Annotated in this window: 49 protein-coding genes and 1 tRNA gene (2 of these 50 running past the window's edge); 25 read left to right on the top strand and 25 right to left on the bottom strand. The window is 67.2% G+C overall.

All coding sequences use genetic code 11. The features are described from left to right. The 8 genes from MRBLWH12_RS08160 to MRBLWH12_RS08125 form a co-directional block, all read right to left on the bottom strand. Nucleotides 1-227, bottom strand: partial view of an ABC transporter ATP-binding protein gene (locus MRBLWH12_RS08160; RefSeq protein ID WP_363548015.1) — the 5' portion only. 817 nt of this gene lie to the left of the window's left edge; 227 of the gene's 1,044 nt are visible here — the first part of the coding sequence; the start codon lies at nt 225-227; the stop codon falls past the left edge of the window. After that, on the bottom strand, nt 224-2,173 hold the full coding sequence (locus tag MRBLWH12_RS08155) for a dipeptide/oligopeptide/nickel ABC transporter permease/ATP-binding protein (protein WP_363548012.1): 1,950 nt from the start codon (nt 2,171-2,173) through the stop codon (nt 224-226). Before MRBLWH12_RS08155 ends, MRBLWH12_RS08160 begins: the two co-directional genes overlap by 4 nt. Then, entirely contained in the window at nt 2,173-3,171 is a 999-nt protein-coding gene (locus MRBLWH12_RS08150) for an ABC transporter permease (RefSeq protein WP_341974085.1), read from the bottom strand. Before MRBLWH12_RS08150 ends, MRBLWH12_RS08155 begins: the two co-directional genes overlap by 1 nt. A gap of 16 nt (nt 3,172-3,187) precedes the next feature. After that, on the bottom strand, nt 3,188-4,780 hold the full coding sequence (locus tag MRBLWH12_RS08145) for an ABC transporter substrate-binding protein (RefSeq protein ID WP_363548009.1): 1,593 nt from the start codon (nt 4,778-4,780) through the stop codon (nt 3,188-3,190). A gap of 64 nt (nt 4,781-4,844) precedes the next feature. Then, nucleotides 4,845-5,750 carry a serine hydrolase gene (locus MRBLWH12_RS08140; RefSeq protein ID WP_363548007.1) on the bottom strand — a complete coding sequence of 302 codons (906 nt, stop codon included), beginning with the start codon at nt 5,748-5,750 and terminating at the stop codon, nt 4,845-4,847. After that, complete coding sequence (locus tag MRBLWH12_RS08135) at nt 5,747-7,135, bottom strand: serine hydrolase domain-containing protein (protein ID WP_363548005.1); 1,389 nt, start codon at nt 7,133-7,135, stop codon at nt 5,747-5,749. Before MRBLWH12_RS08135 ends, MRBLWH12_RS08140 begins: the two co-directional genes overlap by 4 nt. A gap of 150 nt (nt 7,136-7,285) precedes the next feature. Beyond that, on the bottom strand, nt 7,286-8,614 hold the full coding sequence (locus MRBLWH12_RS08130; protein ID WP_363551329.1) for a serine hydrolase domain-containing protein: 1,329 nt from the start codon (nt 8,612-8,614) through the stop codon (nt 7,286-7,288). After that, nucleotides 8,614-10,101, bottom strand: a complete 1,488-nt coding sequence (locus tag MRBLWH12_RS08125; RefSeq protein ID WP_363548002.1) for an amidohydrolase family protein — start codon at nt 10,099-10,101, stop codon at nt 8,614-8,616. Before MRBLWH12_RS08125 ends, MRBLWH12_RS08130 begins: the two co-directional genes overlap by 1 nt. A 199-nt stretch (nt 10,102-10,300) precedes the next feature. Between MRBLWH12_RS08125 and MRBLWH12_RS08120 the strand changes: the two genes are divergently transcribed. The 4 genes from MRBLWH12_RS08120 (at nt 10,301) to MRBLWH12_RS08105 (ending at nt 15,529) form a co-directional block, all read left to right on the top strand. Further along, a complete protein-coding gene (locus tag MRBLWH12_RS08120) occupies nt 10,301-11,314 on the top strand; it encodes a LacI family DNA-binding transcriptional regulator (RefSeq protein WP_341974092.1) in 1,014 nt (337 codons plus the stop codon). Nucleotides 11,315-11,469: 155 nt separating this feature from the next. After that, nucleotides 11,470-12,990 carry a multiple monosaccharide ABC transporter ATP-binding protein gene (gene mmsA / locus MRBLWH12_RS08115; protein WP_341978357.1) on the top strand — a complete coding sequence of 507 codons (1,521 nt, stop codon included), beginning with the start codon at nt 11,470-11,472 and terminating at the stop codon, nt 12,988-12,990. Continuing rightward, nucleotides 12,987-14,345: a multiple monosaccharide ABC transporter permease gene (gene mmsB, locus MRBLWH12_RS08110; RefSeq protein WP_363547998.1), complete on the top strand. Its 1,359-nt coding sequence runs from the start codon at nt 12,987-12,989 to the stop codon at nt 14,343-14,345. Before mmsA ends, mmsB begins: the two co-directional genes overlap by 4 nt. 62 nt (nt 14,346-14,407) lie before the next feature. Beyond that, nucleotides 14,408-15,529, top strand: coding sequence for a sugar-binding protein (locus tag MRBLWH12_RS08105; protein ID WP_341974094.1), 1,122 nt, complete (start codon nt 14,408-14,410; stop codon nt 15,527-15,529). Between the two features lie 59 nt (nt 15,530-15,588). Here MRBLWH12_RS08105 and MRBLWH12_RS08100 read toward each other — a convergent pair whose 3' ends face one another. The 4 genes from MRBLWH12_RS08100 to MRBLWH12_RS08085 all read right to left on the bottom strand — a co-directional run bounded on the left by MRBLWH12_RS08100 (nt 15,589) and on the right by MRBLWH12_RS08085 (nt 20,372). Next, nucleotides 15,589-17,181: a PucR family transcriptional regulator gene (locus MRBLWH12_RS08100; RefSeq protein ID WP_363547995.1), complete on the bottom strand. Its 1,593-nt coding sequence runs from the start codon at nt 17,179-17,181 to the stop codon at nt 15,589-15,591. A 77-nt stretch (nt 17,182-17,258) separates the two neighbouring features. Beyond that, complete coding sequence (locus MRBLWH12_RS08095) at nt 17,259-18,833, bottom strand: serine hydrolase domain-containing protein (RefSeq protein WP_363547992.1); 1,575 nt, start codon at nt 18,831-18,833, stop codon at nt 17,259-17,261. 118 nt (nt 18,834-18,951) lie between these two features. Next, on the bottom strand, nt 18,952-19,323 hold the full coding sequence (locus tag MRBLWH12_RS08090) for a GntR family transcriptional regulator (protein WP_363547989.1): 372 nt from the start codon (nt 19,321-19,323) through the stop codon (nt 18,952-18,954). Next, nucleotides 19,320-20,372 (bottom strand): hypothetical protein, encoded by a 1,053-nt coding sequence (locus MRBLWH12_RS08085; protein WP_363547986.1) that lies wholly within the window; start codon nt 20,370-20,372, stop codon nt 19,320-19,322. Before MRBLWH12_RS08085 ends, MRBLWH12_RS08090 begins: the two co-directional genes overlap by 4 nt. Before the next feature lie 127 nt (nt 20,373-20,499). Here MRBLWH12_RS08085 and MRBLWH12_RS08080 point away from each other — a divergent pair, with 127 nt between their 5' ends. The 5 genes from MRBLWH12_RS08080 (at nt 20,500) to MRBLWH12_RS08060 (ending at nt 25,883) form a co-directional block, all read left to right on the top strand. Beyond that, nucleotides 20,500-21,213 (top strand): alpha/beta fold hydrolase, encoded by a 714-nt coding sequence (locus MRBLWH12_RS08080; protein WP_363547984.1) that lies wholly within the window; start codon nt 20,500-20,502, stop codon nt 21,211-21,213. A gap of 53 nt (nt 21,214-21,266) precedes the next feature. Continuing rightward, entirely contained in the window at nt 21,267-23,072 is a 1,806-nt protein-coding gene (locus MRBLWH12_RS08075) for an ABC-F family ATP-binding cassette domain-containing protein (protein WP_363547981.1), read from the top strand. Between the two features lie 99 nt (nt 23,073-23,171). Further along, nucleotides 23,172-24,086, top strand: a complete 915-nt coding sequence (locus MRBLWH12_RS08070; protein WP_363547978.1) for a MetQ/NlpA family ABC transporter substrate-binding protein — start codon at nt 23,172-23,174, stop codon at nt 24,084-24,086. A gap of 91 nt (nt 24,087-24,177) precedes the next feature. Further along, a complete protein-coding gene (locus tag MRBLWH12_RS08065) occupies nt 24,178-25,221 on the top strand; it encodes a methionine ABC transporter ATP-binding protein (RefSeq protein ID WP_363547975.1) in 1,044 nt (347 codons plus the stop codon). Then, nucleotides 25,221-25,883, top strand: coding sequence for a methionine ABC transporter permease (locus tag MRBLWH12_RS08060; protein WP_363547972.1), 663 nt, complete (start codon nt 25,221-25,223; stop codon nt 25,881-25,883). The genes MRBLWH12_RS08065 and MRBLWH12_RS08060 overlap by 1 nt, the downstream gene beginning before the upstream one ends. A 13-nt stretch (nt 25,884-25,896) precedes the next feature. On the opposite strand, the gene MRBLWH12_RS08055 is transcribed toward MRBLWH12_RS08060, so the two are convergent. Together MRBLWH12_RS08055 and MRBLWH12_RS08050 are read right to left on the bottom strand one after the other, a co-directional pair. Further along, nucleotides 25,897-26,814 (bottom strand): pseudouridine synthase, encoded by a 918-nt coding sequence (locus MRBLWH12_RS08055; protein ID WP_363551327.1) that lies wholly within the window; start codon nt 26,812-26,814, stop codon nt 25,897-25,899. A gap of 16 nt (nt 26,815-26,830) precedes the next feature. Then, nucleotides 26,831-27,766: a GlxA family transcriptional regulator gene (locus MRBLWH12_RS08050; RefSeq protein WP_363547969.1), complete on the bottom strand. Its 936-nt coding sequence runs from the start codon at nt 27,764-27,766 to the stop codon at nt 26,831-26,833. Between the two features lie 108 nt (nt 27,767-27,874). Between MRBLWH12_RS08050 and MRBLWH12_RS08045 the strand changes: the two genes are divergently transcribed. Continuing rightward, nucleotides 27,875-28,816, top strand: coding sequence for an NADP-dependent oxidoreductase (locus tag MRBLWH12_RS08045; protein WP_363547966.1), 942 nt, complete (start codon nt 27,875-27,877; stop codon nt 28,814-28,816). 42 nt (nt 28,817-28,858) lie between these two features. Here the strand turns inward: MRBLWH12_RS08045 and MRBLWH12_RS08040 are convergent, their stop codons facing one another. Both MRBLWH12_RS08040 and MRBLWH12_RS08035 read right to left on the bottom strand, forming a co-directional pair. Further along, entirely contained in the window at nt 28,859-29,353 is a 495-nt protein-coding gene (locus MRBLWH12_RS08040; RefSeq protein ID WP_341974105.1) for a MarR family winged helix-turn-helix transcriptional regulator, read from the bottom strand. Nucleotides 29,354-29,360: 7 nt separating this feature from the next. Continuing rightward, complete coding sequence (locus tag MRBLWH12_RS08035; protein ID WP_363547962.1) at nt 29,361-29,861, bottom strand: GNAT family N-acetyltransferase; 501 nt, start codon at nt 29,859-29,861, stop codon at nt 29,361-29,363. 123 nt (nt 29,862-29,984) lie between these two features. Between MRBLWH12_RS08035 and MRBLWH12_RS08030 the strand changes: the two genes are divergently transcribed. From MRBLWH12_RS08030 to MRBLWH12_RS08000, 7 genes are all read left to right on the top strand, one after another. Beyond that, nucleotides 29,985-30,056: transfer RNA gene (locus tag MRBLWH12_RS08030), tRNA-Gln, on the top strand. Between the two features lies 1 nt (nt 30,057). Further along, complete coding sequence (gene glmU / locus MRBLWH12_RS08025; protein WP_363547959.1) at nt 30,058-31,488, top strand: bifunctional UDP-N-acetylglucosamine diphosphorylase/glucosamine-1-phosphate N-acetyltransferase GlmU; 1,431 nt, start codon at nt 30,058-30,060, stop codon at nt 31,486-31,488. Between the two features lie 7 nt (nt 31,489-31,495). Next, nucleotides 31,496-32,530 (top strand): ribose-phosphate diphosphokinase, encoded by a 1,035-nt coding sequence (locus MRBLWH12_RS08020; protein ID WP_341974108.1) that lies wholly within the window; start codon nt 31,496-31,498, stop codon nt 32,528-32,530. Between the two features lie 92 nt (nt 32,531-32,622). Beyond that, nucleotides 32,623-33,099 carry an FMN-binding protein gene (locus tag MRBLWH12_RS08015; RefSeq protein ID WP_363547957.1) on the top strand — a complete coding sequence of 159 codons (477 nt, stop codon included), beginning with the start codon at nt 32,623-32,625 and terminating at the stop codon, nt 33,097-33,099. A 5-nt stretch (nt 33,100-33,104) separates the two neighbouring features. Then, nucleotides 33,105-33,986 (top strand): FAD:protein FMN transferase, encoded by an 882-nt coding sequence (locus MRBLWH12_RS08010; RefSeq protein ID WP_363547954.1) that lies wholly within the window; start codon nt 33,105-33,107, stop codon nt 33,984-33,986. 15 nt (nt 33,987-34,001) lie between these two features. Next, a complete protein-coding gene (locus MRBLWH12_RS08005; protein WP_363547952.1) occupies nt 34,002-35,552 on the top strand; it encodes an FAD-dependent oxidoreductase in 1,551 nt (516 codons plus the stop codon). A gap of 218 nt (nt 35,553-35,770) precedes the next feature. Next, nucleotides 35,771-36,604, top strand: a complete 834-nt coding sequence (locus tag MRBLWH12_RS08000) for a type IV toxin-antitoxin system AbiEi family antitoxin domain-containing protein (RefSeq protein WP_363547950.1) — start codon at nt 35,771-35,773, stop codon at nt 36,602-36,604. A 138-nt stretch (nt 36,605-36,742) separates the two neighbouring features. On the opposite strand, the gene MRBLWH12_RS07995 is transcribed toward MRBLWH12_RS08000, so the two are convergent. Both MRBLWH12_RS07995 and MRBLWH12_RS07990 read right to left on the bottom strand, forming a co-directional pair. Further along, nucleotides 36,743-38,200, bottom strand: coding sequence for a sensor histidine kinase (locus tag MRBLWH12_RS07995; protein ID WP_414685042.1), 1,458 nt, complete (start codon nt 38,198-38,200; stop codon nt 36,743-36,745). Nucleotides 38,201-38,223: 23 nt separating this feature from the next. Next, on the bottom strand, nt 38,224-38,952 hold the full coding sequence (locus MRBLWH12_RS07990; RefSeq protein WP_363547945.1) for a response regulator transcription factor: 729 nt from the start codon (nt 38,950-38,952) through the stop codon (nt 38,224-38,226). Nucleotides 38,953-39,064: 112 nt separating this feature from the next. On the opposite strand from MRBLWH12_RS07990, the gene MRBLWH12_RS07985 reads away from it, so the two are divergent. Then, nucleotides 39,065-40,306 (top strand): FAD-binding oxidoreductase, encoded by a 1,242-nt coding sequence (locus tag MRBLWH12_RS07985; RefSeq protein ID WP_363547942.1) that lies wholly within the window; start codon nt 39,065-39,067, stop codon nt 40,304-40,306. A 10-nt stretch (nt 40,307-40,316) separates the two neighbouring features. Here the strand turns inward: MRBLWH12_RS07985 and MRBLWH12_RS07980 are convergent, their stop codons facing one another. Next, complete coding sequence (locus tag MRBLWH12_RS07980; protein ID WP_363547939.1) at nt 40,317-41,282, bottom strand: acetylxylan esterase; 966 nt, start codon at nt 41,280-41,282, stop codon at nt 40,317-40,319. A gap of 105 nt (nt 41,283-41,387) precedes the next feature. Between MRBLWH12_RS07980 and MRBLWH12_RS07975 the strand changes: the two genes are divergently transcribed. Further along, nucleotides 41,388-45,398, top strand: a complete 4,011-nt coding sequence (locus tag MRBLWH12_RS07975; RefSeq protein ID WP_363547936.1) for a hypothetical protein — start codon at nt 41,388-41,390, stop codon at nt 45,396-45,398. A 77-nt stretch (nt 45,399-45,475) separates the two neighbouring features. On the opposite strand, the gene MRBLWH12_RS07970 is transcribed toward MRBLWH12_RS07975, so the two are convergent. Both MRBLWH12_RS07970 and MRBLWH12_RS07965 read right to left on the bottom strand, forming a co-directional pair. After that, on the bottom strand, nt 45,476-46,636 hold the full coding sequence (locus MRBLWH12_RS07970) for a mandelate racemase/muconate lactonizing enzyme family protein (RefSeq protein WP_363547933.1): 1,161 nt from the start codon (nt 46,634-46,636) through the stop codon (nt 45,476-45,478). 94 nt (nt 46,637-46,730) lie between these two features. Beyond that, complete coding sequence (locus MRBLWH12_RS07965) at nt 46,731-47,534, bottom strand: IclR family transcriptional regulator (RefSeq protein ID WP_363547931.1); 804 nt, start codon at nt 47,532-47,534, stop codon at nt 46,731-46,733. Nucleotides 47,535-47,763: 229 nt separating this feature from the next. Between MRBLWH12_RS07965 and MRBLWH12_RS07960 the strand changes: the two genes are divergently transcribed. From MRBLWH12_RS07960 to MRBLWH12_RS07950, 3 genes are read left to right on the top strand one after another with little or no spacing between them, the layout of a single operon-like run. After that, nucleotides 47,764-48,696, top strand: a complete 933-nt coding sequence (locus tag MRBLWH12_RS07960) for a carbohydrate ABC transporter permease (protein WP_341974122.1) — start codon at nt 47,764-47,766, stop codon at nt 48,694-48,696. After that, nucleotides 48,696-49,553, top strand: coding sequence for a carbohydrate ABC transporter permease (locus MRBLWH12_RS07955; protein WP_363547929.1), 858 nt, complete (start codon nt 48,696-48,698; stop codon nt 49,551-49,553). Before MRBLWH12_RS07960 ends, MRBLWH12_RS07955 begins: the two co-directional genes overlap by 1 nt. 53 nt (nt 49,554-49,606) lie before the next feature. Further along, nucleotides 49,607-50,926 (top strand): ABC transporter substrate-binding protein, encoded by a 1,320-nt coding sequence (locus tag MRBLWH12_RS07950; protein ID WP_341974124.1) that lies wholly within the window; start codon nt 49,607-49,609, stop codon nt 50,924-50,926. Nucleotides 50,927-51,116: 190 nt separating this feature from the next. On the opposite strand, the gene MRBLWH12_RS07945 is transcribed toward MRBLWH12_RS07950, so the two are convergent. Together MRBLWH12_RS07945 and MRBLWH12_RS07940 are read right to left on the bottom strand one after the other, a co-directional pair. Then, nucleotides 51,117-51,836: an SDR family NAD(P)-dependent oxidoreductase gene (locus tag MRBLWH12_RS07945; protein ID WP_363547926.1), complete on the bottom strand. Its 720-nt coding sequence runs from the start codon at nt 51,834-51,836 to the stop codon at nt 51,117-51,119. After that, entirely contained in the window at nt 51,833-52,750 is a 918-nt protein-coding gene (locus tag MRBLWH12_RS07940) for a dihydrodipicolinate synthase family protein (protein WP_363547923.1), read from the bottom strand. Before MRBLWH12_RS07940 ends, MRBLWH12_RS07945 begins: the two co-directional genes overlap by 4 nt. A 111-nt stretch (nt 52,751-52,861) precedes the next feature. Here MRBLWH12_RS07940 and MRBLWH12_RS07935 point away from each other — a divergent pair, with 111 nt between their 5' ends. Beyond that, a complete protein-coding gene (locus MRBLWH12_RS07935; RefSeq protein WP_363547920.1) occupies nt 52,862-53,740 on the top strand; it encodes an SMP-30/gluconolactonase/LRE family protein in 879 nt (292 codons plus the stop codon). Next, a complete protein-coding gene (locus tag MRBLWH12_RS07930) occupies nt 53,737-54,381 on the top strand; it encodes a bifunctional 4-hydroxy-2-oxoglutarate aldolase/2-dehydro-3-deoxy-phosphogluconate aldolase (protein WP_363547917.1) in 645 nt (214 codons plus the stop codon). The genes MRBLWH12_RS07935 and MRBLWH12_RS07930 overlap by 4 nt, the downstream gene beginning before the upstream one ends. Nucleotides 54,382-54,457: 76 nt before the next feature. On the opposite strand, the gene gndA is transcribed toward MRBLWH12_RS07930, so the two are convergent. Together gndA and MRBLWH12_RS07920 are read right to left on the bottom strand one after the other, a co-directional pair. Then, entirely contained in the window at nt 54,458-55,906 is a 1,449-nt protein-coding gene (gene gndA, locus MRBLWH12_RS07925; RefSeq protein ID WP_341974129.1) for an NADP-dependent phosphogluconate dehydrogenase, read from the bottom strand. A gap of 60 nt (nt 55,907-55,966) precedes the next feature. Beyond that, complete coding sequence (locus MRBLWH12_RS07920) at nt 55,967-56,857, bottom strand: NAD(P)-dependent oxidoreductase (RefSeq protein WP_363547914.1); 891 nt, start codon at nt 56,855-56,857, stop codon at nt 55,967-55,969. 101 nt (nt 56,858-56,958) lie between these two features. Here MRBLWH12_RS07920 and MRBLWH12_RS07915 point away from each other — a divergent pair, with 101 nt between their 5' ends. Beyond that, nucleotides 56,959-57,154: the 5' end (the start) of a D-2-hydroxyacid dehydrogenase gene (locus tag MRBLWH12_RS07915; RefSeq protein WP_363547911.1), read on the top strand. It continues 863 nt past the right edge of the window; only the first 196 of its 1,059 coding nucleotides appear in the window; the start codon lies at nt 56,959-56,961; its stop codon lies off the right edge, out of view.

Genomic DNA, 57,154 nt, shown 5'->3' with positions numbered 1-57,154 from the left:
CGGCGGAAGCTGCGCACATCCACTCCGCCGAGCGTGATGGTTCCGTCGCTGATCGGGGAGAGCCCGATCGCGGCGCGTGCGAGGGTCGATTTTCCTGAACCCGACTCGCCGACGAGCCCGACGACGGAGCCGGAGGGGACGACCAGGCTCACGTCGTCGACGGCGGTGAGGCCTGCTCGGTGCGTGCCGTAGCGAACGCTCACATGATCGAAACGCAGCTCACTCATCGGATGACTCCCTCGTGCTCGACGATCGGCAGGGCTGAGGTGACCGCCGAAACGGTGGCGTCGGCCTTCGCCGGGCTGTCGCCATCGACCGGGTGCCAGCAGGCGACGCGGTGGCCGGCGGCATCGTCGACGAGTTCCGGATCCTGTTCGCGGCAGAGCGCGGAAGCAAGCGGACAGCGGTCGGCGAAGGCGCAGCCGGCTGGGAACGCCCCGGGGGCGGGCGGGCGACCGGGGATCATCTTGAGCGGGATCGAGCGGTCGGTGTCGATCTCGGGCACGACGTCGAGGAGCGCCCGTGTGTACGGATGCTGCGCGTGTGTGTGCAACTGCGAAGCGGGGAGGTCCTCCACGACGCGACCGGCGTACATGACCAGCACCCGATCGCACGTCTGGGCGATCACGGCGATGTCGTGACTGATCAGCAGCATCGCGGCATCGGTGTCGCGGCGGACCCCGGCGAGCAGCTGCAGCACCTGACGCTGCACCGTGACGTCGAGCGCCGTCGTCGGCTCGTCGGCGATGATCAGGCGGGGGTGATTCATCAGTCCCATGGCGATCATCGCTCGCTGGCGCATGCCGCCGGAGAACTCGTGCGGGTACTGCCGGGCGCGCCGGTGCGCTGCCGGCACGCGTACGGCCTGAAGCCGGTCGACCGCGCGCGCCATCGCCGCCGATCGGTTGAGTCCCTGGTGCTCGGATGCGGCTTCGGCGAGCTGGGATCCGATTCGCCTGGTCGGGTTGAAGGAGGTCATCGGATCCTGGAAGACCATGGCGAGAGAGGTGCCGAGGAGACTGCGCACCGAGCGCTCGGGCGCATCGAGCAGGGGTGTGCCGCAGAAGCTCAGGTGCGCGGCGGAGATCCGGCCAGGCCGTTCGATGAGCTGCGCGGCGGCGAGTGCGGTCAGGCTCTTTCCTGAGCCGGATTCTCCGACGACTCCGAGTGCCTCTCCGCGGGAGATGGTGAAGCTCACCCCTCGCACTGGCGTGAGCCAGCCATCGGGGCCGGGGAAGGACACGCGCAGATCGTCGACGCGGAGTACCACGTCTTCGTCGACGACCTGCGCGAGAACGGGGGCGCTCATGCGACCGAACTGGGGGAGCCTGCCGCGATGGCGTGCGCTGCGTCCGCCGATGACGGAGGCTGCGGTCTCGCCGAGCAGGTTGAAGGCGAGTCCGGCGACGACGACGGCGACGGCCGGTCCGATCGCCGCAGCTGGATTCAGGTAGATGCGGTTCAGGCCTTCGCCGAGCAGCCGTCCCCAGTCGTATGCAGGCACCTGCACGCCGAGTCCGAGGAACGAGAGGCCGGCGAAGGCGAGGAGGGCGGATCCGGCGCCGACCGTCGCGTTGACCACGAGCGGCTCACCGATGTTCGGCAGGATGTGCCGGATCAGCACCCGGATGCGGGAGACGCCGGCGACGCGCGCGGCCGCGATGAAGTCGCGGCCGGCGATCGACGCGGAGAGGGTCTGGGTCAAGCGGGCGAAGCCGGGGGCCATGGCGAAACCGATCGCGAGCACCGCGCCGGTGGTGCCGACGCCGAAGATGACGGCGAAGAACAGGGCGAGCAGGAGCCCGGGGAAGGCCACAGCGATGTTCACCACGCCGGCGATCAGGCGTCCGGCCCAACGGGGGAGCACAGCGGGAGCAGTACCGAGGAGCGTGCCCACCGTGACGCCGATGAGGACTGCGGCGACCGCGAGAGTGATGGACAAGCGCGTCGCGACCAGGACTCGGGCGAGCACGTCGCGCCCGAGGGAATCGGTGCCGAGCAGATGAGCGGCGCTGGGGCCCTGCGTGATCGCGGTCGGATCGACCTGTTCGGCCTGCGGCCCCCAGATGATCGGCGCGAAGATCGCGGTGAGCGCGACGAGGACGACGAGGGCGAGCGCCGTGGCGCCCAAGGGTGAACGGACGACGTCGAACCATTTCGAGCGTGCAGACATCATGCCTCCCGGATTGTGGAGCGGGGATCGAGGAGCGCGAGGACGACGTCGATCACGAAGTTGACCAGCAGCACGCCGACGCCATAGACGAGGACGATGCCCTGCACGACCGAGTAGTCCTTGGTCAGGATCGACTGCACGATCATCGTTCCCAGGCCCGGCCAGGCGAAGACGTTCTCGACGAGGACAGTGCCGGCGACCATGCCGGTGAGCAGGAGCCCGGTGAGGGTGAGCGTGGCCGTCATGGCGTTCGGAAGCGCATGCCGCGTATAGATCCGCCGAGGGGCGAGGCGCTTGGCGCGCGCCGTGCGGATGAAGTCCTGACTGAGGACGGCGAGCACCTCGACGCGGATGATCCGGGCGAAGACGGCGATGGGGCCGACAGCGAGCGCCAGGACCGGCAGGACGAGCGACATCGACGCGGTGTTTCCGGCCACGGGGAACCACCCGAGCGACACGGCGAAGACATATACCAGGCCGACCGCGAGGAGGAACTCGGGAATGGCGGCGAGGACGACGGTGGCGGTGGCGAAGGTCAGCTCCGCCCCTCGTCGGCGTCCACCGCGCGTGGCGACCGCCATCGTGACGCCCAGCGGCACGGCCACGAGGAGAACGAGCAGCACGGCGAGCACCGCCAGCTGCAGAGTTGCCGGCAGCCGTGTCGAGATGATCTCGCTCACCGGCTGGCTCGTGATCATGGACGTGCCCATGTCGCCGGTGAAGAGGCCGCCGATATACCGCACGTACTGCAGAGCGAGGGGTTGATCGAGGCCGAGTGCCGCTCGTCGTGCTTCGACGAGCTCGGCGGGGGCGTTCATCCCGAGGGCGGCTCGAACCGGATCACCCGGCACCAGGTGGATCATGAGGAAAGCAGCCGTGACCAGCACCCACACCGAGAGGACGAACTGCCCTCCACGACGGACCAGGAACGACAACCAGGGGTTGTCGGACCGTGCGGATCTGATCAATATCGCCTGCGTGGCGGTGGTACTGGCCATCGGCTGCTTCCGGTCCTTACTCGTACATGCGGATCGACGCGGGGTCGATGCCGTCGTTCTCGATGAACTCCGCGTTGTGCGCGTAGGTCGCCCGATTCTGGTTGGCGAAGGGGACCACGCTCGTCGTGGCATACAGCGCCTGCTCGGCCCTGCCCCAGTCGTCGCATCCCTCATCGCCCGCCTTGTTCGACGCCGCGGTGACGGCCTCGGTGTACTCGGCGTTGTCGATCGACGCGAAGTTGGTGCCGTTCGGCGGATTCGGACCCGAGTAGAACGGCACGAGCATGCTCGGCATCGACACGGTGATGGGTGCGGCAGAGACATCCCAGTCACCGCTGACGAAAAGCGTCTCGCTCAGAGTCGGAGAATCGACCGACTTCACCGTGAGTCCGACTCCGAGGTCCTTCCACGTCGCCTGGATCAATTCGGCGCTGGCATTGCCGGAGTCACCCTGGAGAGAGGAGTAGATCATTCCGAGCTCGAGCTTCTTTCCGTCCTTTTCGCGGATGCCATCAGAGCCGACGACCCAGCCGGCATCGTCGAGAGCCTTCGCTGCGGCCTTGGCATCGACTTCCGGGATGAATCCGTCCACGACGTCGGCGCGGCACGGGTTCGGCGAGATGGTGACGAGGCCGGTCGGTACGGTCCCCTGACCGCTGGTGAGCACCTGACGAAGCTGGGCGAGATCGAGTGCCTGGATCAGCGCCTCGCGCACCTCCTGGTCGGCGGTCGGGCGGCCCTCGCCCTGGTTGAAGATGATCTGACCGGCCGGGACAGGGAGCGCCGTCTTGAACAGTCCGGCGTCGTCGAGACGCTTCGTGTCCGGACCGATCACGCCTGCGGCGTTCACTTCTCCGGAAAGCAGCAGGTTCGCCGCCGTCGTCTCGTTCGGGACGACGCGGAACACCACCTTGTCCGGCAAGCCGGCCTGCTCCGGATCCCAGTCGCCAGGGCCCCAGGCGAAGTCCTTGCGCCGGGTGAGCGTGTACTGGCTGTTGGGCACGATCTCGGTCATCGTGAACATCCCGGTTGCACCCTTGCCCGCGGCGAGGGCTTCTGGGTCATCCAGGACGGTCCCGCAGACGATGGCGATGCTGCCGATGTTCTCCAGGAGGAACGAGTCGGGGCGTCCGCTCGTCACCGTCACGGTGCCGGCGGCATCGTCGCCGACGGCCGTGGTTCCGGGCTGCACCTGGAGTCCGATCAGAGGCGATCCGTTGGCCGGGTCGCCGATGTGACTGATGTTGGCAGCGACGTCCGTCGCGGTCAGCGGGGTTCCGTCCTCACAGGTGATCCCGTCGCGGAGGGTGAAGTTGACGGTGGTGGTGTCGGATTCCCAATCGGATGCGAGTCCGGAGACGACGCTGCCGTCGTCCTGCACCTCGATCAGGCGCGCATAGAGGAAACGGCCGATGGAGCGCGCCACCGACATCACGGTGATCAGGGGATCGAGGTTCCCCGGGTCCGTGGAGATGACGCTGGTGAAGGTCTTGCCCTCGGCGAGGGAGCCCTTGTCACCACCGCCGGATGAAGCGCCGGGAGCGGCGCACGACGTGAGCACGAGCGCCGCAGCGCCGATGAGAGCGAGGAGAGGAGTAGGAGAACGCATCTGTTGCCTCCAGAAGGGTTATGTGTGAGGAGTAGTGCTTCGGGTGGACGGCGTGGCGCCGGGCTCAGAGGGTGAGCGAGCGCAGGTGCTCGACGGCGGCGAACGCGGCGCGTCCGATGGATGCATCGACCGCGGGAAGCCGCTCGGCGAGCGAATCGGCACGGGTGAACACGGCGACCGCGTATTGACGACCGTCCGGGTAGGTGACCACCCCGGCCTCATTGCGCCAGGCCGGCAGCGTGCCGGTCTTCGCCGCGATCTGCACCCCGGACGGGAAGCCCGACGAGAGCCGGTGCGGCCAGATCTGACGCGCCATGATCTCGCGTGCGCTCGCCGCGGCCTCCGGAGACGCCGCGACATCGGTCCACAGAGCGTTCAGCAGCGTGGTGACATCGCGCGGTGTCGATCCCGAGGTCCGCGTCGGATCGAGTGCGCTGAGAGCCCACATCTGGTCCTCGGTCGCGGCGGCGAGCAACTCTTCGAGGTCGCTCTCCGCGGTGCCGCCGAGATCGGCGACGACCGAGTCGAACAGTTCCTCGCAGCATCCGATCAGGTGCGTGCCGTCGAGGCCGAGGTCGGTGATGACCTGCTTCACGGCTTCAGCGCCCAACCGGTGGTAGATGACGTCGGTGGCGGCGTTGTCGCTCATCGTCATCATGTTCGATGCAAGATCGCGCCAGCTCGCCTCGACATCGTCGGCGAAGCCGGCGGTGCCGACGCCGCCGATCCGATACCGGGCGGTCACCGTGGTGCGGCCGGTCGCATCGAGCGTGCCGGCTTCGACCGCGCGGACGTACGCCGTGAGCACCAGGATCTTGAAGACGGATGCGAGCACGACGGGTTCGTCAGCGCGCACGGTGACTTCGGGGCCGTTGTCGACTCCCACTTCTCTGGCGTGCAGGAATCCGGTCGCTCCGACCTGGGAGAAGATCTCAGCGATCTCCGTGAACTCCGCCGTCTGAACAGTCATGCGCTGACCCGCCGATCTGCGCGCCCGGTGTGCAGATAGAGGGCGCGCCCCGAGCCGTCGTCTCCGACGAAGGCGTGCGGCATATGCATGCCGCGGTCCGGGCGGGCGGGAACGAGGCTGTCGCCGTTCCAGCCGACGAGTTCGACGGGCTCGGGGGCGGGGCCGAGTTCGGCGAAGATGCCCTTCATCGTGCGCTCGAGCCAGATCTTGCCGTCGTCGTCCAGACGCACGGTCGAATCCGAGACCGACGACGAATACGTCCCGAGGATGCGCTCCAGGTTCACGTCGACGGGAGTCGTGGGAGGCGCGGGGAGAGGACGCATCGTGACGTCGGCGAGTTCGCCGAGGATCTTCGTCATCAGCGTCGTGTAGAGCGAAATGGGGGAGCCGCCGTTGGTGAGGATAACCACGGCGACGCCGGCACCCGGGACGAAGCGCAGGAACGCACTCTGTCCGATGGTTCCACCGTCGTGCCCGATGACCGGTCCGCCGTCCCAGTCGAAGATCTCCCAGCCGAGGCCCCAGGCGTTGCCCAGGACGCCGAGGTCCGGAAGCTCAACCTGGCGCTCCTGCATGGCGTTCACGCTCTCAGAGGAGAGCACCTGAGTGCCGTCAGGACCCTTGCCGCCGTCGATGTGCATGCGTGCGAACCCGAGAAGGTCGCGAGCGGTCATCGCCAGCATGGAACCCGCAGGTGCGTTGGAGCGCACGAGACTCCACACCGGTGCCGGCACGGGGAGGTCACTGCCCTCGGCGGGGATGTGGCCGAGCGCCGCCCGGAACCGGATCGCCTCGGACGCGTCCGTCGCGACGTGGGTGAGCTGCAGCGGATTGGCCAGGTGCTCGCGGAGTGCGCGGTCGAACGGCTTGTCGCGGAGCACCTCGATGATGCGGCCGAGCACGACGAACGCGGCGTTGTTGTACGAGAAGCGCTCGCCGGGCGCGAACAGCTGCGGCGCATCGGCGATGACGGCCAGGTACTTCTCGACGCAGTCGTCGCCGACGCCGGTGTCGATGAACAGATCGCCCTCGAAACCCCCGACGTGGCTGAGAAGCTGTCGCGTCGTGATCGCGCTCGCGGCGGCGTCGTCTCCGATGGCGAAGGCGGGCACGGTGTCGCGTACCGGCGCGTCGAGGTCGAGGAGTCCCTCGTCGACGAGCTGCATGACGAGCGTCGTCGTCCAGGTCTTGGTGATGGACCCGATCTGGAACACGGAGTCGACATCGGCCTCGACGCCGGTGTTCTTGTTCAGGACACCAGCGGCGGTTGTGAACACCTCGCCGCCGGCGAGGATCCCGACAGATGCAGCAGGAACGTGATCTGCGGCGATGAGTTCGGCGAGATTCTCCTGTACCCAGGTGCCGATTTCGGACAGCGTGGACATGTGCGCTCCTCTTCATCGAAGGCGCCGTCAGAGGGGTGTGACGGCGATTGGCCCGAGACTATTCGCCCCCCATCGGAGGGCGTTTGTGCGGGTAGACGAGACTTCGTTGCGTGTTCGTACGGGCGGACGAAAAGCGGGGTGCTCGGGCCTTCAGCGTCGACGCACTGCGCGCAGACCGACGTGCAGCAGGTCCGGACCGCCCTCTGCGGGAGTCAGGGTGCGCCCGACCGCCTGATCGTCGTCGGTGATCAGCGCGCCATCTTCGCGCACGCGGATTCGCATCGGCGGACGGGCGGGAATGCCCAGCGCGACGATGTGCGGCGCGAGGACCATGCCGAATTCGAGGGCGTCACCCACGCGGGTGACGTCGTAATGCCATTGCCCGGCGTCGTAGATTCCGGTGATGGCGTCCAGTGCGTCGACGTCACCGAGCGTGACGGGAGGAGGCGTCCTGGTGATGCCGCGGAGGTGCTCGAAGCACCAGTCGATGAGCAGTGTGCCCAGGGCTTTGCCGCTTCCGCTGTTGGTGAGGACGGTGATAGCGAGATCCTGGTCCGGAGCGAAGAGGAACTCGCTCAACTGGATGTCGTAGATGTTTCCGCCGTGCATCACGACTCTGGTGTCGCCGCGGCGGGTGAGCAACCAGGGGAATCCGATCGCCTCCACAGGGGGACCGGCAGTGACCTGCGGCTGCTGCATCCGCAGTCGAGTGGAATCGCTGACGGGGGCGCTCCCCTCGGTCTCTCCACGCATGTGGAACCGGGCGTAGCGGAGCTGATCTCCGACCGAGGAGACGATCCCGCCCTCGGCATTCATATCGCGCGTCAAGCCCAGAAGGGGAAGCGTCGACATCTCACCCTCCTGACCCGGCACGTGGCCGACCGCGTGCGGCCGGGTCATGACCTCCCAGGGGAAGAAGAACGTCTCGGTCATCCCCAGCGGATCGAGCACGATCCGCCGCACGGCGCTCTCGAACGTCTCGCCGGTGACGACTTCGATCACGCGACCGAGGAGGCGCATCCCGGCGTTGCTGTACGACGCGATCGTGCCCGGCGCGAAGAACTGGGGGAGGGATCCATAGGTGGCGATGTTGCGTGCGAGCGCGTCATCGCCCCAGCCGTCGAGCTCGTCGGCATCGCCGAGGAAGCCTCCGGAGTGCGTGAGGAGATGCCGGATCCGCAGCTCCTGCAGGGCCGACTCATCAGCCAGCCGGAGGTCGGGCAGCACGTCGATCACGCGCGTGTCGAGCGTGAGCAGGTCGTTCTCGATCAAGTGCATCGCGACCGTGCCGGTGAACGTCTTCGACGTCGAGCCGATCTGGAAGAGCGTGCGCTCAGTGACGGCCGCTCCCGTGTCGGTGGCGGCGACCCCGGTGGTCAGGATATGCTCCTGGTCGCCGTCGACGATGCCGATCACGGCGCCGGGAACGTTCAGTTCTCTGGCGCTGCGATCCAGGAAGGTCTGCAGGTCGTTCAGCATCACGGTTCTCCTCGTACGGCACGGCCAGGGTAGGTGTCCGCCACGATGTCGCCGTCTCTGACCACGGCGGTGCCGTTCACGAACAGGTGGCGGACGCCTTGAGCGGGGCGGATGGGGTCGAGATATGTCGCGCGATCGGTGAGGGTCGCGGGATCGAGCACCACGATGTCGGCATCGGCTCCGATGCGGAGATGCCCCTTGCCTCGCATGGCGGGTGAGGTCTCGTCGAGCACTCGAGCGGGAAGGTAGGAGCATCGCCGGAAGGCCTCGAGCCAGGTCCAGGTCTCCGACTCGCGCACCATCAGTCGGAGCGACTTCGTGAACGTGCCCGCCGTGCGCGGGTGGGTCTGACCGCCAGGAGGCAGCGGCCACTGCGTCGTCTCGTGCGATGCCGGTGCACCGTCGCGCGCAGGCCAGAACACGGGCATGGCGTCGCTGGCGACGATCGAGTCGGGGAAAGCGAGGGAGCGATGCAGATGCGCGCGGTCGAGCGGATCCGCTTCATCAAGGAAAGTCACGATGCACGCCGCGGCGGGGTCCGTCCGACGGATCTCGCGCAGTCTCGCCTCATCGGCGATGCGTTCTCCCGTCTCGACGAGCACGAGAGCGGACGGCGCGATGCCGAGGCCGGGAAGCTTCTCCGGAGCGAGGAAGAATGCGCCGATCGCCGTGCTCCCGGCGCCGTACGGATAGGCCTCGACGGTCACCCGGGATCCGGCGGCGATCGTTCGCTCCATCTGCAGGAGAACGCGATCCACGTGCCGGAGCGAGGTGCTGTTGACGTGACAGTGATGCATCGCGGCACCTGTCTCGCCGGCAGCGCGAAGAAGTTCTTCGGTGCCGTCGATCGGTGTCGCGGGGTCGGCTTCGATCAGCTCTCGCACGTGAGTGAACGTCGGGGTGCGAGCCGCCGCTGCGAGGCGGGCGACATCGAGATACTCGTCGGGGTCGGTACGCGGGGCGTAGCCCATGAGGACGCCGATGCCGAGGGCTCCCGCGGCGAGTTCGCCCTCCAGCAGACCGAGCCAGCGGCGGCGCTCTGACAGGCTGGAGCTGCGCTGCCACTCGGGATCTCCCAGAAGTTCCATGGAAGCGTGGATATCGGGGACGGGAACGCGCTCGAGGTGCGCGTATGCACGAGCCTGAGCCCACGAGGCTGAGAAGCCGTAGTTCAGCGGGCGCCCCTCCTGCTCCGCGCGGGCGGTCGCCTCCGCGACGGGCATGAGGCCGGCCTCGAGGTCGAGCGCTGTCGTGACCCCATCCATCGCCTGCAGTCGCTGGCCGGCGATCGAGTGCACATGGCTGTGCAGATCCACGAAGCCGGGCCCCACGATCATGCCGGTGGCGTCGATCGTCTCCGCGTCGGTGCGAGTCCCGACCTCGTTCCCGATCGCAACCACACGGCCGTCAGAGATCAAGACGTCCGCGATCTGATCGGTGTCGGTTCCCGGGTCGATGACGCGCCCGCCGCGAAGAATGATGTCCACGACGCCACAGTGGCATCCCGTCCTCTTCGTGTCCGGTGCTCCGACACGAAGTCCCCGCCGGATTCCGGTGTGATCGGACAACCCGCTCCGTGCGAGGTGGGTGAAACCCATCGCTTCCTGGCTCGACAGGGTGCGCGCAACGGGCGCTACCGACATAATGAATGTACCCATGTGACCGTGCACACGCGAGGAGGCTGTGATGTCGACGGCTTCCGAGCGTGCCCGCCTGCCGAGCATCCGTGACGTCGCCCGGCTTGCCGGCGTCTCGCATCAGACGGTGTCCCGCGTCTTGAACGATCACCCCAGCATCCGCCCGGAGACGAAGGCGAGAGTGCTCGACGCGATCTCCGTGCTCGACTACCGGCCGAATCTGGCCGCTCGAGCCCTCGTGACGAGCCGGTCGAACACCCTCGGCATCCTCTCCGCGACGATCGGCGAGTTCGGGCCGACGTCGTCCATCGCGAGCATCGAGGATGCGGCGCGTGAGGAGGGGTACTCGGTCTCGACGCTCAATCTCGCGGCCACGACGCCGGAGGCCATCGGCAACGCGGTGCGCCAACTCGCCCGTGAGCAGGTGGACGGGATCGTCGTCCTCGCTCCGCAGGTGCGCGTCTTCCACGTGCTGCGCGGGATGGCGGTCGACCTGCCGTTCGTGACACTTCAGACGGCATCCGGTTCGGACGGAGTGAGCCTGTCTGCCGATCAGGTCGCCGGTGCGCGAGCCGCGACCGAGCATCTCATCGCGCTCGGGCACAGCGAGATCCTGCACCTCGCCGGACCGCAGGACTGGATCGAGGCGGAGTCGCGGATGCGCGGATATCTGGAGGCGCTGCGCGCGGCCGACCTGCCGACGTTCCCGCCGATCCGCGGGGACTGGTCGGCTGATTTCGGCTATTTCGCCGGGCAGGAGTTGGCGCGTCGGCGTGACTTCACCGCGGTCTTCGCGGCGAATGACCTGATGGCGATCGGTCTGATGCACGGCTTCCGGGATGCCGCGGTCCGCGTACCCGATGACGTCAGTGTCGTCGGGTTCGACGACATCCCCGTCGCCGCCCACGTCTCACCGACGTTGACGACGGTGCATCAGGAGTTCCCGGAGCTCGGGCGTCGTGCCGTGCGGATTCTGCTCGCGCAGATCCGCGGGGATGAGACGCCGTCCTTCGGCGAGCTGCATCCGACGCTGCGCGTCCGTGAATCAACCACATCACGGTAGCGAAACGAAATCTCCGCCAGGACTTGACAGAGTCCCGTCCGAAGCGGACGATGTAATCTAATGTGAACGGTCACATCGAACGTGACCGCCCGTCGCGAGGAAGATCCGTGAGCACAACAGCAACGTTGCCGGTCGTAGCAGGCCCCATCTTGGAGATGCAGGGCATCACCAAGGAGTTCCCGGGTGTGAAGGCGCTCGCCGATGTGTCGATCACCGTCAGGTCTGGCGAGATCCACGCCATCTGCGGCGAGAACGGCGCCGGCAAGTCCACCCTGATGAAGGTGCTCTCGGGGGTGTACCCCTACGGCACCTACGACGGCGACATCCTCCTGTACGGCGAGGAGCAGCGGTTCAAGGACATCGCGGCCAGCGAGCACGCGGGCGTCGTGATCATCCATCAGGAGCTCGCGCTGATCCCGGAGCTCTCGATCACCGAGAACATCTTCCTGGGCAATGAGATCCGGCGCTTCGGCAAGATCGACTGGCAGGCGCAGAAGCAGCGCGCGCTCGAGCTGCTCGCGCGCGTGGGCCTCAACGAGAATCCCGATGTCGCGATCAAGCACCTCGGCGTCGGCAAGCAGCAGCTCATCGAGATCGCCAAGGCGCTCAACAAGGACGTCAAGCTGCTCATCCTCGATGAGCCGACCGCGGCCCTCAACGAGAACGATTCGCAGCATCTCCTCGACCTCATCCTCGGGCTGAAGGCCAAGGGGATCGCGTCGATCATCATCAGCCACAAGCTCAACGAGATCGAGCAGATCGCCGATGAGATCACGATCATCCGCGACGGCCGCACGGTCGAGACCCTCGACATCTCGCGGGGCGAGATCAACGAGGATCGCATCATCCGCGGCATGGTCGGCCGTTCTCTGGAGAGCCGGTACCCGGACCGCACTCCCGACATCGGCGAGGTGTTCTTCGAGGTCAAGGACTGGTGGGTGCAGCACCCGACCGTCTCCGAGCGCATGGTCGTCAAGGGCTCGGGCATCAATGTGCGTCGTGGTGAGGTGGTCGGAATCGCCGGCCTCATGGGGGCGGGCCGCACCGAGTTCGCGATGAGCATCTTCGGCCGTTCCTACGGCACATTCCTCTCTGGCCGCATGTTCAAGGACGGCCAGGAGATCGTGCTGTCGGATGTGTCCTCGGCGATCAAGCACGGCCTGGCCTACGTCAGCGAGGATCGCAAGTCGCTCGGCCTCAACCTGCTCGACACCATCAAGCGTTCGGTCGTGTCGGCGAAGCTGTCGAAGATCGCGGAACGCGGGGTGGTGAACGAGCAGGAAGAGTTCGTCGTCGCCGAGCGCTACCGCAAGGCGCTGCGCATCAAGACCCCCACCGTCGAGGAGGGCGTCGCGAAGCTGTCGGGCGGCAACCAGCAGAAGGTCGTGCTCGCGAAGTGGATGTTCACCGACCCCGACCTGCTCATCCTCGACGAGCCCACCCGCGGCATCGACGTCGGCGCCAAGTACGAGATCTACGCGATCATCAACGAGCTCGCATCCCAGGGCAAGGGCGTCATCGTCATCTCCAGTGAATTGCCCGAGCTGCTCGGCATCACCGATCGCATCTACACCGTCTTCGAGGGTCGGGTCACCGACTGCATCCCTTCCGACCAGGCCACCCCGGAAGAGGTCATGCGCAGCATGACCTCCGCTACCCAGAAAGCATCCGCATGAGCACCACGACGACCACCGAGACCGAGAAGCGCGGCTTCCACTTCGGCGACATCCGCAAGATGTTCGGCGGCAACGGCACCTCGTCGTTGCGCCAGTTCGGCATCCTGGGCAGCCTCCTGGTGATCATCCTGCTCTTCCAGGTGCTCACGATGATCAAGAACCCGAACGGCGCCACCCTGACGCCGAACAACCTGATCAACGTCATCAATCAGTACTCGTTCATCCTGATCCTGGCGATCGGCATGGTGATGGTGATCATCATGGGCCACATCGACCTGTCGGTCGGTTCGGTGGCGGCCTTCAGCGGCATCATCGTGGCGAAGGCGATGGCCGATTGGGATCTTCCCTGGCCGCTCGCGATCCTGCTCGGACTCGGCGTCGGCGCGCTGGTGGGTGCGTGGCAGGGGTTCTGGGTCGCCTATGTCGGGGTGCCGGCGTTCATCGTGACGCTCGCCGGAATGCTGTTCTTCCGTGGGGCGAACCAGTTCATCGGCAACTCGCAGTCGATCCCCGTGCCCGAGGAGTTCGTGTACATCGGGGCCGGCTACCTGCCCGAGGTGGCGCTGCCGCTGAACTTCAACGTGCCCACGATGATCCTCGCTCTGATCGGTGTCGCCTGGGTGATCTTCTGGGAGATCCGCACGCGCCGCATCCAGAAGAAGATGGGCTCGGATCGTGCACCGGTCTGGGTGAGCGCGACCAAGGTCTCTCTGCTCTCGGTCGTCATCCTCGGCGCCGGCTGGCTGTTCGCCACCGGACGCCCCGGAACGAGCTTCCCGGTCTCGGGTCTGATCCTGCTGGCGCTCGTGATCATCTACTCGTTCGTCACGCGCAACACCGTCTTCGGCCGGCACATCTTCGCCGTCGGCGGCAACCGGCAGGCGGCTCGGCTCTCGGGCGTCAAGGACCGCTGGGTCGACTTCTTCGTGATGATGAACATGTCGGTGCTCGCCTCACTGGCCGGCATGATCTTCGTCGCCCGCTCGCAGGCCTCGGGCCCCGGTGACGGCAACGGCTGGGAACTCGACGCGATCGCCTCGGTGTTCATCGGCGGCGCCGCGGTCGCCGGCGGCATCGGCACGGTGATCGGGTCGATCATCGGCGGTCTCGTGATGGCCTTCCTCAACAACGGCCTTCAGCTGCTCGGCCAGGGAGCCGATGTCGTCGCGATGATCAAGGGCCTCGTGCTCCTGCTCGCCGTCGCCATCGACGTCTGGAACAAGCAGCAGGGCCGCCCGTCTCTCATCGGTTTCCTCACCCGTCGTCGCGGACGGCCGGAGGACGCGGAGACCGAGACCTTCAAACCCAATCAGACCTACCAAGCCCCCGCCGTCGACAAGACGAGCGGAAAGTAGGCGGACACCTCGCGTCGCGCACACGCGCGAGGCATCCGTCGCATACCAGAGAAAGAGATCACATGAAGAAGATCATCATCACGGCGACAGCGCTCGTCGCCGCGAGTGCCTTCGCCCTCACCGGCTGCTCCGGTGAGCGCGGCGGTGGCGACACCGGCACCGGCACCGAGGCGGAGACGACCGGCTTCGAGGCCGGATCGACGATCGGCGTCGCCCTTCCGGACAAGACCAGTGAGAACTGGGTTCTCGCCGGCAAGCTGTTCACCGACGGGCTGGAAGAGGCCGGGTTCAAGGCCGACGTGCAGTATGCGCCGGCGAGCAACACCGTGGCGGAACAGCAGAACCAGATCCAGGCCATGGTGACCGGTGGCGCGAAGGTCATCATCATCGGCGCGAAGGACGGCAAGCAGCTGGCCACGCAGGTGCAGGCGGCGAAGGATGCCGGTGCCTACGTGATCGCCTACGACCGTCTCATCGAGAACACCGAGGCCGTCGACTACTACGTCGCGTTCGACAACTTCAAGGTCGGTCAGCTGCAGGGGCAGGCTCTGCTGGACGGTCTCGCCGAGCGTGCGGGCCACGAGGCGCCGTACAACATCGAGCTGTTCTCCGGCTCGCCGGATGACGCCAACTCGGCTGTCTTCTTCGACGGCGCGATGGACGTGCTCCAGCCGAAGATCGAAGACGGCACGCTCAAGGTCGTCTCCGGTCAGTCCGAGATCGCGCAGACCGCGACCGAGGGCTGGCTCGCCGAGAACGCCCAGAACCGCATGGACACGATCCTCACCGGATCGTACGGCGGCGACACGGCTCTCGACGGTGTGCTCTCGCCGAACGACACGCTCGCTCGCGCCATCATCACCTCGGTGCAGCAGGCCGGCAAGACCGTTCCGGTCGTCACCGGCCAGGACTCCGAGGTCGAGTCGGTGAAGTCGATCATGGAGGGCATCCAGTACTCCACGATCAACAAGGACACCGCGCTCCTCGTCGAGCAGGCCATCAAGATGGTCGGCCAGCTGCAGAAGGGCGAGGACGTCGACGTCAACGACACCGAGTCGTACGACAACGGAAAGAAGATCGTGGACTCGTACCTGCTCGAGCCGCTGATCGTGACCAAGGAGAACGCGGCCGAGGCGTACGCCAACGTTCCGAGCCTCCTGGAGATCGTGAAGTCGTACCAGTAACGACTCTGCGGGAACAGATGAGCCGTCCGGGCCTGGTGCCCGGGCGGCTCATTCCGTACTCAGCGCGCAGATTCCTCGATGTCTCGCAACCGCAGTTGGAGCGCGAGTACGAGTCGAAGGTCGGGGTCATCGATGTCGATGACTTCGGCGATGCGGCGCAGGCGATGCCGCAGCGTGTTCGGGTGCAGCATGAGAAGCTCCGCGGCGCGGGCCACGTCATAATTCGCGCTGATCCACCGGCTCAGACTCTTGACGTAGTCGGTGCCGGTGGCGGCGTCGTGCGCGGTGAGTGTTCTGAGTGGTTCGCCGCCGACGAGTTCGCTCTGGCCGACGGTGGCATGGATCTCCATCAGGAGCAGCCCCGGTCCGAGGTTCTCGTGCAGACCGATCTCCCCGTGTCCTGGCATGTTCGCCACCACGCGCCATGCGTGCGCGGCCTGCTTGGCACCGGTGGGGATGTCGGAGAGCCCCGCGAGGGTGGAGCTCAGACCTGCGCGCCAGCCATCGCCGATGCTCTCCGTCGCCCGTGCGAGCACGGTTGCGACGATGGATTGCAGAACCGTGGCGTCAGCCACGGTCCCCGCCACAGCCATCGCGCGTCCCTCGAAAGCGCCGGCTGCCGCGGGGATCCGGTACGCCGAGAGACCGGTTCGCAGCAGATCGCCGACATAGGCGGCTGCCGTGTGCATCGAGACACCGGTGCGGCTGGTGCGCTGTTCGGGAATCCGATCGATGACGATCACCGTCGTCGCGCCGGATCGCTCCAAGCCGAAATGCTCCGCGATGCTCCCGGTCGCGCCGGAACCGCGGATCAACCATCCGAGTCTTTCGGTGCGCTGTCTCCGGTCCGCATCGGCGACGAGGTTGAACCGCGCCAGCTGCGCGGCCGCGCTCGGTGCTGCCTCGGCGAGCACCTCAGCGGCATCCGCGGAGAGAGGAGTCGATCCTTCGAGGACCCAGATGCTGCCCAGCGCCTCGCCGCGGTCGCGTACGGCGATCGCCAGACGCGGGTGGACCGTGGCGGTCGGAGGGCTGCGCACGGCCGTGACCGACCGGAGCACTGCAGCGTACTCCTCGGCGTTGGTCGGGTCGTCCGGAACGCGGCGACCGAGGATGCCATCGCGCCGCAGCCCGTCGACCTCCTGCCCGGGGATCGTCGAGTAGGCGAGCACGCGCATGGCCAGGTCTTCGATCGAGACGGCCCCGCCGGTGCGCAGCGCGATGTCGTTCGCGAGCCGGAAAAGATCGGCGGAGTGGCGGTTGTCGGCGTCGGAGATCGGGCCGGACATCGTCTTGATCGCGTCGATGAGCGTGTAGAGCCGACCCCAGGCGACGTCGGGCGCGGATTCGAGCACGGCCACTCCCGTGCGGCGGGCCGCCTGGCCCCAGGATGCGGCGTCGATCGCTCCGGTGCGAACGACGATGGCGGCCGCGCCCGCGCCCGCAGCCCAATCCATCAGCTCGACGGAGGGGCGGCCAGGAGCGAGCACGATCGAGTCGCCTCCGTGGTGCTCATTCGAGTCCGGATCGAGGATCACCGGATGCCCGGCACCCCGATCGCGCCCTCCCGGCAGTGCGAGAGGCCGGAGCACGGTCGTCCCCAGGGTGTCCAACAGGGTTCCCAGGGTGGTCGGTGAGGGCTCGGCGGTCATCATTCCAGGATGCCGTGTCTGGAGGGGGCTCGCCGACGCCGCGGGCGTGAACGCCCCTGGGTGCGAGCCGGAATCCTTCACAACCGTTCGAGACCCCGCGGGGCGCCGACGATCACGGTGCCATCCGGCTGCCGCACGAACCGCATTCCGTCGACGCCGAAGGCGCCGAGGAGGACGTCGTCGCCATCGCGCCGCACCGAGGCCTGGCCGGTGCTGAACGTGCCATCCGGGCCTGGCTCGATCCGACCGACGAGGTCGAGACCGATGCGGAACCTTCCATCTGGCTCGATGATCACGAGAGTGCCGAGCTCGGGGCTGAGATAGCTTCCGACCGGCGGAGCGGCGGAGGGATCCGGGGCGGCACAGCGCTCGAAGGTGAGATCACGGCCAGGGCGCATGTCGATGCGGAGGCGAAGCTGGTCGGCGTCGATCAGCAGTTGGAGTCCCTCTCCCCGATCATCGCCATACCACCAGCCGTCGTCGGCGAGCCGGAAGTGTCCGCTCTGGAATCCGGACAGGGTCAGGGTGCCATCCGGCTGCGGTTGGGTGCACACCGACTCATCGGCACCGCGCATGATCCACCATCCACCTGCTGGGGCGGCGGCATCACGACCATCGACGAGTGTGGGGGCGGCCGGCTCGGGAATCCCGGCGGCGTGGCGCGCGACCTTCGTCGCGATGACAGTGGGGCGCACGGCGGAGTGATTGGCCAGCACGACGACGCCGAGGTCGCTGTTGGGAAGGTAGTACAGGTGCGAGCGGTACCCGGCCACGGCGCCGGCGTGGCCGATCGCACGCTCGCCTCCGAGATCGGCGTGATAGATCCCGTAGGCGTATGGTCCGACGCTTCCATCCGGAAAAGTGGGGGTGCTGTCGACGAGCGTGTCGCGGATGTCGTCTCCGAGAGCGTCACCGTCTCTCAGGAAGCGGAACCAGGCGCCGAGTTCGCTCAGGCTCGTGACCAGACCTCCATCGCCGACGGCGCACTCCTCGGAGTCCGCCCGCTGCAGGTGGTCGGCGACCGTCTCGTATCCGTACGCGAACTCCGAGAGCACTGCGCGACTGTCCTCGCGGAAGAGGGTGCGGTGCATGCCGAGCGGGGCGAAGATCCGTTCAGCGGCGAACTCGCCGAGGGTGCGACCGGTGACCCGGTGCACCAGCGAGGCGGCGAGGACATACCCCGTGTTGGAGTAGTTGAAGGACGAGCCGGGGGTGAAGTTGAGGGTCGCAAGGCCGGCGACGAACTCCAGCGTCTGGTTCTGGGTGATCCGAGTGAGGGGACGCCCGGTGAGTTCGGTGAGTTGCAGCCATTCCGGCAGCCCGCCGGTGTGTTGCAGACACTGCGTGATCGTCACGGGCGTCGTCAGCCGCAGCTCCGGCAGGTGCGATCGGATGTCGTCTTCGAGGTCGATGAGTCCGTCACGGGCGAGGAGCAGCACAGCGGTCGCCGCGAACTGCTTGCTCATCGAGGCGATGTCGAAACGGGTGTCCTCGTCGATAGGGACGCCGAACTCGACTGATGCCAGTCCGGCCTCGGCGTGAGCGGTCAACGTCCCGCCGTGGTAGATCCCCACGGCGAGACCGGGGCCGGAGGGGTCTGCCGATTGTGCGACGAGCTGTGCAAGGAGTTGCGCGAGGGCCTCGTTGTCCATGACGGAAGTCTTCCGGTGGGGGTCTCCTCAGCCCTTGTCGGAACGGGCAAAGTGCACTCGTCGAGATTGGTCGTCTGCACGGCGCTGGGCGGTTGGGCGGGTCGGTTGAGCGCTCGATTCAGGGGGCGTCGGTTCGCCAGACGGCGCGCAGGACGTCGATCACGTCGTCGGGTTCGACCCCCGTCGAGACGGCATCGGCCACCAGATCCCGAATGCGCCGGATGACGGAGAGGGGGAGGACAGCGGCCGACTCGGCGACGCGGGTTCCGGCGGCCGTGCGACTGACGACGAGGCCGTCCTGCTCCAGCATCTTGTAGGCCTTCGCTGCGGTCCCGGCGGCGACACCGAGGTCGTTCGCCGTCTGGCGCACGGTCGGCAGGCGCTCATTCGCGCCCAGCTGACCGGAGACGATGAGTCCGCGAAGCTGCCGATAGATGTCCATGGCCGGGCTTCCCTCCTCGGTCGAAGACAGGAGGGGACGCTCGGTCACAGCGCGGCCTCTGCGTCGGCCTGGACGTCGATCTGGTCCGGTGAGGAAAGGGCGGCGAGCGCGCGACGCGGACGGATGGCGACGAGCAGGAGCAGCACGAATGCGGTGACCTCGAGGATCGGTGCGAACCAGCCGCCGGCGATGGCGAGTTCCGCGTACCGCCACGTCATGTCGTAGGGCGCACCCCCGTTCTGGCCCTCGATCACCAGCGTCGAGCCCGATCCGGCGCTCGCGATGAACCGCCAGGCACCGGCCAGTGCGAGCAGGATACCGGCGGTCGCGACGCGTACGGCGCCGATGGCGACCTCGCGACGGGCGCCACGCTCGGCGGCGACGGTCTCGGGCCGGATGTAGGGGCGCTCCGCGTTGCGCTGGAGCACCGCCCAGGTCGCGAAAGCGAGAGCGGCGAGGCAGATCAGCACCGGAACGCCGTAGGCCCAGCCATAGAACCATGGGCGGATCGGGTCGATCGCCGCTTCGTTGGGCACCGGGATCTCCAGCCAGATGTATCGGCCGTGATCATCAGCCGATGACGCCAGCCCCGCGGCGATGGTCGTCGCCGCCAGGGCGAGCAGTGCGAGACACGCGCCGATGAGGCCTGGCCGCGGACTGAAACTCGTCCAGGTGCGACGGGATGCGGGCACGACAGGGACCTCAGGCTGCGTCGTTCCTCGAATCGCGACCATTCCCAAGATCACGATCATGCCGACGAATGCCGAGAAGACGGGAGCGGCGTATCGCCACCACGCAACCTGGTCGGCCATGGCGAGGACGTATCCGCGAACGATGTTCTCCACCGCGAAGACGAGGGCCACGGCGATCGCGATGACGCGAAGGGCGCGCTGCTCGGGCAAGTATCTCGCCGTGACCGATTGGGCTACGGAGGGGGAGAGCGGGCCGGCTGCTCGACCCTCGTACCTCTGTCGAGCAGTGAAGAGGAGGATGCCCCCGGCGGCGATCACTGCGAGTGCCAACGAGAGCAGAGGCAGCGAGAAGGCGGCGCCGACGAGCTCCAGTGGGCCGAACGTATAGATGCTTCTCTGCGGCATTGTCGTCTCCGATCGATGAGTTGTGTCATATGTCTATCACAACTTGTATCACGATGGAGATACAAAGATTCGCGTCCAGGATTTGTCGTCAAGGCGGAGCGAATGCTGGCCGTGATTGACTTGCTGAATGCGTCTGAACGTCGTCGAGTCTGGTCAGGGCGACCGGGTCGCCCTGTTGCTGCATGGGATGTTCGGTTCCGCTGAGAGCTGGTGGAGAGTCACTCCATTACTTGAGCAGCGCGGATTTCGGGTGCTTGCGCTAGATCTTCCCGGTCATGGACTCTCTCCGCGCCGGGCGGATCTGACGATCCCTCAGGCTGCGGAGGCGGTGGTTGAAACCGTGAGGTCGGTGGCTCCGCGGGCGCCTGTCTTCGCCATTGGCCACTCGTATGGGGGGCTTGTACTGGGAGCGGCCGCGCGAGCGCTGGGTCCGGAGCTGGCGGTGCATGTGGACGCGCCGTTCTCCATTGCGGGTGGACAGGACCGGTACATGCTCATCGAGGAATATGAGAAGAATCGCCGCTCGCGCACCCCTGAACATCTCAGCCTCCGCGACCACTACAGCCGGACCGATGTCGCAGTCGAAGCGCGGGCGGCCGAGAGGTTTGATGCCGCGACATCCGCATCGATCTCGTGTGGACCGGGCGGAGAATGGTTGCCTGAGGCCGGCGCCATCGTCGTCCGCGCTGACCCGAGTGGCTGGGTCTCGGATGCGGACGCGCGGCGCTTCGAATCGCTTGGCGTCGACGTGCGGAGCATCCCTGGAGCGGCCCACTCGATCTGGTACAGCCACTTCGATGAGTTCGTCGCAGCGGTCCCGGAGATGTTCGGCGAGGTCTAGCCAAAGGCCGGCGCAGGATCCTCGCATCCAGGCCAACTACCCTGGATAGCAACATGGCACATCTTCTCGGGGCCGAAGGCCTCCATCTCGAGTACCCGACCAGGGTCGTCTTCGACTCCGTCACCGTTGGAATCGAAGAGGGGGATCGCATCGGCATCGTCGGCCGCAACGGCGACGGAAAATCGAGCCTCCTCGGCATGCTGGCCGGTCTCAAGCAGCCGAACGCGGGACGCGTCACGGTCCGCAAGGGAACGACCATCGGTGTGCTCGATCAGGCAGACACCCTCGACGATGCGCTCACCGTCGCAGAGTCGGTGGTCGGCGACACGCCTGAATACGAATGGGCGGGGGATGCTCGCACCCGGGATGTCATCGAGGGCCTCCTGAAGGATCTCGCCTGGGATGCTCCGGTCCTCTCCCTCAGTGGTGGTCAGCGCCGCCGTGTCTCGCTCGCCAAGCTCCTCACCGGCGACTGGGATGTCATCGCCCTCGACGAGCCCACCAACCACCTCGACGTCGAAGCCATCACCTGGCTCGCCGGGCACCTCAAGAAGCGCTGGGCCGCGAACTCCGGTGCGCTCATGGTCGTGACCCACGACCGCTGGTTCCTCGACGAGATCTGCACCGAGACGTGGGAGGTGCACGACCGCATCGTCGAGCCCTTCGAGGGCGGGTATGCGGCGTACATCCTGCAGCGCGTCGAGCGCGACCGGATGTCCGCGGCCACCGAGGCCAAGCGGCAGAACCTGGCCAAGAAAGAGCTCGCCTGGCTGCGCCGCGGCGCCCCCGCGCGCACCGCGAAGCCGAAGTTCCGCATCGACGCGGCCAACGAGCTCATCGCTGACGTTCCGGAGATCCGCGACAAGGTGTCGCTGCAGTCTCTCGCCGTCTCGCGACTCGGCAAGGACGTGGTCGACCTCCTCGATGTCAGCGTGACCTTCCCGGCGACGGAATCCGCGCCGTCGCGCGAAGTGCTCCGCGACGTGGAATGGCGCATCGCGCCGGGCGAGCGCACCGGAATCCTCGGGGTCAACGGCGCCGGCAAGTCCACCCTGCTCGGTCTGATCTCGGGAACCGTCGCTCCCACGGCGGGGCGGGTCAAACGCGGCACGACGGTGAAGGTGAAAACCCTCACGCAGCGCCTCGACGAGCTCACCGATGTGTGGAAGGAGCCGGTGCGCGTCGTCATCTCGCGGCTGCGCACCTCGTACACCCTCGGTGCCGGATCGAAGGCGCAGGACCTCACGCCAGGGCAGCTCCTGGAACGGCTCGGCTTCGACTCGGCGCAGCTGTCGACGCCGGTGAAGGATCTCTCGGGTGGCCAGCAGCGCCGCCTGCAGCTGCTCCTGGTGCTGCTCGACCAGCCCAACGTGCTGATCCTCGACGAGCCGACCAACGACCTCGACACCGACATGCTCGCCGCGATCGAGGACCTCCTCGATTCGTGGTCGGGCACCCTCATCGTCGTGTCCCACGACCGGTACTTCCTGGAACGCGTCACCGACCAGCAATACGCGATCCTGGGAGGGCACCTGCGTCACCTGCCCGGTGGCGTGGACGAGTACCTCCGGCTGCGCACGCTGGAGCGGGATGCCAAGCCCTCTGCGGTCGCGACCGCATCGGCATCCGCAAGCCTCGACGGTGCAGCGCTCCGCACGGCGCAGAAGGAGATCGCGTCCCTCGAGCGGCGCATCCAGAAGCTGACACAGCAGGTGAATGCGGCGAAGCAGGCCCTCGCCGAGCACGACCAGGGCGACTATGAGGGTCTCGGCACGAAGATGAAGGCCATCAGTGCGCAGCAGGCCGAGATCGAGGAGCTGGAGCTGCGCTGGTTCGAGCTCACCGAACAGCTCGACTGATCGCTCGACGCTGTGACGCTCTGTGACAGCTCGATTCCGCGCGCGTGAGGTACCCCGCTTAGCGTTGCGGAGTCCCCCCACGAGAGGAACCCGAAAGTCATGTCCCGTCGCTCCACATCCATCATCGCCGCGCTCGCCGCGGTGCCGCTTTTCATCGCGCTGTCCGGCTGCGCCACGGCGACGTCCGGCGCCGGTTCAGACGGCGCAGACGCTCCGGCTGACGAGACCGTGAAGATCGGTGTCGTCGGCAAGGGTGAGCCGCAGTGGGAAGCGTTCGTCGACGCGGCCGCCGATGAGGGAATCACGGTCGAGCTCGTCGACTTCGGCTCCTACGAGCAGCCGAACCCGGCGCTCGCCGAGGGTGAACTCGACCTCAACCAGTTCCAGCACATCGTGTACCTCGCGGGCTACAACGTCGCTTCCGGCAAGGACCTCACGGTCATCGGCTCGACAGCGATCTTCCCACTGGGGCTGTACTCGAAGAAGTACGACGACGTGAAGAGCATCCCCAAGGGTGAGACGGTCGTCGTTCCGGACGATGCCACGAACCAGGCGCGTGCGCTGCTCGTCCTTCAGTCGGCCGGCCTCGTCGAGCTCAAGAGCGGCGGAACGATCTTCTCCGACCTCGCGGATGTCGACACCGCGACGTCGAAGGTCCAGGTGACCGCGCTCGAAGCGGCGCTCATCCCCACCTCGCTGCCGGATGTCGCCGCGGCGATCATCAACAACGACTTCGTGACCGATGCCGGGCTCACCTTCGACGACGCCATCGCCCAGGATGACCCGGAAGACTCCAACGCGCTGCCGTACGTGAACATCTTCGCGGCCCGCGCAGAGGACGCCGACAACAAGACGTATCTGAAGCTGGTGGAGATCTTCCAGACCGACGAGGCTGTGCAGGCAGGGCTCGCGGAGTCCTCCGGCAACACCAACGTCTCGCTGCAGACTCCGGTCAAGGACCTCGTCGCCTCGTTGAAGAAGGTCGAGAAGGACACCGAGGCCCAGAAGGGCTGAGAACCTTCGTTCAGCCGAAATGCGAGAGAATCGGGCGGCGCACATCGCGTCGCCCGATTCGCCGTATCCATCGATCAACACCGGAGATCCCATGCCGATCGTGAGCCTGACGAACGTCTCGAAGGCGTATCCGTCGTCCGACAGAGGCGCCGTCGACGTCGTCGCCGTCGACGATGTGACACTCAGCATCGACAAGGGCGATGTCTACGGCATCATCGGCTACTCGGGCGCCGGGAAGTCGACCCTGGTGCGGCTGATCAACGCGCTCGAACCCGCCACCGGCGGGACCATCACGGTGGACGGCGTCGACATCACCGCGTTGGACGAGCGCGAACTGCGCCGCGTCCGCGGCGGGATCGGGATGATCTTCCAGCAGTTCAACCTGTTCTCCGCGAAGAGCGTGAAGGCGAACATCGCCTACCCGCTGAAGCTCGCCGGCTGGTCGAAGGCAGACATCGAGGCCCGCGTCGCCGAGCTGCTGTCGTTCGTCGGGCTCAGCGACAAGGCGAAGGCCTACCCCGAGCAGCTCTCCGGCGGGCAGAAGCAGCGCGTCGGCATCGCCAGGGCGCTCGCGACGGGACCGGCCATCCTGCTGGCCGACGAGGCCACCAGCGCACTGGATCCGCAGACGACCCACGAGGTCCTCGACCTCCTCAAGCGCGTCAACCAGGAGCAGGGCGTCACCATCGTCATCATCACGCATGAGATGGACGTCATCCAGACGATCGCCACGAAGGTCGCCGTCATGGAGGCCGGACGCGTCATCGAGCAGGGCGACGTGTTCGATGTGTTCTCCGCCCCGCAGAACCCGGCATCGCAACGCTTCGTCGGCACTGTCGTCAAGGGCATCCCGTCGCCCTCCGAGCTGTCCGTGCTGCGCGAGCGGCACACCGGCCGCCTGGTGACGTTCTCCTTCCGTGACGGCAGCACCTCTCAGGCCAGGGTCTTCCTGGATCTCGCGCAGGAGGGCCTCGAGTTCGAGCTCGTCTTCGGCGGCATCAACGACATCCGCGGTCGGGCCTTCGGGCACCTGACGCTGGCCATCCGCGGCGATGCGGCGGCGATCGACCGAGCCTTGGAGGTCATCGGTGAGCGCGTCGAAGTGACCGAGATCTCGCGAGAGGAGGCCCGCTGATGGATCGCCTGAACGAACTCTGGCCCCAGTTCTGGGTCGCCGCACTCGAGACGCTGTACATGACGTCGATCGCCCTCGTCTTCGGCGGCATCCTCGGTCTCGTCTGGGGTGTCGTGCTCTACGTCACCCGTAGTGGCGGAATCCTCCCGAATCGGCCGGCGAACATCGTGATGAACACGGTCATCAACTTCTTCAGACCGATTCCGTTCGTCATCTTCATCGCCGCGGTCTCCCAGCCGCTCGCGCGTGCCGTCATCGGGGTGGGTATCGGCACCAACGCCGGTGCGTTCGCCATCGGGCTGGCCGCATCCTTCGCGATCGCGCGCATCGTCGAACAGCACCTGGTCTCGGTGTCGCCCGGCGTCATCGAGGCGGCGCGCGCGATGGGGGCCGGCCCCTGGCGCATCCTCTTCACCGTCGCGATCCCCGAAGCGCTCGGGCCGCTCATCCTCGGCTACACCTTCATCATCGTGGCGCTGATCGACATGACGGCGATGGCCGGCCTCATCGGCGGCGGCGGACTCGGTGCCTTCGCCCAGATCTACGGCTTCCGACAGTTCGAACCTGTGGTGATGTGGGCGGCCATCGTGCTCATCGTCGTGTTCGTGCACCTCGTGCAGCTGCTCGGCAACAGGCTGGCGCGCAAGATCATGCGGCGCTGACCTCTTCGAGAACTCAGCGAGCCGGCGCGTCCTGCAGCGTCAGCCGCGTCGTGAATACGCGATCCTCACCGCTCAGCGGATCGACGAACCGCAGCTCGCGGGCGAGCAGCTGCAGCGGCCGGTCGAAGTCGTCCGGCGTCTCCGGAAGCAGGGTCGGATAGAAGCCGTCGTTCAGGATGCCGAGACCGAGGGCTGCCAGGTGCACGCGGAGCTGGTGCATCTTGCCGCTGTGGGGTCGGAGCAGCGTGTGCACGACCCGATCATCGTCGCCGAGCAGCTCGATGAGCGTCTCGGAGTTCGGTTCGCGCTCGTCGTCGACCTCGACGCAGACCTGTCCCCGGAGCTTGACGATGTGGTTCCGATAGACGAGCGGGAATCGGGATCCGTCCCAGTCCAGCGGCCGAGCCGACACCGCTTCGTAGACCTTCTCCACGCGACGGTTCTCGAACAGCAGTTGATACGCGCCACGGGTCTCGGGCCGCGTGGCGAACATCAGCAGTCCGGCCGTCGCGCGGTCGAGCCTGTGCATCGGGGCGAGGTCCGGGATGCCGAGGGCGATGCGCAATCGCACCAGCGCCGAGTTCTGCAGATACCTGCCGCCGGGCGTCGTCGGCAGGAAGTGCGGCTTGTCGACGACCACCAGATTCTCGTCCTGATGGAGCACCTCCACCTCGAATGGGATGCGATTCTCCTCGGGCGGTTCGCGGTAGTACCAGACGAACTCTTCGGCGCCCAGGGGCGCGTCGCGGCGCACCGCACTGCCGTCGCGGGCGACGATCTCGCCGTCGTCGAAACGAGCCAGCAGAGCCTCGGGATCGAGGTGGAAGAACCGCTCGACCATGTAGTCCGACACCGTCTCCCATGGACCGTCGAGCGGCACGTGCAGACGCGTGGCGCCGACGCCATTGCGCACGGGAAGTGGGGAGAGCATGGCCATTCGCACCAGCCTAGACGGCTTGGGTGAAGCGCGACCGATACTGGTGAGGCGACAGCCCGATCCGATCGCGGAAGTGCTTGCGCAGCGACGCTGACGTTGCGAAACCCGAGCGGGCGGCGACGTCATCGACGAGGAGGTCGCTGGTCTCGAGGAGTTCGCGCGCGCGATCGACCCTGGCGTCGGCGAACCAGTCGCCGACGGTGCGGCCGGTCTCGGCTCGGAAGCGCCGGGTCAGGGTTCGTACGCTCATTCCGAACCGGTCGGCGACGGCGTTCAGCGCGAGCGGCTCGTCGATCCGGGACATCAGCCAGTTCTGGATGTCGCTGGCGGAGCCGCTGTTCGGCGGCGCGATGGTCGGCCGCGCGATGAACTGACGCTGCCCGCCTCCGCGGTGGGGAGCTGCGAGGGTGATCTGCGAGACGGTCGCAGCGACCGCGGCGCCGTGATCGCGCGCGATCAGATGCATCGTCGCGTCGACCGCTGCCGAGGCGCCTGCGGCGGTTAGTATCGTGCCGGTGTCGACGAACAGCTCGTCTGGCCGCAGGCGCACCTGGGGGAAGCGCTTTGCGAAGTCGGCGGAGGCGTGCCAGTGGGTGGTCGCCTCCTTGCCGTCCAGGAGACCGGAGGCCGCGACCGTGAATGCGCCGGTGCAATAGCTGACCACACGTCGTTCGGCGAACTCCGAGAGGCCGATCGGGTCGCCGGAGGTCTCAGCGGCGCTCCACGGCGGAACGATGATGGTGTCGGCGGTCGCGAGTGCGCTCCGATCCGCCGACGGAATGATCGAGAAATCGGCGTTGGTCTGCACCGGTCTGCCATCCAGGCTGCAGGTCGTGACCGAGTACAGCGGCTTCCCGTCGCGACGAGCGGCGCGGAAGAAACGAGAGGGGATGCCCAGCTCGTACGGGTATACGCCGGGAAGAGCGACGATCACGACTCGATGCATGGCTATATCGTGACACATATTGTCTTTATGGCCACTGTTGGGCCGTCGGATGGCACGACAGGCTGGATGCTGCGGTCGGATCGGCCGCTCGAATGAAAGGCAGACCACGTGCGTTCAGTGAAGTACTCCGGTGCGGGACCCGCTTCGGAGGTCATCTCGATCACCGATATCGCCATCCCGACCCCCGGTCCTGGCGAGGTCGTCGTCAAGGTCGGTGCGGCCGGGCTCAATCCGGTCGACGTGAAGATCCGCGCGGCGGCCACCGATTTCGGACCGATCAAGTATTCCGATCGACCGGGTTGGGACGTGGCCGGCGTCGTCGCGACGGTCGCGCCGGATGTGAGCGCGTGGTCACCCGGCGATCGGGTATTCGCTCTCGCTGCATTCCCTGTCGCCGCGCACACGCTGGCCGAGTACGCGGTGGTCGCAGCGGGCGACCTCGCTGCCGCCCCGGACGCGTGGACGATCGCCCAGGCCGGCGCTGCACCGCTCGCTGCGCTGACCGCGTGGCAGGCGCTGGAGGCCGCCGCCGTCGGCGCGGGGCAGCGGGTGCTCGTGCTCGGCGGTGCCGGGGGAGTGGGGCACCTGGCGATCCAGCTGGCGAAGGCCATGGGAGCCGAGGTGACGGCCACGGCCAGCGCGGCGAAGCACGAACTCCTGCGCAGCTGGGGTGCGGACCACGTCGTCGACTATCGGGACGAGCACGGTCTCGCCTCGCTGAACCGCGTCGACGCAGTGATCGTGACCGTGGACGGCACGCTGCCCCCGCGCGGCACGGTCACCGAGGGAACCGCTGTCATCACCATCACCGGTCTCTCAGCGGACGACAGCGCCCTGCTCGCCGAATGGGGCGCTGCGCCGGTCGAACGGATCCTCGTCGCAGCGTCCGGCGGGCAGCTGGCGGAGATCGCCGCGCTCGCGGATGCCGGAGAGGTCGAGGTGCACCTGGACTCGGAGTTCGGTCTCAATGAGCTCGTCGCGGCGCAGGAGCGCGTCGAGTCGGGGAGGGTGACCGGAAAGGTCGTCGTCGTCATCGATCGCGACGCGTGATCGCAGCTCGGGGGCCGGGCGGGTCGGCCCCCGACGGCGGTCTCAGGCGTCGAAGCTCAGGCTGAGCTTGCGCAGCAGGCCGGCCAGCCGGTCCCGATCACTGCGGGACAGCGCTTGGAGAAGGTCGGACTCGACATCGACGAGACGCGTGATCGCGGCATCCACCCTGGTGCGTCCGTCATCGGTGAGTGTCACCAGAATGCTGCGACCGTCGACCGGGTCGGCCTCGCGGTGCACGAAACGACGGCCGACCAGGCGGTCGATGCGGTTCGTCATGGTGCCGCTGGAGACGAGGGTCTGCTGCATCAGCTGCTTCGGAGACAGCTGGAAAGGAGCACCGGCTCGGCGCAACGCGGAGAGCACGTCCCACTCCCACGGCTCCAGGTCGCTGCGGCGGAAGACGTCACGACGGGCGCGGTCGAGGTGGCGGGAGAGCCGATCCATCCGCGACAGGACCTCGAGCGGTGAGAAGTCGAGATCGGGCCGCTGGGTGTTCCATGCGCCGACGATCCGATCGACTTCGTCCGCTGCGCTCATCTCTCCATTATCGCGTGTGCGCCGGTTTCGGCGGGGACATCGAGTGCACCGGCGACAGCGTCATGAACGTGCTGTGCGGGTCCGGCAGATACCGTCCGAACGCCGCACACTCGACGAACCCGGCGCCCGCGTACAGCGTCCGTGCGGGAATGAAGAAGTCGTCGCTGCCGGTTTCGAGCGACAGCCGTCGGATGCCGCGTCGCGCCGCGTCCTCGATCAGGAACGTCAGCATCATTCTGCCGAGTCCGCGACCGCGCATCCCTGGGTCGGTGCGCATCGACTTCAGCTCTTCATGATCGTCATCCACGGTTGCCAGCGCCCCTGAAGCGACGGCCCGATCGTCCTCGAACGCGGCGAAGAGCCGGACGCCCGGTGCGAGTAGCCGCTCGAACGGCAGCGCATGGCAGCTCTCCGGCGGTGCGGTGCCCACGAGTTCCGCGTGATGCGCGGTGATGAACTCGGAGACGGCCGGGACGGGCGTTTCGACCCGCTCGATGGTGATGGTCATGATCACCAGCATCCCAGTTCCGTATTTCGGTCTGATGACGCGACCGCTTCTCGCACCGTTCCCGCAGGCAGTGCGCCGAGGTCATGGCAGACTTGTCAGGCGGACCTCTCGTGAGGGCCGTGGTCCGCCGTGGTGTAATGGCAGCACGACAGCCTTTGGAGCTGTTAGGTCTAGGTTCGAATCCTGGCGGCGGAGCATGACTGGGAACAATCTCGCGATCATCGTCCTCGCCGCAGGCCAAGGCACTCGCATGCGATCGCGGCTGCCGAAGGTGCTGCACCCGATCGGTGGTCGCCCGCTCGTCGGGCATGTGCTCACCACGGCCGCCCGGCTCGGCGCCGATCACATCGAGGTCGTGGTGCGTCACGAGCGCGACCAGGTCGTGGCGGTTCTGAGCGAGTCGTATCCGGACGCCGTCTTCATCGACCAAGACGACATCCCCGGCACCGGTCGCGCCGTGCAGGTCGCCGTCGATGCCCTGCCTGCCGAGTTCGACGGTGATGTGCTCGTGCTCTCCGGAGACTGCCCGCTCGCCGACGTCGACGCGCTCTCGGAGTTCCTCACGGCCCACCGCGACGCGGGCGCCCCGGCGACGCTGATGACCGCCGTGGTGGACGACCCCGCAGGCTACGGGCGCGTCATCCGCGATCTCGACGGTGATGTCGACCGGATCGTCGAGCAGAAGGACGCCACGGTCGAAGAAGCCGCGGTGAACGAGATCAACGCCGGTATGTACGTGTTCCGCGCCGCGACGCTGCGCCGGTACCTCCCCCAGGTCGGCGTCGACAACGCGCAGGGGGAGATGTACCTCACGGACGTCCCCGGACTGCTCCGCCGCGACGGAGACCGCGTCGCGGCATCCGTCGTCTCCGATGTCACCGTCACCTACGGCGTCAACGACCGCGCGCAGCTCGCCGAAGTGGGGCGCCTCCTGAACGCCCGCATCGTGCGCCGCTGGCAGGTCGCCGGCGTCACCGTCATCGATCCGGCCACCACCTGGATCGACGACGACGCGACCCTCGCGCCCGACGTCACGATCCTGCCGAACACGCAGATCCTCCGGGCGACCACGATCGCCGAAGGCGCCATCATCGGCCCCGACACGACTCTCGTTGACTGCGAGGTCGGGGAGGACGCGATCGTTCGCCGCACCGACGCCACGCTGGCCGTGATCGGCGCCGAGGCCACGGTCGGGCCGTTCTCGTTCCTGCGCCCTGGCACCGTCCTCGGTGCGAAGGGCAAGATCGGCGCCTACGTCGAGACCAAGAACGCCGAGATCGGCGAGGGCAGCAAGGTGCCGCACCTGTCGTACGTGGGCGATGCGACGATCGGCCGCGGCGTGAACCTCGGCGCGAGCACGATCACCGCGAACTACGACGACGTGAACAAGCACCGCACTGAGATCGGCGACGAGGTGCACACCGGGTCGCACACAGTGCTGGTCGCTCCCGTTAGGCTTGGGGCTGGTGCGAAGACAGCTGCCGGCGCCGTCGTCCGCAAGGATGTCCCTGCCGGCGCTCTGGCCATGAGCGTCGCTCCTCAGCGCAACATCGAGGGGTGGGTCGAGAAGAACAGGGCAGGAACGGGCGCAGCGGACGCTGCGGCTCGGGAACAAACGGCGGAATAGGCGGACCATGGCGCGCAAGAAGAAGACGGTCGATCTGGATCGCGACAACGGCATCGCGCCGGGACTCGTGGCCAAGACGAAGAAGCGGCTGGTCGTCGCCGGTGGCCGTTCCCACCCCGCGCTCTCCGCAGCCGTCGCAGCGGATCTCGGTACCGAGCTCGCTCCGACCGAGCACCGCACCTTCGCCTCCGGCGAGATCTACGCCCGCTTCGAGGTGTCGATCCGCGGCTGCGACCTGTTCCTCATCCAGACGTTCGGCGAACCGGTCAACGAATGGCTGATGGAGACGCTGATCATGATCGATGCCGCCAAGCGCGCGTCGGCGAAGCGCATCACCGTGGTCGCCCCGTACTACCCGTATTCGCGTCAGGACAAGAAGGGCCGCGGTCGAGAGCCGATCAGCGCCCGCCTCGTCGCCGATCTTCTCAAGACCGCCGGCGCCGACCGTGTCATGAGCGTCGACCTGCACGCCGCCCAGATCCAGGGCTTCTTCGACGGCCCCGTCGACCACCTGTTCGCGAAGCCGGTGCTGCTCGAGCACTTCAAGCGCACGCTGAGCCCTGAAGATCGCGAGATCCTCACGGTCGTCTCGCCCGACATGGGCCGGGTGCGCGTCGCCGACACCTGGTCGGACAGCCTGGGGGCGCCGCTGGCGATCATCCACAAGCGCCGCGACCCGCGCGTCGCCAACCAGGTCTCCGTGCATGAGATCGTCGGCACGGTCGAAGGCCGCACCTGCCTGCTCGTCGATGACATGATCGACACCGGCGGCACGATCGTCAAGGCTGCACAAGCGCTCAAGGCCGCAGGTGCGCACCGGGTCATCGTCGCCGCGACCCACGCGATCTTCAGCGATCCGGCCAGCGAACGGCTGCAGGACGCATCGATCGACGAGGTGGTCGTCACCGATACGATCCCGCTCACCGAATCCCGCCGCTGGGACAAGCTCACGATCCTGCCGATCGCACCGCTGCTCGCTCGCGCCATCCACGAGGTCTTCGAGGACGGTTCCGTCACGAGCATGTTCGGCGGCGACGCGTAACAGTCGGACTCGGCACAGCCCGCGCATAGGTCTGCTTTCTATCGTCGTAAAATCGACATCCAATCGAAAGACACTCAGCCGGGAGGGCCATCATGATCCGCACGACCGTACCGACTTCCGTCCGCAAGGGCGCAGCGCTCGCCGGCATCGCAGGACTTCTCGTCCTCGCGGGCTGCTCGGCTCCCGCTGACGCAGAGGGCAACACCGACACGGCCACGAGTCCGGAGTCCACGACCAGTTCCGCACCGTCCGACGATGCGGCGACCGATTCCGCGTACAAGGACGGAACGTACACCGCCGAAGGCTCGTACCAGACCCCCGAGACCGTCGAGAAGGTCTCGGTGACCCTGACGCTGGCGAAAGGCGTCGTGACCGACGTCGAGGTGACCGGCGACCCGCAGGCGCCGGAGACCAAGCAGTTCCAGGGACAGTTCATCGACGGCATCGCCGACGTCGTCACCGGTGTGCCGCTCGATGAACTGAAGGTCGACAAAGTGGCCGGCTCGTCGCTGACCAGCGGCGGCTTCAACCAGGCGCTGGAGACGATCAAGGAAGAGGCCGCGGCCTAGGCCCCATGGTCGTCTGGCGATTCGAGGCGATCGGCACGCGCTGGGAGATCGATTCGAGCGCGGAGCTCTCCGCGGATGCCCGCGCCGCCGTCACCGCCACCATCGATCGTTTCGATCGTGAGTGGTCACGGTTCCGTGCGGACTCGCTCGTCACCCGGCTGAGCGTCGATGGAGGGTCGCTCACTGCCGCGGATGCCGGGGCGATGCTCGACGCCTATCGCGAGCTCTCCGAGGCGACTGCGGGTGCCGTGAATCCGCTGGTCGGAGAGAGTCTCAACGCTCTCGGCTACAACGCCGATTACACGCTGGTGCCGCGAGAGCCACGCGCAGCCCCGGGCGACTGGATGCAGCGGCTCGACTGGTCCACGGACCGGGCGACGCTCTCCGCGCCGGCCCTCATCGACGTCGGAGCTCTTGGCAAGGGGCGTCTCGTCGATCGGGTGATGGAGGTTCTCGAGCCGGTCAGCGGAGACCTCGTCGTCGACGGCGGAGGTGACCTCCGGGTGCGGGGAGCGGCGGTGCGCGTCGGGCTGGAGCATCCGTACGACGCGACCAAGGCCATCGGGGTCGTGACACTGCGGGACGCGGCGCTCTGCGCGTCGGCCGTCAATCGACGAGCCTGGGGCGACGGACTGCACCATGTGCTCGATGCCCGGACGGGCGTTCCGGTGCGCACATGGGCGGCGACCTGGGCGATCGCTCCCGATGCGATGTCGGCGGATGCCGTGGCGACGGCGCTGTTCTTCGACGGAGGGCCGGAGCTCGCCGCGTCCTGGGGCGTCGAGTGGGTGCGCATGGCGACCGACGGTCGTGTGGAGCGCTCGCCCGGATGCCCAGCCGAGCTGTTCATCGCCACCGACCGGACACGCCCCGCACCGCCGAAGTAGGGAAGAGTAGAAGTCGTGATCACCTCATTCACCGCCGCGCGGCAGCGCGTTCTCGCCGTCCTCGGTGGCATCTCGATGTACCGGCTCGTGCTGTTCTCGCTGCTGACGCTCGCGGCGCTCGCTCTGGTGCTCTCGTTCTTCGATCTGGTCGCACCGGATCCCCTGGCGCTGGTGGCGTCCTTCGGCGTTCTGGCCGTCGTGATCTCCGTGGTCGATGCGGTAGTCCAGCGACTGCTCCGCCTGCCCTGGCGCATCGAGTCCTCGTTGGTGACCGCGCTCATCCTCCTCTTCGTGCTCCAGTCGGGGCTGACGCCGGCTGCCCTCGGCGGACTCGCGCTCGCCGGTGCCCTCGCCAGCATCTCGAAGTACGTGATCGCGTGGCGCGGTCGGCACATCCTCAACCCGGCCGCGTTCGGCGCAGCCGTCGTCACGATCGCCGGGCTCGGGACGTTCTCGGCGTGGTGGGTGGGCACTCCGGCGCTCGCGGTTCCCGTGCTGCTGCTCGGTCTCGTCGTGCTCTGGCGCACCGAGAAGGTGCGCGTCATCCTGGTGTTCCTGCTCATCGCCGTCGGCGTCTCGGTCGTGCGGCAGAGCATCCTCGCACAGCAGAACGCTCTGGACTTCGACGCCCTCCAGGCGCTGTCGCTGGCCGTGCTGCAGTCGCCGTACCTGTTCCTCGGGGCATTCATGCTGTCGGAGCCGCTGACGATGCCGCCGCGGCGGTGGCAGCAGTTCTCCGTCGCCGCCCTGGTCGGAGTCCTGGCGGGCTGGCCGATCATGATCGGCGACCTGTTCTCACTCGGACAGGAACGTGCGCTGCTCGTCGGCAACCTGCTCGCGTTCGCCTTCGCCGTGCGCGGTTCGGTGCGGCTGACGCTCGAGAAGCGCGAGTTCGTCACCCCGACCGCGCAGGAGCTGACGTTCCGTGCACGAGGCCGTCTGAAGTTCCTCCCTGGGCAGTACCTCGAGCTGGATGTGCCGCACCGCCGGCCGGACGCGCGGGGGACCCGCCGTGAGTTCAGCATCGTCTCGGCGCCCGGTGACCTGCCGACGCTGCGCATCGCCTACAAGGACGGCGGCCAGAAGCATCCGTCCAGCTACAAGCGGGCCCTCGCGGCTGCAGAGCCGGGAGCGACGCTCGCGGTGACCGGCACCTGGGGAGACTTCATCCTGCCGCGATCGGAGGCCCCGGTTCTCATGGTCGCCGCCGGCATCGGCGTCACGCCGTTCGTGTCGCAACTTCGACAGCTGCAGTTGTCGGGGCTGACCCGTGATGTGGTGCTCGTGTACGTGGCGTCCGAGGCCAGCGAACTCGCCTTCCGCGACGAGCTTGCGGCGACCGGAGCCCGAGTCATCGTCTTCACCAGAGACCAGCCGGCAGATCTGCCGGCGCACTGGTCGTGGGCGCGCGGAGTGCGCCTGGACGCCGAGGGGCTCGAGCGCGTCGTTCCCGACATCGGGAGCCGGCACGCCTACATCTCAGGCCCGCCGCGCCTGATCGCCGATCTCGCCCCGGCCCTGCAGAAGGCCCACAGCCTGACGACCGACGCCTTCGCCGGATACTGAGGCGAGGCTGTCACGTCGTCCGTTCGCCCTGTCCTGTTCCACATGCATGACCAACGAACGGATGCAGGGCGAAACGCCGTGAGTCGGTCATGCAACCGTGAATCGGTCATGCAAGTGGATCGCGGCACTCTTCCTCCACAGGTCGGCGTTCGGCCCGGATTTGTCCACAACGACAGAATCCCGGTGGGCGGTGCGTGCTCGTCGGCCAAGATCGACGGATGCTGCAAGCCTCACAATTGATCGCGCACCAGGGCGGCGTCGCCCGAGGCGCGCGCCTTCAGCAGTTCGGACTGAGCAGAAGGATGCTGTCGAGCGCCGTTCGCGACGGCTCGATCATTCGTGTGCGCCCGGGCGTCTTCGCCGTTCCATCCGCGAACCCTGACGTGATCTGTGCCGCGGCGCACGGGGGAGCCGTGACCTGTACGACGGCGTTGCGGATGCACGAGGTCTGGGCCTTGGTGGACGACGAGCGCCTTCATGTCTGGGTCGGCACCAGCGGTCGGGTTCATCACGCCGAGTGCGCCTGCGTGACTCACTACTTCGAGGGGCGAACGCTGCTCGGCGTCGCGCCTGTGGAGGATGCGCTTGTGCACGTTTATCACTGCGCCGGCGAGGAGGCGTTCTTCGCCGCGTTGGAATCGGCGTTGAAGAAGCGAAAGTTCGGCGCCGGCATTCGTGAGCGACTGCGCGAACGCCTTCCGGTCGGGGCGCGATGGCTGGTCGACTTCGCGAGGCGCGATGCCGACAGCGGGCTGGAATCGCTGTTGCGCCTGCGCCTTCACTTGCTGGGCATCCGTCTGGATTGTCAGGTGGAGATCCCGACGGTCGGCAGAGCTGACTTCGTGATCGACGGGATGCTCATCCTCGAGGCGGATGGGATGGAGAACCACGATGGGTCATCGCGCCGCCACAAAGACCTCCGACGCGACGCTGCGGCATCCGTACTCGGGTACGAGACCCTCCGATTCGACTACGCGCTCATCATTCATGACTGGCCGGTTGTCGAAGCGGCGATCATCGCCGCGATCTCGCGGCTGCGTGCTCGAGTCTGATCATCTGGGGATAGGTTTGCCGAGGCTCGCCGTCAGTCCAGGCGTGCGACTTGCATGACCGACGAACGGATGCAGGACGAAACACCGCCGGATGGGCGGCCCCGCGTGATCTGATCCTGCAGGTCGCCCGCGCGGACGTCAGCCGTTCGGCGCATCCTTCGACGGGTTCACCGGGATGCGCACCGTGAAGCTCGTGCTCCCCGGCTTGCTGTCGACGGAGATGAAGCCGCGGTGCCCCTCGACGATCGCCTTCGCGATCGCGAGCCCCAACCCGGTACCGCCGGTCTGACGCGCACGGGAGCTGTCACCGCGGGCGAACCGGGCGAACAGTTCTTCGCGCACGCCGGGGTCGATACCCGGGCCGTTGTCGTGCACGGTCAATACGGCCGCATCGTCTTCGCGGGCGACGCTGAGCGTGATCTCGGTGCCCGCGGGTGTGTGCGTGCGGGCGTTCGCGAGCAGGTTCGCCACGACCTGGTGCATGCGACCGGCGTCACCGACGATCACGACGGGCTCGTCGGGCACGTCGACGCTCCATCGATGATCCGGCGCCGTCGGGCGAGCGTCGGCGAGACCCTCCAGCGCCAGCTGGGTGAGGTCGACGGTGCCGTAGACGAGCTCGCGCCCTTCGTCGAGGCGTGCGAGCAGCAGGAGGTCCTCGACGAGCCGCGTCATCCGCAGCGACTGCGCCTGGATGCGCTCGAGCGCGGTGTGCGTGTTCTCGGGCAGCGTGGAGTCGCGCAGCGACAGCTCGGAGTAGCCGCGGATCGAGGCCAGCGGGGTGCGCAGCTCGTGGCTGGCATCGGCGACGAACCGTCGCATCCGCTCCTCGTTCTTCTGTCGCGCGGCCAGCGAGGTGTTCACATGGTCGAGCAGCTTGTTGAGGGAGGCTCCGACGAGTCCGGTCTCGGTGCGCGGATCGGCTTCGGATGCCGGTACCCGCTCGGTGATGGTGACCTCGCCGCGGTCGAGCGGCTGGTTCGCCACCCGGGTGGCGGTCGTCGCGACGGCGCGCAAGGGGCGCAGTCCGACCCTGATGGTGACCGCGGTGGTCAGCGCCAGCAGGATGAGACCGCCGATGGTCGCGAGGGCGATGACGGTGAGCAGTGTCGTGAGCTGCTTCTGGATCTGGTCACGGGGAAGGCCGGTGACGATCACCGCGCCGGAATCCGTCGGCGTGACGGCGATGCGGTACGAGCCGATGTCGTCGATCGTGACCGTCGCGTTGAGTCCGCCGTCGAGGGCATCGTTGATCTGATTCAGCTGCGTCGCGGTGAGATCCTTGGCGCTTCCGCTGAGATCGCCGCCGCCGTTGTCGAGAACGACTCCGGTGGTGCCGGTCAGCTGGCTGGAGACCGCGAAGAGAAGACCGGGCACGGTCGCCCCCTTCCCGAGCAGCACGTTCTGGGCCGTCACGCCGGGGAGTGGCTCCTGATCGACCCAGTGCGCGAGCTGCGCCTGGTAACCACCGAGGCGCTCGTCGAGCTGATTCTCCATGGTGCTCCCCAGCGTCGCGCTGGTGATGACGGCCACGATCACGAGGATGAGGGACACGAACCCGATCACGGCGGTCATCAGCCGTGTCTGCAGGCTCATCGGCCGCGCCATCCCCGGGGTGCTCACTGCGGCGCCTTGATCATGTACCCGACGCCACGGACGGTGTGCAGCAGCGGGGCGCGCCCGGCGTCGATCTTCTTGCGCAGGTAGGAGATGTACAGCTCGACGACGGATGACTTGCCGCCGAAGTCGTAGCTCCACACCCGGTCGAGGATCTGCGCCTTCGACAGCACCCTGCGCTCGTTGCGCATCAGGTAGCGCAGCAACTCGAACTCGGTGGCGGTGAGCGCGATCTCCGCGCCGTCACGCACCACTTCGTGGCTGTCCTCGTTGAGGGTGAGGTCGGCGACCCGGAGGATCGACTGACCGTCGTCGGCGGTGGCGTGACCGGTGCGGCGGATGATGGCGCGAAGCCGGGCGATCACCTCTTCCAGGCTGAACGGCTTGGTGACGTAGTCGTCGCCCCCGGCGGTGAGTCCGGCGACCCGGTCTCCCACGGCATCCTTCGCGGTGAGGAACAGGACCGGCACGAGGTTCCCGGACTCTCGGAGCCGCTTCAGCACCGACATCCCGTCCAGGTCCGGCATCATGATGTCGAGCACGAGCGCGTCGGGTTCGAACTCCCGCGCGACCTGGAGCGCTTCGAGACCCGACGACGCAGTACGAACCTCCCAGCCCTCCATCCGCAGCGCCATCGCGAGCAGATCGGTGAGCATCTGCTCGTCGTCGACGGCGAGGATGCGCAGGGGGGAGCCATCGGGACGGTGGAGGTCGGGCAGATCTTGGGTCATGAGACCATTCTGAGGAGTTCTCTATGGGGTTTCTATGGAACCAGCTGTGTGCCGTCTGTGAATGATGGCCGCGACGGTCGCAGTGTCGGGGGTCGCCCCTACCGTGTCCTACATGACTGAACAACGACTCATCGAGCGACCGGAGAGCGCGGAGGAAGTCGCCGCCCTCGTCCGGCGCGCACAACAGGATTCACGCATGATCACCGTGGTTTCGGGTGGGCACGGGCCCTGGTCCCACGTCGACAACGCAGAAGACATGCGCCTCGAGCTCGGCGCACTGGCGGACATCCGCATCGACGGCACGCGGGTGAGCATCGGCGGCGGCGCCACCTGGGGCGCCGTCGCCAGCACGCTCGGCGAAGCGGGGCTGGCGATCAGTTCGGGAGACACTTCCTCTGTGGGGGTCGGCGGTCTCACCCTCGGGGGCGGTATCGGCTGGATGGTCAGGGCCTGGGGTCTCGCCGTCGATCAGCTCGTCGGCGCGCAGGTCGTGACAGCGGCAGGAGAGATCGTCGACGTGGATGCCGACACGCACCCTGACCTGTTCTGGGCGCTCCGCGGTGGCGGCGGAAACTTCGGCATCGTCACGAGATTCGATTTCGAGGCCCACCGACTGCCCGGAATCGTGTTCGGGGAGTACACCTTCTCCGAAGATTCCACGAGCGTTCTGCGCGCGGTGCGGGAGATCCTCCGGAACGCGCCGCGAGAGCTGACGGTGACGTTCATGGACGTGCCGGCGATGGATCCCAGCGCTCCGGCGGGTGCGAGCGTGCACGCCGTGTGGGCGGGTGGCGACGTAGACGCGCTGCGCGCCGTCATGGCGCCGGTCGCGGCGCTCGACGGTGTCGCCGAGAAGCTCACGACTCCCGCGTACCGCGACATCCTGATGGAGATGCCCGCGCCGGAGGGCGGCGCCGAAGCGGCGGGCCCTCCCGGTTTCATCGGCGGCAATGGTCTGTTCGCAGAACTGGACGACGAGACGATCGACCGTCTGGTCCGGTTCCGTGCGGCCCACCCCGCATCGATCATCTTCCTGCGCTCGCTCGGCGGAGCATTCGGAGACGTCGCTCAGGATGCCACGGCGTTCCCTGCGCGCACCGCGACCTGGTTCGTCATGGCCGGGGCATTCGACATCCCGGGTCTTGTCGACGATGACGCGCGCGCCTCGATCCGCGCCGAATGGCAGGAGATCGAGCGGAACCGTCTGGCCGAATATGGGAATTTCGCGGACTCCGAGCGCCCGGACGCGGTACCTGGCATGTTCGCGGAGGCCGCGTATGCGCGCTTGCGCGACGTGAAGGCGCAGTGGGATCCGAAGAACCTGTTCCGGCGCAACCACAACATCGCCGTCTGACGCGTTCCGCTCAGCCGATGCGGTCGGCGGGGAGTGCGAGGAAGTCGGTGGAGTCCTGCAGGAGCAGCCGATCGGACAGTTCCCCGATCGGTCCGTCGAGGTGCCCGTTCGCGCGCACGCTGAGCCGCTTCGGGCCGCCGAGCGCGTGATAGACGGCGAACTGTCCTCGGGGGTCGACGGCAGGGTCGAGGACTGCCGCACCCACAAGCACCGGGATACGCAGACGGCGTGCAGCGATGGCCGCGTCGAAGTAGTCGAGTACAGGGCGCACTTCGGGGTGCGCGCGAACATGCAAGCGCACGGCCTCTCCGCTTCCGGTGCAATGGCGGCTGAGGCGGATCGTGTGGTCTCCGAAGCTGGGAACGTCGAGCGTGGCCCGTCGGAAGCGAGTGTCCCAGGGGAGGGCCATCGCCCCGATGCCGCCGCCGAAACTCCCGCCGCTGAAGTCGAGGATGTCGGCAGCGCCGGGGGCGGCATCCAGCAGGACGGTCGCTGCCCGCCAGATATCCGCCGCGGCGAAACGATGGGAGTACGTGTCGCGGTGCGCGATTCCCGACAGCACGTGTTCGTCGGGGACGGCCGGAAAACGGCTGGTCGTTCCCGCGTGGGTTCCGGGTGCGCAGGGGAAGATCGCCGCGGTGTCACGGGGGACCCGGTCGGGGTCGGGAGCGGTTCGGCCGCCGTAGCCGTGACCGACCACGAGCCCGCGACGGATGGTCGAGGCGACATGCGGCACCATCAGGTAGGCCACGGCCTGCTCGCCCGCTGACGAGTGGAATCGGATCTCACTCCGTCGATGGGTCGTGGTGGGTTCGAGCTCGCGCTCGAGCTGCCATGCGACCGGTCCGGTGCCGAACTCGTCGAACGTCTTCTGCCAGAACTCGTCGAAGTCCGCGGGTTCCTCGGGGCGCGCAGCGGGTGTCAGCAGCGCGCTGAGAGAGTACTCGGTCAGTTCCTCGGGGGGATTCTGGGTCACCGCTGGGGTCCTCTCGGATGGGTGTCTGCTCGAGGTTACTGGGCAGCCGCGATCCGAAACGCGGATCCATTGACATCTTCGCATACAGATTGCAGTATGTGCATCATGGATTCAATATCGAACGCAGAAGCCAATGACGGCCCGCTGCTGTGGAGTCGTCGATCAGTGCTGCGCATGTTGGTGATCGCCGGGGTGCTCCCACCGGTGCTCGGCACCCACGCAGAAATGGCTATTGCGTCGCCATCGCAACTCACCGGTGCCAGCGGGTCGTACCCGGATGCGCTGCGAAGGCTCGACATGCCGAACCTGTCATTCACCCAGGTCGCGCAGCTGGTCGGGCCCAACCATCGGATGACGTTCTTCCAGGCCAGCTGGGACGGGGGCGAGACGATCGTGCGTGACCTCGAGGTCGCGCACGACGGCGGCTGGTTGGCGGTGACCGACCCCGCGCATCGTTTCGATGAGCAGTGGGTCGTGCTGAAGGGAACCCTCCCGTCTGGCAGCGCACCGGAGCTCTACGGACCGCTGAGCCCGAGTTGGCTGGGCTTCACGTCTTTTCAGCTCCTCGGCTCGCAGGCGATCGAGCTGTCCACCAGCATCGACGATGTGGACCTCGTCGTCCGCTGGCGACTCGAAGGCGAGAACCCCGAGGCCCATTACGTGCTGACGGCGAAGAACGCCGGTGACTACATCGTCGGGTACCAGAGCCAGGATGCTCGTTCGCTCGACGACCTCGACGAGGTCCTCTGCGGGTCCTACCAGCACGCGCTCTCCGTGGTCGACGGTTCAGCGCCGCTCGGAGCATGGGAGCTGTTCGCGCCGATGGCGCTGACGCAGTACGCCGTCGGCAATGCGGCGGTCACGTCCGGGGTCTACCTGCCGGCCGAGGTCGCCGAGTTCGTGCATGAACGCCAGCTGATGTCGGATCGGCAGCCGTACGGGATGAGTCTGCGCAACGACAGCCTCGACATCGTGCCGTCGATGTACGCCCCGCAGCCCGGTCTCATCACTGCGATGGCGGTCGGCGAGCAGCGCGGCTTCGCCTTCGGCCTGGCAGCCCGTGCCGACACCCTGTACGGGACGTACTCTCAACTGTGCCGGGGCGAGTACGGGCTGACGGCCTACCGGCACAACGTCTACGAGCGTTCGCTGACCGATGCCGTCCACGCCATGACCGAACTCATCGCCATCGAGCCGGACGGAGATGACTCCGTCGACTACATCCCCTCGTTCTCCGGCTGGTGGAATCGCGCCAAGGGCTTCGTGGATGTCGAGAATGAGAATGCCGTGCGCACGGCGGCCAGTGGGGTGGTGCTCGCCGCGCACTACCTGACCGGGACCGCGGACAGCACCCTCTACGAGCGTCGCGCTCGCCCACTCATCGAGTACCAGCTGTCCCGCAAGGGGATCGGCCATTCCCCGGTGATCGGGAGCCCGGTCTACAACGACACGACGCAGTACCGCATCGGCAGGATCCCCACGGATGCGGTGAATTTGACGTCGCTCTATCAGCTCACCCACGGCCGGAACGCCGGCATCCAGAGACTCGCGGTGCAGGCGACCAAAGCGGGCGTCGTCGGGCAGAGCCGGGCGCCGTTCGCCAACGCGCTGGCCACCTATCGGGTCACGGGGGATCCTGCCTACCTCGCTGAGGCGACCTTGATCGCCAAGCGCTATGTGCAGGAGCAGATCCTCACGCCGTACCGGGGCAACGGGCAGCCGCCAGGAGGCTTCGCCTACAGCTTCTCCAAGTACTGGGTCGACCTGCTGGAGATGTTCGAGGTGACGGGAGAGCAGGAGTTCCTCGACGGCGCGTACCGGGAGGCTCAGCGTTTCATCACCCAGACCGCAGTCCGTCCGGTGCCGGATCAGACGGTGACCGTACCTGACGGGCACGTGATCACGCAGCAGTACGACTGGGAGTCCCGCACGTCCCTGCCGTCCTATCCGAACACCGATGTCCCCACCGAGACCGTACCGGCCTGGTACGTGTCGCCCTCAGGGCTCACCTTCGAGGCGCTGTCGTCGTTCAAACTCGGTACCAGTTCGCTGACCGATCCCGGCGGCGGGTACGTCTACAACGCCTGCTGGTCCGGCGCGCTGCTCCGGTTGGCGCACCACACCGGCGACGCGTTGCTCGCCGATGTCGCGCACAACATGGTGATCGGCCGCTTCACCACCTACCCCGGCTACTACGGTCGTCAGTTCCAGGTCGCACAGATGAAGCCGGACTTCGCCACCAATGGGCCGGTCGGGATCACCGGGTACTACTTCCATCACGCCCCCGCTCAGCTCGGTCTGGCGATGGACTACCTGATCAGCGAGAGCTTCTACCGCAGCGCGGGCAACATCGACTTCCCGCACGTGTTCGAGGCTGACTTCGCCTACTTCAAGTTCTTCGCCTACGGCCACGCACCTGGCACCTTCTTCGGTGAAACGGCGGTCTGGCCGTACTTCCCTGCCGGCATGATCTCGCTCGACAACGCGCTGATCAACTGGCTGACCGCGATCGGGAACGACGCCCTGTACGTCAGTCTCACCAACACCGCCGCCAGCGCGCAGCAGGTCGTCGTGGATCTGGCGGGGGAGCTGACGGGGTTGCCGCGCAACTCGGCGACGGCCGTCGAGATCGTCACTGCTGACGGTGCCCGCTCCTCTCAGAACGCCTACCAGGGTCGTGTCACGGTCACGGTGCCAGGGCACGGCCTGCTCGCACTGATCGTGAGGAATGTCGTGGTCGAACGACCGGGGCTGCCCTTCGACGACATCGTCGATCACGGCACCGACAGCTTCCACGAGGTCGACTCCGATCCGGCCTCCGACTACGGAGTCGCACGTGGCATGCTCCTGGTGCGACCGGACCGGAAGGGCTACGACGCCTACGTCCAGATCGACACCGAACAGCAGGCCACTCTGACCTATCGAGTCGGTGGGAAACCCCCGAAGCAGGCGCCAGCCAAGAACTACCCCTATGAATGGACGATCGGCGTCGGCAACCCCGCCAAGACCTTCACGTACGCGATCACGGCCGGCGGGGTGACCACGGACGAGGTCACGCTGCGCCTCCCGAAGCGGATCACCGGTGCCAATCCCGGTGTGGTGGGAGACGTCGTCGCTCAGGCCACCGGCACAGCAGGCGACCGCGTCCCGTTGATCATCGAGGTGCGCAACGCCACAGACGATCCGGTCACCGGAACCGTGACGGTGAGCTTGCCCACGGGCTGGCAGCTCGAGTCGGCCGTTCCTGCGGTCGTCGCTCCTGCGAACGGATCCGTGCGGGTGGAGGCGGCCGCCATCATCGCGTCGGCTGCCGCGCTCGGAGAGGTGCAGATCGCGGCGTCCCTGGCCATCCCGGGGGACGATCCGGTGACTCTTCGCCCGGCAGCGATCGAGGTCATCGACCGCCGACGCTTGGTGTCGCTGACGACCGACACCGCGATCGTCAGCGGGCCGGGGGCGACAGCGCGGTTGACCGCACTCGTCATCAACACCGGGGTCACCCCGCTGCACGGCGCGCTGGCACTCTACGGTGCCGCCGGGTGGACCATCACCCAGCGGGATGCCGTCATCGACGTGCCACCGCGGTCCGATCTGACCCACACCTGGACGGTGACAGCCGGCCCCGGGGTCGCGCCGGGTTCGACCATCCGGTTCGAGGCGAGGCTGGACCAGACTCTCCGTCGCGGCGTGCTGGTGCGCGTTGCCGATGAGGGAGTGATCGCGCACACCCAGTCGCCATGGCCGGGCTACCTCGAGGCCGGAACCTGGTACCCGAGCGGCCTGTCAGGGTGGAACGGCACGCGCACGCGCTACAGCGACACGGATTCGGTGGGCAGCACCGTCACCTGGAATGCGAATCTCCTCCAAGCGGGCCTGTACCGCGTATCCGTCTGGTACCCGACGAACCCGACGACCACGACGTCGGCGGCCTACATCGTCGAGCACCAGGCAGGCAGCACCGAGGTGATCGTGAACCAGACGGAGGATGCTGCGGCCTGGCGTGCGCTCGGCACGTTCCGGTACGACGCCGGCGCCGTCGGCGTCGTGCGTCTCGAAGTCCGCAGCACCAGCATCCACCGCGTCAGCGCCGCGCAGTTCGTCCGAGTCGGCGACTGATCCGGCGGACCCGGAGGGGATGAGAAGAGGCACCGCGGTCTTCACCGCGGTGCCTCTTTCGTCGTGCTTCCCGACGCTCAGCGCCGCACGAACTCCTTGATCACGTTCTCGTCGACCGTGACGCCGAGGCCCGGCCCGGTGGGAACGACGAACCCGCCGTCGGGCTTCACTTCGAGCGGCTCCGTGAGGATCAGGTTGGCGACGGGCAGGGTGAACGGCTGATACTCGAACGCGAGCAGCGACGTGGCGCTCGCCGCGACGTGCACGCCGGCCGCCATGGCGATACCGAAGGCTGCGGAATGGTGCGGCGCGACCTGAACATGGAACGCGTCGGCGACGGCCGCGATCGCGAGCCCTTCGGTGATGCCGGTGCGGCCGATGTCGGGCTGGGTGAGGCCGACGGCTCGGCGGGTGAGCCAGTCCGTGAACTCGAAGCGGCTCCGCATCGCCTCGCCGATCGCGACCGGAGTGTCGATCGACGAGGCGAGATCGCGGTGGCCCTCGACATCTTCGGGCGCGAGGGGCGCCTCGAAGAACCAGGCCTTGCGCTCATCCAGCTCCCGTCCGAGCGCCTTGGCCTCGCCGAGTCGATATGTCCAGTGCGCGTCGAGTGCGACATCGAGGTCCGGATGCACGGCGCGGATCGCGTCGAAGGTCGCAAGGTCGGTGTGCAGGTCGGTGCCGAGGTGCAGTTTGATGCGTCGCACACCCGCGTCGACGAGCTCAGCCGCGCGCTCCGCCCGATCGGAATCGTCGATTCCGCGGATGCCGGACACATAGGTCGGCAGCGTCTCGGTGAATCGTCCACCTGCGAGTTCCGAGACCGAGAGGCCGGTGGCGTGACCCCAGAGGTCCCACAGCGCGATGTCCACGGCGGCCATCGCGTCGGCCTGGTGGCCGGTGAGGTGCCCGCGCTCACGCATCGATTCGGACATGCGGTGCCAGAGGGTGCGCACCGATCGCGGATCCTCGCCGAGGATGAGCGGCGTGAGCAGGTGATCGACGATGGCCGCGGCGACTTCGGGTGCGACGGGAGCGAGGGCTTCGCCCCAGCCCACCAGGCCGTCATCGGTCTCGATCTTCACGAGGAGGGTCTCGTATCCGGGGGAGTACAGGCTCCGCCACGGCGGCCTGATCATGTACCCGCGGTGCTCGATGGCCGTGTCGCCGGCGTACGAGTTGTCGGCATCCTCCTTCGACAGGAAGAGGGGGAAAGTCTGGACGCGCGTAATTTTCACAAGGGTCTCCGAAGACATCGATGGGAAGAGAAGCCGTCGACGTCTGTCGCGGCGGTGAAGACGAAGTGCCGCGACAGGCGTCGCGGCGGGGCGGTCAGAGCGCCGCGAACGCCGCCGCGCTGCGGGAAGGGCTGTACCCGAGGGCGACCGAGATCTCGTCAGCGGCTTCGATGAGCTGCAGCGCGAGCTCCTGGTGGGGTGCGTGCAGGTCGAGCACCGACAGCGGCCCGCTCGCGGAGAGACCGGCGATGATCTCACCGGCCCTGTTGTGGATCGGGGCGGCGATGCACGCTCTCCCGAAGGCGAGCTCCTCGATCTCGGTGGCGTAGCCGCGGCTCCGCGTCTCATCGAGGGCGAGCTGCATCGCATCGCGATCGACGATCGTGTGCGGAGTGAACCGCTGCGGTGTGTGGTCGAAGTACTCGTCCACCTTGCTGCTCGGCATTCCGGAGAGCAGAGCCTTGCCGAGGCCGGTGGCGTGCAGGGGGCCGGTGCGACCAGCCATCGCGAACGACTTGGGCGCCAGAGCGCCCTCGAAGTTGCAGAGGTAAGTGAAGGTGAAGCCGCTGAGCTCCGCGACGTTCACGCCGATCTCGATGCGGCGGGCGAGGTTCTGGGCGATCTGGCGCGAGGCGCGGAAGAGCGGTGAACCGTTGAGCGCGATCGTGCCGAGCGAGATCGCGGCAGGACCGAGTCGATAGAGGCCGGTACGGCCGTCCTGGACGACGAACTTCATGCGGTCCAGCGCAGACATCATGCGAGAGACCGTCGACTGCCCGAGTCCGGTGAGCGTGCAGAGCTCGGAGACTCGCAACTCGCCCGATTCCTCGGTGAAGCATGCGAGCAACGACATCGCCCGTTCGACGGTCTGGGTGCCGCCCACCGATTCCGATGCCATGTGAATCCTCCTCCATAGTGTCGCCGCCCCGGGCGACGCTGCGACTCGACGCCGCTGCCAGTCATCCTAGTGAGACAAATGGCACCAAGCAACACAAATGTGGGTGTCTTATGCATTTTGTGGATTTCGAATCCGCAATGTGGTTGACTAGCCGCACGTCAACGTCGACGACTGTGACGACGACGTGCAGGGCCCCGTACGGGGTCGCCCCTACCCGAAAGTGAGTGCAATGCCACAAGCCATCCTCGAGCGGCCCGCGAGCCGCGAGCGGGTCGAGCCACGCTCCGGGCGACGGTCCACGCTGGGTGCGAAGGACCGCACCTTCGGTTTCATGATCGCACTTCCCGCCGTTCTGCTCTTCCTCGTGATCGCGATCTTCCCCCTTGTCTCGAGCATCGGTACGAGTCTCTACGACCAGTCGCTGCTGCGCCCTGAGCGCACCTTCGTCGGATTCGGCAACTATGTCGCCATCTGGGACGAGTTCGCGGCCAGGCTCGGCACCACTCTCGTGTTCTCGACGCTCTCCACGATCTTCCCGCTCATCCTCGGCCTCGCGCTCGCGATTCTGCTGAATGCGCGCATGAGGGGTCGCAACATCCTGCGCGGTGCCCTGATGCTGCCCTGGCTGCTGCCCGGCGTCGTCGTCTCGTTCCTCTGGGCGTGGATCTTCAATGACAGCTACGGCGTCGTGAACCATGTGTTCGCGATGTTCGGGCTGCCGGAGATCAGCATGCTCGGCAATCCCACCGGTGCGATGGCCGCGGTGGTCATCGCGAAGACCTGGCACTCGTTCCCCTGGATCATGGTCGTCGCGCTCGCCGTGCTCCAGACGCTGCCGAGCGAGCAGATCGAGGCCGCGACGATCGACGGTGCCACGCGCGCGCAGCGCTTCCGGCACATCTCCCTTCCGCACATCGCCGGGCCGGTCGCGCTCGTCACCGTTCTGGAGTTCATCTACAACTTCGGCAACTTCGACACGATCTTCGTGATGACGGGCGGAGGGCCGGGGAACTCGACCACGACCCTCGCCGTCAGCCTCTATCACCTCGCCTTCGGCAGCTACGAGCTCGGCAAGGCCTCTGCAATGGGTGCGCTGTGGCTTGTGCTGCTGGCCATCATCTCGAGCGGCTATCTGCTCCTCAACCGACGACTGGAGAAGTGATGCGCCGTAGTCGCGACATCGGCGAGTCGATCATTCGCCCCCATCTGTCCATCCCAGGGCGGGTCCTGCTGGTGCTGCTCGCTCTCTTCGGCCTGCTGCCGGTCTACTGGCTGACTGCGACGGCGTTCACGAAGAAGGAAGACGTCTTCTCGCTCGACCGCCCGTTCTTCCCGGTCGACCCGACCTTCGAGAACTTCATCGGATTCTTCCAGAACGACGCCCTGTTGAAGAGCCTCGTGAACAGCATCGTGGTCTCGACAGGCACAGCGGTTCTCGCTGTTCTCGTCGGTGGGCTGATGGCGTACTCACTCTCGAAGTTCCGCTATCGCGGTCGTAACGCCATGATGTTCATGTTCCTGATCGGACAGCTCATCCCCGGGGCGCTGCTGCTCATCTCGCTGTATCTGATGCTGAGCTCTGCGGGATTGCTGTACACCTACGCGGCACTGATCATCTCGTTCACGACGTTCACGTTGCCGCTCACGGTGTTCCTGTTGAAGGGCATCATGGACGGACTGCCCGACGACATCCTCGAAGCCGCGAAGGTCGACGGGCTCTCCCGCACGGCGACGATGTTCCGCATCGTGTTCCCGCTCGTCGTGCCGGGTCTCATCACGGCCGCGATGTTCGCGTTCATGCGCGGTTGGAGCGACCTCCTCTTCGCGCTCACGCTCGCCGGCCCCGACAAGCAGACTCTGCCGGCCGGGCTCACGCAGGCGTTCATCCGGGAAGGCACGGCCGATTGGCCGGCACTCATGGCGGCATCCCTGATCACGTCGCTGCCGCTCGTCATCATCTTCATCCTCCTCCAGCGCTACTTCGTGTCCGGCCTCGCCGCCGGCGCGGTCAAGGGGTAGCCATGCGACACCGAAAAGTCAGAACCGATCACCCCGACGAAGGAGCAGTTTCCATGAACATCTCGAACTCGCAGTTGAGCCGCCGCGCCTTCCTCGGCGGCAGCACCGCTCTGGCCGCCTTCGGCGTCCTCGCCCTCGCCGGCTGCGCGACACCGGCAGCGCCCGGAACCGGCGCCGGAGCCGGAGCCACTGCCAACGCCGCGACCAAGGCCAAGTCGATCAACTTCTACGGCAACTCGCTCGGCGAAGAGGCGCTGAAAGCAGCCTGGCAGGGGATCCTCGACGGCTTCTCCAAGGATGCCGGCGTGAAGGTGGCCCCGGTCATCTACCCGTACGATCAGGCCGCCACGCAGCTGGCTCTCACCGGTCGCTCCGGCAAGCTCATGGGCGTAGGGCAGTCGGGTGGCTGGCAGGTGCTCACGCCGATGAACGTGCTCGCCGACCTGTCCGAACTGGCAGAAGGTCTCGGCATCCCGCAGGGTGTGCTCGATTCGTACACCATGGACGGCAAGCTGCTCGTCCTGCCGCTGACGGCTGCCGGGATCGGCATGATCACCAATGGTGAGATCGCGAAGAGCGTCGGCATCAAGTCGGGCATGACGGTGGAGAAGTTCGCGACGGCGCTGGAGAAGATCAAGGCGCAGGATTCGTCCTTGATCCCGTACGCCGCGGTCACGAAGAACCCCGACCTGAAGGATGCCGTGCACTGGATGTGGGGCTTCGGAAGCGATGTCGTCACTGACGACCTCAAGTGCACCATCGGTGACGCGGAGAGCGTCGAGGCCATGACCTGGTACAAGTCGCTGCTGGATGCCGGTCTCACCCAGACCAATGTCGCCCGAAGCGACGCTCGCATTCTGTTCGCGAGCGGCCGTGCGGCGCTCTACGACGATGCCCCGCTGGCCTCGACCTTCGTCAAGACGAACGGTGCTGCCCAGAACATCATCGACAACATCGGCGCGATCGCCCGGCCGACCGCCGGAGGCAACGACTCCTACAACCGCGCCTGGGGCGGCGGCCTGTTCGCGAGCGCGGGCGAGGGAGAGCTGACGAGCCTCGAGTTCATCAAGTACGCGGCGACGAACGTCAAGGCGGCGACAGCCCTCTACGAGAAGTCCGCGGTTGCGCCGGCGGCCAAGAGCGTCGCCGACCAGATCCCGTCGCTCGCAGCGGACAAGTTCCAGGTCGCCTTCCGCACCGAGGTGTCGGAGCACGCCAGAGGCGCGGCATGGGATCGTGTCGCGGTCACAGCGCAGATCGACGCGGCGATCGGCGGCGGCGTCGCGACGATTCTCGCCGGTCAGGTCGATGTGCAGGCCGGTCTCAACGCGCTGAAGAAGGAAGTGCAGGGGCTGCTCGACGCGAACTCCTGAGCTCGCCTGCTGCTGACGCTCGCCGCACTCGGATCTCCCCGGGTGCGGCGAGCGTTTTGTCGTGGGCATCGCACCCGGGCAGAAGGTGGTGGGGGAGAAGGCCGGAGGGGAGAAGGCCGGAGGTGGAAACGCCGCTGGCCCTGAGCCGTCGCAGAGACGGCTCAGGGCCAGCGGGTAGATGCGGAGGCGGTCAGAGCCAGCGTTCGCGCAGTACCGGCTTCAGCCATGCGGCGGGGGAGGAGATCGACAGTCCGCCGTCGACGGCGATCGACGTGCCGGTGACGAACGACGCGGCGTCCGACGCGAGGAACGCCACGACCGATGCCACTTCCTCCGGGCGTCCGATCCGACCGAGCGGGTAACCCTCGCTCTCCCCGGTATCGGTCGCGGAGATGCTGCCGGGCTGCACGGCATTGACGCGGATGCCGCGTGGGCCGTAGTCGAGGGCCAGCTGTCGCACGAGCCCATCGACGCCCGCCTTCGCCGCCGCATAGGCGGGCAGGGCGGGAGCGGCGAGGGAAGAGTTCACGGAGGTCACGGCGACGATCGACGAGCCGGGCGCCAGGCGTGGCAGCGCCGCACGGGCGACGAAGAACGCCGAGTCGAGCGTGGCGCCGAGCGCTCCTCGCCAGTCATCGTCACTCGTCGCGTCAGCGCGGCCGATCGGCATGCGCCCGGCGGCGAGAACCACGACGTCGAGCCGTCCGAGAGCCTGCTCGGCATCGGAGACGGCACGTTCCGCGGCATCCGACCTGCTGCAGTCGGCCACGAGGTAGCGCTCGAAGACGGCGTCTGCCGAATCTTCGAGGCCGACGCCGATGACGGCGTCCCCGTCGGCGGCGAAGGCGCGCGCGATCGCGAGGCCGATATCGGAGCTGCCGCCGATCAGCAGCACGCCGCGGCGAGTCACACGCGCACCTTTACCGGCAGCGGAGGAAGAGCGAGCTCCTCAACCACGAGGTCGACGGCCGCGCGACTGCCGGCGTCGAGGCGAGCGGCGGGGTAGCGCACCGTGGCGTGCTCGATGATGCCACGCGCGACGAGCACCTCTTTGTGCACCGCCCATGCGATGCCGCCCTGCAGCCCTATCAGCACGAGGGGGAGCATACGACGAAAGCCCGCCCGTGCCTTGTCGACGCGCCCGGCGATGAAGTCCGCCAGCACCGGACCGAGCAGGTCGGGGAACTCGCAGGCGGGCATAGTCCCCACGGCGCCGCGTGCGTACTCCTCGAGGCAGAACTGGGCGTTCTGGCCGCCGAGCACAGCGAAATCGGCGTCCTTGATCGCGTCGACCACCGCGCCCACCTTGGGAGCTGTCGGCGGCGCCTCGACCTTCACCGAGTCGACCCCGTCGAGGCGGGCGAGCTCGGCGATGAGCGACGGAGTCATGCTGACGCCCGTGACGCCGGGGGCGTCCTGCACCATGACGGAAAGCGACGTGGCCGCAGCCACCTCTCCGTAGAAGTCGACGAGTGTCGCCGCCGGCGGCTTCACCATGAAGGGCGGAAGAACCATGAGCGCGTCGGCGCCGCCCTCTTCTGCGAGGAGCGCCTGCTCGATCGAGGTGGCGGTCGAGGTGCCGTTGACGCCCGCGATGACCGGGACGCGGCCCTCGACGAGCTCGACGACATCACTGAGGATGGTGCGCCTCTCCTCGGTGGTGAGCGCGAACCCCTCGCTCGCCATTCCGAAGACGGCGACGCCGTCCACGCCGGCGGCGAGCTCGAATTCGACCAGGCGGCGCAGGCCATCGCGGTCGAGGGCGCCCGTCTCATCGAACGGGGTAGCCAGAATCGGCATCAAGCCGTGGAGTTTCAGAGCCATCAGCTGTTTCCCCGCTTCAGCATTGTCATTTTCCTGTTTTCGCAAGTCGTATGCATATTGTGAGATAGTCTGCCACATAACGGTTGCAGCCACCACTGAAAGTTGACCCGGATGCCGCGCTCACATCTCTCCAGAAACGTCGAGATCATCTCGGACGAACGCTACGTACAGGCAGAATCGCCCCGCTGGGACGGCCGAGACGGCAGCCTCGCCTGGATCGACATGGCGACCGGTGCGCTCCACCGCGGCCGCCTTGAGAACGGGATGGTCGTTCCCGGGTCTGCCGTGTCGGTCGGCCGACAGATCGGTGCCCCGGCACCGCTCGCCGAGCCGGGGGCCGGCTGGGTGGTGGCGGTCGACCGCGACATCGTTCATGTCAGCGACGAGGGTGTCGTGTCGCCCCTTGCGACGGATATCGCCGCGCCAGGCCACTACCTGAACGACGGCGGCGCCGATCCGTCCGGCCGCTTCTGGGTGGGGAGTCAGTCGATGCCGCGGGCACCGCACTGCGCGCTGTGGAGCTTCGGCCCGGATGGCGTGGCGACCGAGAGGCTCAGCGGAGTGACGGTCTCGAACGGACTCGCCTTCGATCACACCGGCTCGACCCTGTATTACATCGACACGCTTCCGAACCGCAGTATCGAAGCGTTCGATGTCGCGGCGGATGGTCAGCTCTCCGGCCGCCGGACGATCTGCCGCGTCGACGGAGGCAATCCCGACGGCATGACGATCGATCTCGAGGGCATGCTCTGGGTGGCCGTATGGGATGCCGCAGAGGTGCGTCGCTATTCACCGACCGGTGTGCTGGTGCAGACGATCGAGCTTCCGGCGAAGAGGCCGACCGCTGTCGCTCTCGTCGATCGACTGCTCGTGATCACGACCGCAAGCATCGGACTGCCGCAGCCCGGCGAGGCGGATGGCGCGTTGCTCGGTGTCGAGGTCGAGATCGGCGGGACTCCGGCCCTGCCATGGGGCGGGTCGGGGCGATGAGCGTCGTCGACAACGCAGGGCTGCGGGAGCGGGTCACGGCGAGCCGACTCATCGCGATCATCCGAGGAACGGATGTCGATGCCACAGTGGCGACGGCACTGACCTTGATCGATGCCGGCATCCTCACTCTGGAGATCGCTCTCACCCTCGATGACGCCGAAGCGGCGATCGCTCACGTCGTGCAGGACGCACCGGTGGAAGCTCTCATCGGCGCGGGTACCGTGCTCGACGAGGCCGATGTCGACCGTGCCGTATCTGCCGGTGCGCAGTTCATGGTGACGCCGACGCTCACCGCCTCGGTCGAATACGCGGTCGGGCAGGGCATCGGTGTACTTCCCGGCGTCTACACGCCCACCGAGATCCAGCGGGGGATGGACCTGGGCGCGGCCGCGGTGAAGCTGTTTCCGGCGTCTGCGCTCGGCCCCGGCTTCATCCGCGCCGTCCGCGATCCCTTCCCGGAGGCCAGGATCATCCCCGTCGGCGGCGTCACCGTCGACACGATCAGCGGCTACCTCGCTGCCGGGGCGTTCGCTCTCGGTGTGGGCGGCCCGCTCGTCGGTGACGCGGCGACCCCGGGGGGAGACCTGAGTGCGCTCGCCATGCGGGCGCGGGCGTTCGTCCAGGCGGTCCAGGCCCGCTGACCGGGCTTCTTCCTTTCGTCGTCACAGAGAGAGGGGCCGGGAACCTTGCGGTTCCCGGCCCCTCCAAACGGTGACGTCAGTGCGTGTCTTCCGCCTCGATCTCGGTGCGGTCGCCCGACCACTGCGTGTGGAAGGTGCCCGGCTTGTCGATGCGCTTGTAGGTGTGCGCTCCGAAGAAGTCGCGCTGTCCCTGGACCAGAGCGGCCGGCAGACGGTCGGCACGGATGCCGTCGTAGTACGACAGCGACGACGAGAACGCGGGCGCGGGGATGCCGGCCTCGGCGGCCGCGACGACGACACGGCGCCACGCGGACTGGGCGCGTCCGAAGACCTCGGCGAAGTACGGGGCGGTCATCAGCACCGGAAGCTCCGGCTCAGCGGCGTAGGCGTCCGCGATGCGGTTGAGGAACTGGGCACGGATGATGCAACCGCCGCGCCAGATCTTGGAGATCGCACCGAGGTCGATGTTCCAGTCATACTCGGCGGCACCGGCGCGGATCTCGTCGAAGCCCTGCGAGTAGGCGACGATCTTGGAGGCGTACAGCGCGAGGCGAACGTCCTCGATGAAGGCGTCATGGTCGGTCACGGTGAACTCTTCGTCCGGACCGGGGAGAGATCCGGCGACGGCGCGCTGTTCCGGGTGCGAGGAGAGCGAGCGGGCGAATGTGGCCTCGGCGATGCCGGAGACCGGCACGCCGAGTGACAGGGCCGTCTGCACCGTCCAGGCGCCGGTGCCCTTGGCGCCGGCCTGGTCGAGGATGACATCGACGAGCGGCTTGCCCGTTGCTGCGTCGACCTGACGCAGCACCTCGGCGGTGATCTCGATGAGGTACGACTCGAGCTCGCCCGCGTTCCATTCGGCGAAGATGTCGGCGATCTCGGCCGGCGACTTGCCGGTGCCGCGACGGATGAGGTCGTAGGCCTCGGCGATGAGCTGCATGTCGGCGTACTCGATGCCGTTGTGCACCATCTTGACGAAGTGCCCGGCGCCGTCGTGGCCGACATGCGTCACGCATGCTTCGCCCTCGGCGATCGCGGCGATCGAGGTCAGGATCGGGCCGAGCGTGACCCACGACTCGTCCGAGCCGCCTGGCATGATCGACGGACCGGTGAGCGCACCCTCTTCGCCGCCGGAAATGCCGGCGCCGACGAAGTTGATGCCCGTCTCGCGGACCGCCTTCTCGCGGCGGATGGTGTCCGGGAAGTATGCGTTGCCGCCGTCGACGATGATGTCTCCCGGCTCGAAGACCTCGACGAGGGAGTTGATCACGGCGTCCGTCGGACCGCCGGCCTTGACCATGATGATCGCGGTGCGCGGCTTCTGCAGCGAGTCGGCGAACTCCTGGTAGGTGTGGGCAGGGATGAATCCGGCCTCGGGGTGCGCGTCGAGAACACCCTGGGTCTTCTCATAGCTGCGGTTGAAGATCGCGACGGTGTTGCCCTCGCGGCTGGCGAGATTGCGGGCGAGATTCGAGCCCATGACGGCGAGTCCGACGACTCCGATGTTCGCTGATGCTTCGGGCACTGAGGAGCTCCTCGATCGTGAAGAAGTGGGGGTGACTTTCAGCGTATCGCTGTGTGCGGGTCAATGCGTTTCTGTGTCGCGGGATGCCACGAAGCGGCGGGTGACGGCGATGTCGCGATCGCCGAGCCCGGCGGCCACGAGCTCATCGAACGCATGGCGCAGGGTCGGCAGAAGCACAGCAGACGTTCCGGTGGCCTCCGCGATGTCGGCCGCGAAGCGCAGGTCCTTCAGCATGTACTTCGCCATCCCGCTCGGCGAGTCGTCGCCGGTGACCAGTTTCTCCCTGCGGCTGTCCAGCAGGCGGGATCCGGCGTAGCCGCCGGAGAGCAGAGTCCACATCGCATCGAGGTCGAGACCGGAGCGCTCGGCAAGGACGGTCGCCTCGCCGAGCGCCAGGATGGTGGCCGAGACGACGAGTTGATTGCAGGCTTTCGCGACCTGGCCGGCACCGAGCGGGCCGAGATGAACGGGGCGACCGCAGGCGGTCAGAATCTCCGCCGCTCGTTCGGCATCCTCCTCGTCGCCGCCGAGCATGATCGACAGCGTGCCGGCCTGAGCGCCGTCCTCACCGCCGGACACCGGACAGTCGACGACGCGCACGCGCCCGTCGGACTGCGTGTACAGCCGGTCGGCGAGAGCGCGGATTCCGGGTGCGGACGACGTCGATCCGATCAGGATCAGAAGGTCGCCGGCTCCGGCGAGGAGGCCGTCCTCGCCGTCGAGAAGCTCTTCGAGCTGCGGGAGGTCGGGGAGCATGGCGAGCAGGACGTCGACCTGGGATGCGAGTTCGCGGGGCGAGTCGGCCCACGAGGCGCCGGCCGCCATGAGCTGCGGCTGCGGGCGCCGTGCATGGATGACGAGTGCGCCGCGTGCGGCGAGGAGATGCTCGGCCATGGGGTGCCCCATGGCGCCCAAGCCGATCACGCCGACGGTGGCTGGAGAGGAGGACATGGCGACATGGTACCGAACATCCAGCTGATCGAACAGTGTTCAGCGGAATGGATTTACGCTAGAGTGAGCGGATCGAGAGTCTGCCCGAGGAAGGGACCAGCATGTCGGAGATCAAGAACAGGCTGCGAGTCGTCCTGGCGGTGCCGCTGTCGGAGGAGCACTGCCGGTTGATCGAGGAGCTCGAACCGCGGGTGGAACTCGTCCGCGATCACTCTCTCATGCATCCCATGCGCGGACCGGCCGACTGGTCCGGTGACCCCGATCATGTACGCACACCACAGGAGCAGTCGGCATTCG

The organism is Microbacterium sp. LWH12-1.2 (assembly GCF_040675825.1).
Classification (GTDB): Bacteria; Actinomycetota; Actinomycetes; order Actinomycetales; family Microbacteriaceae; genus Microbacterium.
This window is presented reverse-complemented; position numbering and strand designations above follow the sequence as displayed.

Coding starts and splice junctions, on each gene's coding strand:
- MRBLWH12_RS08050 (WP_363547969.1), bottom strand. CDS start 27,766: ATGCATCGAGTCGTGATCGTCGCTCTTCCCGGCGTATACCCGTACGAG.
- mmsB (WP_363547998.1), top strand. CDS start 12,987: ATGAGCACCACGACGACCACCGAGACCGAGAAGCGCGGCTTCCACTTC.
- MRBLWH12_RS08135 (WP_363548005.1), bottom strand. CDS start 7,135: ATGTCCACGCTGTCCGAAATCGGCACCTGGGTACAGGAGAATCTCGCC.
- MRBLWH12_RS07975 (WP_363547936.1), top strand. CDS start 41,388: ATGGATTCAATATCGAACGCAGAAGCCAATGACGGCCCGCTGCTGTGG.
- mmsA (WP_341978357.1), top strand. CDS start 11,470: ATGCAGGGCATCACCAAGGAGTTCCCGGGTGTGAAGGCGCTCGCCGAT.
- MRBLWH12_RS08035 (WP_363547962.1), bottom strand. CDS start 29,861: ATGACCATCACCATCGAGCGGGTCGAAACGCCCGTCCCGGCCGTCTCC.
- MRBLWH12_RS08055 (WP_363551327.1), bottom strand. CDS start 26,814: ATGCTCTCCCCACTTCCCGTGCGCAATGGCGTCGGCGCCACGCGTCTG.
- MRBLWH12_RS07955 (WP_363547929.1), top strand. CDS start 48,696: ATGCGCCGTAGTCGCGACATCGGCGAGTCGATCATTCGCCCCCATCTG.
- MRBLWH12_RS07995 (WP_414685042.1), bottom strand. CDS start 38,200: ATGAGCCTGCAGACACGGCTGATGACCGCCGTGATCGGGTTCGTGTCC.
- MRBLWH12_RS08065 (WP_363547975.1), top strand. CDS start 24,178: ATGCCGATCGTGAGCCTGACGAACGTCTCGAAGGCGTATCCGTCGTCC.
- MRBLWH12_RS08150 (WP_341974085.1), bottom strand. CDS start 3,171: ATGGCCAGTACCACCGCCACGCAGGCGATATTGATCAGATCCGCACGG.
- MRBLWH12_RS07985 (WP_363547942.1), top strand. CDS start 39,065: ATGACTGAACAACGACTCATCGAGCGACCGGAGAGCGCGGAGGAAGTC.
- MRBLWH12_RS08105 (WP_341974094.1), top strand. CDS start 14,408: ATGAAGAAGATCATCATCACGGCGACAGCGCTCGTCGCCGCGAGTGCC.
- MRBLWH12_RS08085 (WP_363547986.1), bottom strand. CDS start 20,372: ATGCCGCAGAGAAGCATCTATACGTTCGGCCCACTGGAGCTCGTCGGC.
- MRBLWH12_RS08000 (WP_363547950.1), top strand. CDS start 35,771: ATGCTGCAAGCCTCACAATTGATCGCGCACCAGGGCGGCGTCGCCCGA.
- MRBLWH12_RS07965 (WP_363547931.1), bottom strand. CDS start 47,534: ATGGCATCGGAATCGGTGGGCGGCACCCAGACCGTCGAACGGGCGATG.
- MRBLWH12_RS08020 (WP_341974108.1), top strand. CDS start 31,496: ATGGCGCGCAAGAAGAAGACGGTCGATCTGGATCGCGACAACGGCATC.
- MRBLWH12_RS08100 (WP_363547995.1), bottom strand. CDS start 17,181: ATGACCGCCGAGCCCTCACCGACCACCCTGGGAACCCTGTTGGACACC.
- MRBLWH12_RS08075 (WP_363547981.1), top strand. CDS start 21,267: ATGGCACATCTTCTCGGGGCCGAAGGCCTCCATCTCGAGTACCCGACC.
- MRBLWH12_RS08070 (WP_363547978.1), top strand. CDS start 23,172: ATGTCCCGTCGCTCCACATCCATCATCGCCGCGCTCGCCGCGGTGCCG.
- MRBLWH12_RS08095 (WP_363547992.1), bottom strand. CDS start 18,833: ATGGACAACGAGGCCCTCGCGCAACTCCTTGCACAGCTCGTCGCACAA.
- MRBLWH12_RS08040 (WP_341974105.1), bottom strand. CDS start 29,353: ATGAGCGCAGCGGACGAAGTCGATCGGATCGTCGGCGCATGGAACACC.
- MRBLWH12_RS07920 (WP_363547914.1), bottom strand. CDS start 56,857: ATGTCCTCCTCTCCAGCCACCGTCGGCGTGATCGGCTTGGGCGCCATG.
- glmU (WP_363547959.1), top strand. CDS start 30,058: ATGACTGGGAACAATCTCGCGATCATCGTCCTCGCCGCAGGCCAAGGC.
- MRBLWH12_RS08060 (WP_363547972.1), top strand. CDS start 25,221: ATGGATCGCCTGAACGAACTCTGGCCCCAGTTCTGGGTCGCCGCACTC.
- MRBLWH12_RS07950 (WP_341974124.1), top strand. CDS start 49,607: ATGAACATCTCGAACTCGCAGTTGAGCCGCCGCGCCTTCCTCGGCGGC.
- MRBLWH12_RS08010 (WP_363547954.1), top strand. CDS start 33,105: ATGGTCGTCTGGCGATTCGAGGCGATCGGCACGCGCTGGGAGATCGAT.
- MRBLWH12_RS08130 (WP_363551329.1), bottom strand. CDS start 8,614: ATGCTGAACGACCTGCAGACCTTCCTGGATCGCAGCGCCAGAGAACTG.
- MRBLWH12_RS08120 (WP_341974092.1), top strand. CDS start 10,301: ATGTCGACGGCTTCCGAGCGTGCCCGCCTGCCGAGCATCCGTGACGTC.
- MRBLWH12_RS08080 (WP_363547984.1), top strand. CDS start 20,500: ATGCGTCTGAACGTCGTCGAGTCTGGTCAGGGCGACCGGGTCGCCCTG.
- MRBLWH12_RS08145 (WP_363548009.1), bottom strand. CDS start 4,780: ATGCGTTCTCCTACTCCTCTCCTCGCTCTCATCGGCGCTGCGGCGCTC.
- MRBLWH12_RS07960 (WP_341974122.1), top strand. CDS start 47,764: ATGCCACAAGCCATCCTCGAGCGGCCCGCGAGCCGCGAGCGGGTCGAG.
- MRBLWH12_RS08015 (WP_363547957.1), top strand. CDS start 32,623: ATGATCCGCACGACCGTACCGACTTCCGTCCGCAAGGGCGCAGCGCTC.
- MRBLWH12_RS07930 (WP_363547917.1), top strand. CDS start 53,737: ATGAGCGTCGTCGACAACGCAGGGCTGCGGGAGCGGGTCACGGCGAGC.
- MRBLWH12_RS07935 (WP_363547920.1), top strand. CDS start 52,862: ATGCCGCGCTCACATCTCTCCAGAAACGTCGAGATCATCTCGGACGAA.
- MRBLWH12_RS07940 (WP_363547923.1), bottom strand. CDS start 52,750: ATGGCTCTGAAACTCCACGGCTTGATGCCGATTCTGGCTACCCCGTTC.
- MRBLWH12_RS07990 (WP_363547945.1), bottom strand. CDS start 38,952: ATGACCCAAGATCTGCCCGACCTCCACCGTCCCGATGGCTCCCCCCTG.
- MRBLWH12_RS08155 (WP_363548012.1), bottom strand. CDS start 2,173: ATGTCTGCACGCTCGAAATGGTTCGACGTCGTCCGTTCACCCTTGGGC.
- MRBLWH12_RS08140 (WP_363548007.1), bottom strand. CDS start 5,750: ATGACTGTTCAGACGGCGGAGTTCACGGAGATCGCTGAGATCTTCTCC.